Raw genomic sequence first — 53,940 nt, 5'->3', positions numbered from 1 at the left:
TGATCCTCATCGGCCTGCCGAACCCGATGCTGTGGGGCGCGGCGGCATTTCTGGCCAACTTCGTTCTCTACCTCGGCCCGCTGGCGATCGTGTTCTCGTTGTTGCTGGCAGGGCTTTTGACGTTCAACTCGGCCTATGCGCTGGTCGCGCCGGCATCCTTCCTGATGCTGAACGCGCTCGAGGCGCAGTTCGTGACGCCCGCGCTGGTCGGCAAACAGCTGAAGGTCAATCCGTTGGTCGTTTTTCTCTCCATCGTATTCGGGCTGTGGCTTTGGGGACCACTTGGGGGTATCGTCGCCCTGCCGGTGGTCGTGTGGGTCTATGCCCTTGTCTCGGCTCAATCGAAGCGCGGGACGGCGTCCGAACACTAGATGGAACAGGTTGCATGACATGGCAGGGTGCTGACGCATATCATTTTGCGCCTTTACCGATAGAGACCAATGCGAGAGGCGACAAACGCCGCATTGGCATCGAGGTGGAATTCTCGGGCTTGTGCGAGCGCAGGGTGGCGTCGATCTTGCAGGAGAACCTGGGCGGCGAGATGGACGACGCCGACCCTCACCTTTTGTTCGTGCGGGGCAGTGCGCTTGGCGATCTGGAGATCGAACTGGACACGGCCCTTGGCAAGAAAAAGAGCGACGGGCTGGCCGGGTCGCAGGTCAAGGACCTGCTGCGCGGGCTGGTGCCGGTCGAGATCGTGACGCCACCGCTGACGCCAGACGAGATCGCGCGATTCGATGCGATGATCCCGGTTCTGCGCGAGGCCGGGGCGAGCGGGTCGCGCAACGGGGTGTTCCTGGGGTTCGGCGTGCATCTGAATGTCGAGGTGGTCGCGCCCGCCGATCCGCATACGTTGCGCACGGTGCGGGCCTTTGGCCTGCTGGACCCGGTCCTGCGCGCCGAGAACGGCATCGACGTGACGCGCCGCGTGCTGCCTTTCGTCAATGCCTGGCCGCGGGCGCTGGTCGACGAACTGGCCGAGGAAAAGCCGGATAGCCTGGAGTTGCTGCTTGACCTGATGGACCCGCACGTGCGGACGCGTAATCATGCGCTGGACCTTCTGCCGCTGATGAAGCACGCGTTGCCGCGGCTGTTCGAGGCCAGCTATCCCGACGAACACTCCACCAAGGCGCGGCCCGCGTTTCACTTTCGCCTGCCCGACAGCCGGATCAACGAGGAGAGCTGGTCGTTGCAGGAACCGTGGGAGATGTGGCGGCTGGTCGAAGAGGTGGCCGCGTCCGAGCAGCTGGAGGCGCTGGAAGACGCGTGGCAGGACCATGCGCACTCGGGCGGTGTGCTGCGCCGGGAAAGCGCGTGGGTGCGGATCGCAAGTGATATCCTGGGCCGTGACACGAAATGAGCCGGCCGCTGATCGCCGTGACCACCTCGCAGCGGTCGGGGTGGCGGATTTTTCCCCTGGTGTGGTTCAACCTGTGGCTGGCCGGCGCGCGTGCCGTGCGCTGGGGCGTTGGACGACCCGCTGACCTGGGCGCGGTGGACGGGCTGATCATCGGGGGCGGCGATGACGTGGGGCCGGAACTGTATGGTGGCGTGCTGGGCGTGTCGGCCACGCTGGATCGCGCACGGGACGATCTGGAACGGGCATTGGCCACCAAGGCGCTGGAGCTGGGCGTGCCGGTTCTGGGGATCTGCCGGGGGGCGCAGATGATGAACGTGGCCTTTGGCGGGACGCTGGATCAGAACGCGTGGCAGACGTTCGGCAAGGCCGAGAAGATCAAGACCATCCTGCCCAAGCGCGACGTGGAGGTATTGCCGAAAACGCATCTTGCGCGGATCTGCGGACCCGAGCTGATGCGGGTGAACGCGCTGCACACTCAGGCGGTGAGGGCGGTGGGCGCCGGGCTTCGGGTGGCGGCGCGGGACACGCACGGGATGATCCAAGCCATCGAGCGCCAAGCCGATCCGTTTGCCGTCGGGGTGCAGTGGCATCCCGAGCACCTGTTCTATGTGCGGCGCCAGCGGCTTTTGTTCAGGGCGCTGGTCGCGGCGGCGGGGGCCTATCGCGACGCACGGGCTCAAGTGGAGGCGGTGCTGGAGAACGCATGAAAAAGGGCGCCTCTGGGGCGCCCTTTCGCGTCGGATCAGACCGGTTCAAAAGCCGGCGAGAATATTGTCGACGTCGCGGCGGACTTCGTCCTTGTCCTTGCCGACCTTGGCTTGCAGCTTGCCGATCATCTGTTCGCGCTCGCCGCGCGTTTCCTCGATCTCGTCGTCGCTGAGGTCGCCGTAGATCTCGCGCAGCTTGCCTTTGATCTGGGTCCAGTTGCCTTCGATGCGATCTTGGTCCATCTCTCTTTCTCCTATCATATCAGTATTTTAGGCCGTCCCGATAGTGGGGCGACCGGTCGTTTCATCTCTACTGGATAAACGCGGACGGACCGCCGGGAGTTCCGGCGCGCGTGGCGGATCAGACGATGTTTTCCGTCACGCCGGGCAGGTTGAGCCAAGTATCGCGCAACTGGGCGCTGTCATGCCGAACGAGAAAGCCGTGGCGATTCTCGGGGTTCATGACGCTGTTCTCGGCGATCTTCCTGGACCACCAGGGGAACATGGTGTCATGCGCGCGCGCCTCTGCGGGCAAGTCCTCGAACCACCAGTGCGACATCAGCCGGTCGCGCAGGGTCTGGATGCGGCCCGGGTCGGTGATGCGCACGGCGGCCTCGGTATCCCAGTAGAGCGATCGGCCGTTGAGGTTGGCAGATCCGACCATGGCGAAACTGTCGTCCTGCACGAGGATCTTGTTGTGGACGTGAATCAGCGGTGAGCCCGACAGGGTCTGGATCGTGTCGCGGGCTGCAAAGCGGGGCTGGACCGGTGTGGCGACGATGATGCGGTCGCCGAAGCTGTCGCGCACCATCTCGATCGCGTTGTGCTGGAGCGACATGCCATAGCGGGCGTCGATGCCGATTTCGCTGGAATAGGCGACCTCGTCGGGCAGGCCGGGCAGGATGAGAATTGCGTGCAGGTCGGGCCGCCGGCGGCCTTCCTTGGCCAGACGCTTGGCGAGACCGCGGGCACGGAAATATTGCGTCTCGATATAGACCATGTCCTTGGCCCGCTTGAAGGCGCGGATGTGATCCTCTTCGATCTCGTGCAGGAGCGTCTTGGGCGAGACATAGGGCAACTGGGTCGGGCGCTGAGCAGAGAGCGTGCGGCGGATGTATTTCATCGGCGCGGGCTTGCGGCAGGCCTCGATGCTGGTGAGGAAGGTCTTGACGTGATGCGCCGCCTCCTTCGGCTCGGGGCCGCCGCGAATGAGAAGCTGCACGTCGGACCAGGTATGCGCGGCGATGCGGTCATGCTGGGGCGTATCATAGCGCCGCTCGTTGAGGTCGAGCCCTCCCACATAAAGCACCTCGTCGTCGATCACCGCGATCTTCTGGTGGTGCGAGGTGGTGTGCAGCTCTGGCAGAGAGCCGTCGTCGAGGCGCACGGCCTCGCGCAGTTTCTGGTCGTCGTTGAGCGCCATCAGCCGCTTGGAGCGACGCTGAAGCACGGCGGGCAGGAAGGCCAGCCAGGGCAGACGGCCGGCCTTGGCCGGGTGCAGATCGGCGCGGATGCGCAGGTTGTGAATGGGGCAGTCGGAGATTTCCGCCAACGCCGCCGCCTGCCGCACCGTGCGCCATGTCAGGCGGTGCAGTTCGGTGGCGAAGACCGGGTCGAAATCACTGACCGTGAGGTCGATGCGTACGCCGCGGCACAAAAGGTGTTCCAGAAGGTCGAACCACGTTTCTCCGATCTTGCGCGCCTCTTCGCTGCGCAACTGGGTCGACAGGTCGAAAATGCGGAACGAGGCCACGACGTGAGACTTGGCGGCAAGCACGGCCCGTTCGAATACCGGCCATGCTTCCTGCGCGGTTATCATCACCTGGAAGTCTGGATCGTCCTGAGCATGTGTCACTATGGGGCCTCGAAATCCTTTCTTTCGAACACAACGTACAGACCGTAATGCGTGTCGTCCTCGGTCACCTCCTGCTCGCCTTCGAGCTGGCTGACGAAGGCCTGCATGAGCTTGGTGCCCAGACCGCTGACGGTTTCGACATCGGGGATCGGTTGTGGCCTGAGAGGGCCTTTGGTGTTGGTGACGCCAAGCCTGTAACGGCCGTCGTCCTGCTCCTTCAACGTCACCATGACCGACGGGGTTTCATCCTTTTCCGCACCGGCGTATTTCAGTGCGTTTGTCAGTGCCTCGGCCAGAAGCATCGACAGCGGCACGGCCTGGTCGGGGTAAAGCGGCAGGGTATCGATGTCGCGCTCGATCGTGATGCCGGGGACGGTCATCATGGTGGATATGTCGGTGACCACCGCCTCGAGCAACTCGTTGGCCTCGATCGTCAGAAGGTCGGGGGTGGTGTAGAGGGTGCGGTGCAGCATAGCGAGGCCGTTCACGCGCCGCTGCAGGCTGGCGAGCATGAACTTGGCCTCGGGCGTCTTGGCGCTGCGCAGCTGCATGTTCATGATCGAGGCGATCATTTGCAGGTTGTTCTTGACGCGGTGGTGCACCTCTTTCAGCAACACCTCCTTGTCCTTGAGATCCTTGTCCTGGCGCGCCTCGGATTCGGCGATGATGATGGCCATGCGGTTGAAGGCGCGTTCGGCCTCGGCAAATTCCTCTGGCGGGTTTTTCAGGCGCAGGGGGAAGCCATCGCGCTGACCGAGAGCGAAGCGGCGCATGGCCGAGCGCAGGTCGCGGACATGGCGGATCACGACGCGGCGCAGTTCGTACCAGGCGAAGGCAAGGCCGGCGGCCCAGATCGCGAAGGGAAAGAGCAGGTTGAGCACGTAGTAGGACAAGGCCCCGCCGCCCCACGCGGAGGCGCGGGCTGGCCAGCTTGCGATGACGCTGACCTGATCCTGAAAGATGCTGGCCACGGCATAGATGCGTTCTTCGCCCGCGCCGCTGACGCCGTTGAACGTGGTGCCGACCTGACGGTTGAGATCTTTGGGTTCGATCAGCCGTGGCAGGATATCCTCGGCGTTTTCGCGTCCACCGCTGGCCGATACCACCTGGCCGTCGCTGGTGAAGGTGACAAAGCGCAGTTCGTGATCGAAGCGGCGGGAGGAGAGCGGCTGGTAGGTCAGGCGCAGCGGCACCGAGAGCGAGACGATGCCGGCAAGGCTGCGGTCGATATAGACCGGGTGATTGACGACCAGCGCGGGTTGCTGCGTGACCGAGCCGGTGGCCGCGACATAGACGCTGGGGCCGTCCGCGTTGAGCGCGCGCTGAAGACGCTCGAGCGTGCGGAAATCCCGCACCTCGTCGCCCTCGGAACTGCACTCCATGATGCCCGACATCTTGGTGTACCCGGCAAAGGCGATGTGCGTGTTGCTTTCCGCGAATTCGCGCATGACCTCGCGGCAGGCGGGGGCGTCGTCGAGAATGGACAGTGCGGCAAGCCCTTCGGCGGATCCCAGCGTCTGCTGGATCAGCTCGCGTTCGTCCCGAGCGGCGGAGGTTGTCTCGAAGAAGAGCGCGTTCCGGCGCAGGTTCTCGGTTTCGTCCAGCACCTGGTCGGTTTGGTAGACCGCTATGATTCCCAAGGGGAAAAGCGCAAGCGCCAACAACGCAAAAAGACGGAACGACAGCCTGTTGACCATCGTTCCGTATGCGTCGAGCAGGGCTTTGGACTTCTTAGGCAACGCTTTTGTTCGCCGATACGATACCTGCGGTGACCGCGTCCGTCGTTTCCAGGACCTGATCCTCGTCCAGATGCATCAACTCGACCAGCCGCGCCCGGGCACGATTGACGCGGCTTTTGATCGTACCGACAGCGACGCCGCAGGTTTCGGCCGCTTCCTCGTAGGAAAAGCCGCCCGCACCGACCAATACAAGTGCCTCGCGCTGTTCGTCGGGCAGCTTTTCAAAGGCGGTATGGAAGTCGCGCATTTGCAGGCGTCCGTCATGATCGGGCTTTTTGGCCAAGGACGCGGCAAGTTCGCCGTCCGTGTCCGAGACCTCGCGACGCGCCTTGCGGTGGTGCGAATAATAGGTGTTGCGAAGGATGGTGAACAACCAGGCGCGCATGTTGGTGCCCGGCTCGAATTTGTCGATGTTCGTCCACGCCTTGACGAGCGCATCCTGCACCATGTCATCTGCAAGCGCAGAGTTGCGCGTAAGACTCATGGCGAAAGCCCGCATCGGGCCAAGGTGTTCCACCAGTTCGTCACGGGGGTCGCTCATGAATTGTTATCCGATTCCTGATCAGAGCCCTTGGGCGCGCCCTCGGTCTTGAGTTGCTCCAACAGATCGGTAAAACGTGACGGCAGAGGCTCACTGGCCACATCGTCGAACGCACGTTTCAGATTCTCGTCAATGGTCGTATCCACACTTGAAGTCCGTTTTGCTCGGGTCATTATTGTCTCTAAGTTTGACATCTGTGCACTGTGTCTGGAACCTAACGCCATCAAACACGTTAGGTTCCAAGATAGTAGAAAAAAACTGGAAGCAATCAAATGACTGAAAAGACTGCCGAGGATCTCAGCGAGAAGATCGGTGCAAATTTGCCTTACCTTCGTCGGTATGCGCGCGCGCTTACAGGGTCGCAGGAGCGGGGCGATCAATATGCGATGGCGACACTTGAGGCGGTGCTGAGCGACCGCGGTGTTTTCGACGCGTCTATTTCCCCGAAATTGGCGCTGTTCAAGGTGTTTCAGCCGATCTGGGCAACGTCCGGCGCCGTGTTTTCAGACGACGATACAGGATTGCAGGCCAAGGCGCAGGCGCATTTGTCGAAGTTGACCACGAACACGCGCGAGGCGCTGTTGCTGCATACGATCGAGGAATTCACTTTCTCCGAAGTCGCTATCATCATGGACGTGTCCGAGGACGAAGCGCGGTCGCTGGTCGAAATTGCCTATGAGGAAATGTCGAGCGTGCTGTCGGGCCGGGTGATGATCATCGAGGACGAAGCGATCATCGCGATGGACCTGGAAGGCATCGTGGGCGACATGGGTCACCGTATCACCGGCATCGCGCGGACGGAAACCGATGCGCTGAAGCTTTTCAACGAAGAGACGCCGAGCCTCATCCTGTCGGATATCCAGTTGGCCGACGGATCGAGCGGGATCGATGCCGTGAACCGCATCATGGAAAATGCGCCGGACATCCCTGTGATTTTCATCACCGCCTTCCCCGAGCGTCTGCTGACGGGCGAGGGACCCGAGCCTGCGTTCCTGATCCCGAAACCGTACCAATCCGACCAGGTTCGTTCGGCAGTGAGCCAGGCAATGTTCTTTTCGTCGACGGAGACACTGAAGGCCTGAGCCGCCGCGCAGTTTTCCAAGCTCACAAGCCCCTCGTTCATTTGTGCGGGGGGCTTTTTCGTGCGTTTGGAGGACTTGGCACGGGGCACTGCAAAGCGATCGAATGAAAATGGGGGCTGCCGGTTTCGGTCAGCCCCCTTAAGGATGTTGTCAGTCGGTTGTGGTCGTCGGGTCACGGTGTGCGGCCGCCGAGCGCACGGGCCACCATGGCCACGACGAATAGCACCAGGAAGATGACAAACAGCACTTGCGCAATTCCGGCGGAGGCCGATGCGATGCCGCCAAATCCGAAGATGCCGGCGATCAATGCAACACCCAGGAATATAAGGGCCCAATGAAGCATCTGCTTGATCCTTTGTTGATCTCGTTACGCGACACAAACGATCAGGCGGCGGGCTGGTTCCAGATATTCTTCAGGCGGCAGGCGGCGTTTGGTCTGTGGTGCAAATATGTTCCACGGGCGCCACTTCGTGCCGGATCGCACCTTCGAGATCGGCGTCAGTGAAGGGGCGGGAGAGCACGCGCATGCCACCTGATGACCCCGGCGCGGATCCGTCGTCGTCGAGCAGCACGATATGAGTATGGCCGGCGGCAAGCGCCGACAGTAGCGTGTCGCGCCGCTCGGTCTCGGGCAAGCCGATGAACGCGAAGGAAAAGTGGTTTTCCGACAGAAGAACATGCGCGCGCTCGGTATCGCTTTCGACGATCACCTCTCCGAGCGAACGCGATTTCGCGAAATCCGCAAGGTCTGCGGCTTCCAGAATTTTGCGCGAAGAAACCAGAACAAGGTCTTCGCGCGGCGCAATCTTTTGCATTTACTACCCCCTCGGTATGAGGCAATCATGGCATAGAATCGTGACGCTCACATTAAACTGCGACATATACCAAGAATGGCGATCGATTGCGGGACCTGCCCGTTGAGGGAACTGGAACTATTCGGCGCGATGACGGCCGAAGAACTTGAGTTCATGACGAGCTTCAAGACCGGGGAACTGCGCGCCGAACAGGGGACCGAGATCCTCGCTGAAGGTGCGTCTTCGACCCAGCTTTACACCGCGTTGAGCGGCATGGGCATCCGATACAAGACAATGGCGGAGGGGCGGCGGCAGGTGGTCGGTTTCGTGCTGCCGGGCGATTTCGTCGGATTGCAAAGCGGCGTGATGGGCGAGATGCAGCATTCCGTCGAGGCGACCACGACGATGAAACTGTGCGTCTTCAACAGATCGGATTTCTGGCGGCTGTTCCAGGCGCAGCCGAAGCGGGCGTTTGACCTGACACACCTGGCCGCGCGAGAAGAGCAGCTGCTGGGCGAAGCGCTGGTCACGGTCGGGCAGATGAACGGTGTCGCCCGCGTGGCCTGGGCGCTTTATCGTTTTTTCCAGCGGCTTCGGGCGCTGGAAATGATCGAGAATGGCCGTGTGCCGTTGCCCTATCGCCAGCAGGACCTGGCAGATGCGGTGGGCCTGTCGCTGGTGCATACCAACAAGACGCTGACGCGCCTGCGCGAGGCCGGGGTGGCCACCTGGCAGGACGATGCGCTGGTCGTTCACAAAGAAGTTGAGCTTGCCCAGCTGGGCAACGTGGAACCGGGAGCCCTCGCAACGCGTCCTCTAATCTGAACGATGGAGGATAACGCCCGTGGCAGAGCGGCTGGTCTATTACCCGGACAGCAACCCCGGCATTCGCCGCGAAAAGCGCGGTCGGGGATTTTCGTACATCAATGTCGACGGCACGCGGATCGACTGTCCGAAGAAGCGGCGCGCGTTGCAGGCGCTGGCGGTGCCGCCGGCCTATACCGATGTGTGGATGGCGCCGATGGGCAATGCGCATCTGTTGGCCACCGGCCGCGACGTGCGGACGCGCAAGCAATACAGGTATCATCCCGACTGGGCCGCGCAACGGGCGCAGACCAAGTTCGAGGGGCTTGGCGCGTTCGGCCAGAGCCTTCCGCGGCTGCGGCGCTGGATCGACCATCATCTTTCGGGCGAGGTGGGCAGCGAGGACACCGCGGTGGCAGCGGTTCTGGCGCTGGTCGACCGCGCGGCGCTTCGGCCCGGGTCACGGGCCTATGCCGAGGAAAACCGGACCTATGGGGCGACCACGCTGAAGCGGCGGCACCTGAGCATCGACGGCGACGCGATTGCGCTGGCCTTCAAGGGCAAGGGCGGCAAGCAGGTGGAAAAGACCTTGCGCGGCAGGAAGCTGGCCAAGGTGATGGAGGCCTGCCAGGACCTGCCGGGCCCGTCGCTGGTGTCGTGGCTGGACGAGGAGGGCAATGCGCGTGGCGTGTCGTCGGACCAATTGAACGCAAAGCTGAACGAGTTGTGCCAGGCCAATGCCACGGCCAAGACGCTGCGCACCTGGCACGGAACGCTGGCCGCTTTCGCGGTCGCGGCACATTCGGACGCTATCAGCATCAAGGCGCTGGCCGAGGCCGCGGCAGAACGTCTGCACAATACGCCGGCTATCGCGCAAAAGAGCTATGTACATCCGGAGGTTCTGGAGCTTGCGCGGCTGAAAACGGGGACGCATGGCGCGCGCATTCCGAAGATTGGCACACCTGCGGACGGGTTCCGGCGGGGTGAAGAGGCGCTGATAAAATTTATTTCGTGAGCGGGCACATTTTTTGGAACCTGCACCGACGCGGGGCGTTGGTGCAGTGAGATAAACGACAAGGAGACAGCATGTCCGCACCCGAAACAAATTTGGAACGTCAAAAAAAGCGCCATATCGGTCCCCTCGGCGGGATGCTTCTGGTTGTAGCTTTCGCGGCGATCCTGTTCGGCGTGTTCTACATTCTGGCCACCGATGGTGAAGAAGCCGGCGATGGTGTGCAAGCACCTGCAACAAGCACGGAGAACTCAGCCGGTTCCGACACCAACAACTAGGCGATGCAGACAGGTACCGTGGCAGACATTCTTGTCCCCGGGCTGTTCATCATCGCAAACGTGGCGATCCTTTGCTTCGCGATTTTCGTGAAGCGGCAAGAACATAGGCGTGAACGTTCGGAGACCGGGCGGGACGCCGCCGAGACGCGCTGACAGCATCCCCCCGTCCCCTGTCAGTGCGGCGCGTAGAACGCGCCCAGCACCGCAGCCCGTCCCAGGCTGCGGTGCTTAAATTTTTCGGGAACCTTATTAGATTACAGGCGTTTATTTGTCGAACCTTATGAGAGGGGAGTAACGATGAAACGCTTTGTACTATCACTTTTGATCGGAACGATGCCGTTGGCCGCAACAGCCGCGCCGCTGGCTGACGAGTTGAAAAACTACGTGGCTGCTGTTGACATGGCAGCGCTTGACAGCGACGCCCGCGCCGAGCTTCAAACGATCATTGCAGACCCAGGCAAAAGCCACGGGAACAAGGTGCTGAGCGTGCATACGGTGCTTGACCGCAACAATGCGCTGCGCGACGTGGACATTCACGGCGGCGCTCTGGACGAAGGCGAAGCGCAAATCGGGCTCGCGTCGTATAACTAACGTCGACTCACAGATTTCAACGGCCACGGATGCGCGTGCCCTGCCAGGGTCACGCGCATTTTCGTTTTCGAGCGGGTCAGCGGGGCTCGTCGACCTCGGGCATGACCTGGGCATAGGTCAGGACGGTAAAGATCAGGGTGCCGCCCACCACGTTGCCGAGCAGCACGGGAAGAAAGAACCCGACGAACGCGGGGGTGGCATCGAGCTGTCCCTGCACCATCAGGTAGGCCATCTCGACCGAGCCGGCGATCACGTGGGTGAAATCGCCCAAGGCGATCAGCCATGTGAAAAGCACGATCAGCCCGATCTCGTTGCGCTTGGAGGACGGCAGCATCCAGACGATCGCCGCGATCAGGATACCGGCGGGGATGCCACGCATGAAGCCCTCGAACGGCGGAAAGCTGGTGGCGTGTTCGCTGAGTTCGGTAAAGGCGGCGGCGACCGGCTCTGTCAGGACACCACCATGGGCGAAGAAGGCGGCGACGATGAAGGCGCCGATGATATTGGCCACCAGTACCGCGCTCCACAACCTGGCGGTGCGGCCTATGGTGTGGGCGCACGGGTCGATCATCACGGGGACAACGGTGGTGATGGTGTTTTCGGTGAAAAGTTGCAGCCGGGCCATGATCACAAGCACGAACCCAAGCGAATAGCCGAAATTTTCGATGATATAGGCCCAGTCGGCCTCGGGCAGATGGGCGCGCAGCAATGCCTCGCTCAGGACCGAGAACGAGATCAGCAGACCGGCGGCGATGCCCGAGAACCACAGGGCGGTCATCGGGCGTTCAAGTTCCTCTTCGCCATTGCGGCGGATCGACTCGAAAATCAGGCGCGGTGACAGCGCCGCTGCCTCTTCGACGGCTTCCTTTTCTTTTTCCTGCTTGATCAGATCGTTATCGGTCTTCGACATTACCCACTCCGGTCATCGGCACGTTGCCTGCACATATCGCGGTTACACCACGTTCGCGGGAACAAATAGGGCGGCGCGACGTTTTATCCCCAGCATTATTCGGAGAAACCGTCATGGCAGAGTCCAACGGATCGTCCATCAAGGACGAAGACACATACGAGGCGTTGCGCGACAAGGGCTACAGCAAATCGAAGGCGGCCCGGATCGCCAATGCGCAGGCCAACGACAACATGGCCCCGTCGAAGAAAGGCGGCAAAGCCCCGCCCTATGAGCAATGGTCGAAAACCGAGCTTTACGACCAGGCGCAGAATGTCGGGATCGAAGGTCGATCGGACATGACGAAAGAAGAATTGATCGATGCGCTGAGGCGCGACTGACATGGCAATTTCCCAAGGCGACACGGTCGAGTGGGACTGGGGCAACGGCACCGGTCAGGGTGAGGTCCGGAAGGTCTATACCCAAAAGACCACCGTCAAGATCAAGGGATCCGAGATTACGCGGGATGCCGACGACGATTGCCCTGCGTACCTGATCGAACAGGACGACGGCGACGAGGTGCTGAAAAGCGCCAGCGAAGTGCGCAAAGCCTGAAACAAACGTGAGACTGAAGCGTTAGACACTTAGAAAAGGAGACAAAAATGTTGGAAGTTGGTGGCCTTGGTGGCCTTATCGTGCTGGTGCTGGATATCTGGGCATTGGTGAATATCATCGGTTCGAGCGCCTCGACCGGCAAGAAGGTTCTGTGGAGTTTGCTGGTGATTGTCCTGCCGATTATCGGCTTTATCATCTGGCTGATCGCAGGTCCGCGTAGCGCGTCGACCTCAAAGATCTAACAGCACTTACAAGTAGATTTTCGCGGGGCGCGTCTGATGGGCGCGCCCCGTTTTCGTTCTGGCTTGTGCGAGGAGACGAGCGCGGCGGGTATACCTGATTAATTTGTTTAGGTATTGAGTGTCTCATCGGGATGTGACACATATGCGCCAACGCGTCTCCAAGCCGAGTCTCATCTTCTGCCAGGCCGACGCACGACACACGCACCGGTGGCAGAAGATCGGGGGATGCGCACGAAATTGCGATCTGCGGGCAAGCCGCGTTCCGAATCCCCTCGTTTTCCGCGATAGTCACGGTCGGAGGGCGCTTGACCGCGCCGCGAATTGGTTTGAAACGTGGCCCGGCCTGCATCCTGCGGGGCGCGGCGTGGATCACGTGAGAAGGAGACGCGAGATGAAGAGGATCATGACCGGCGTCGTTGCGATGGTGACGAGCTTGTGGGCGGCACAAGGCGTGTTGGCGCAGGAAGAAGAGCTGGGCGAGGCCGTGCTGATCGAGCTGAACGCGACCAAGGCGAACGAGGGCAGTTGCACGCTGACCTTCCTGGTGATCAATGGGCATCAGAGCCAGATCGACAAGGCGGTTTATGAAACGGTGCTGTTCGATAGCCAGGGGCAGGTGGACCGCCTGACGCTGTTCGATTTCGGAACCTTGCCGCCAGGGCGGCCGCGGGTGCGCCAGTTCACCGTGCCGGGCATGGCCTGTGACGGGCTGGGCCAGGTGCTGATCAACGGCGCGCATACCTGCGAGGCGGCGGACCTGCCGGAAAGCGCCTGTGCGACCGACCTTAAACTGGACACGCGGACCGATATCGAGGTGACGGGATGAACGGGATGTTGGAAAGCCTGCGCCAGGTCGCCGATCTGGGCGGTCCGGTCGTTCTTATCCTGCTGGCGGTGTCGGTGATCACGCTGGCGACGGTCCTTTACAAGCTGTGGCAGTTCTCGGCGGCCGGTGTCGGGCGGCACAAGGCGCTTAAGGATGCGGTCGCGGCCTGGGACGAGGGCGATCTTGCGGCGGCGCTGGCGGCGCTGAAGCAATCGAAGAGCTACCTTGCGCCGGTGATCGAAATGGCATTCTCGGCCCGTCCGGAAGATGCCAAGCGGCTGGAGGCCGAGGCGGAATCGCGCTTTGCTCGTCTGGAAGGCGGGTTTCGCCTGCTCGATAGCGTGGCGCAACTGGCGCCACTCCTGGGTCTGTTCGGCACGGTGCTGGGCATGATCGAGGCGTTCCAGTCCTTGCAGGAGGCCGGGTCGCAGGTCGATCCGTCGCTTCTGGCGGGGGGCATCTGGGTGGCGCTGCTGACCACCGCCGTGGGTCTGGCCGTTGCCATGCCGACCGCGATGGTGCTGAGCTGGTTCGAGGGCCGTATGGACGGCGAACGCGTCACGGCGGAGCGGGCGATTTCGACGGTCCTGTATCCGCAGGGACGGGCCGGACATGCCTCCGAGTTCGAGGCGGAGCCGAGCCGTGCGTAAGACCTCGCGGCGCAGGCGCTTGTCGATGACGTCGCTGATCGACGTGATCTTCCTGCTGTTGTTGTTCTTCATGCTGTCATCGACCTTTTCGCGCTTTGCGGAGGTCGAGCTGTCCGCCGCCGGGGCGGGCGGCAGTGGCAGCAGCGAGGCCAAGATCAGCTTTCTGCGCCTGAGCGACGAGGGCTTGAGCCTGAATGGAAAGGATATGGAGATCGAAGGGCTGAGTGCCGCCTTTGCCGAGATGCCGCCGAGCGATGAGGCGCGGCCCGTGGTCGTCAGCCTGCGTGACGGCGTGACGGCACAACGGCTGACCGATCTTCTGGTCGTGCTGCGCGGCATCGAGCGCGTCAGCATCAGCGTGCTGGGGTCCTGAGATGCGCAAGGCCAAGACATCCTCGCGCCGGGAGCCGACGATTGCATTGATCAACATCGTGTTCCTGATGCTGGTGTTCTTCATGGTGGCGGGCACCCTGTCGCAACCTTTGGACAAGGAACTGAGCCTTGTGCGGACGGCGGACCTGGAAGGGCGGTCGCCGCCCGACACGCTGGTCGTGCATCCCGACGGGCGGATGAGTTTCCGTGGCGAGGATATCGCGTCGGCCGAGGATTTCCTGGCGCGGCGCAGCGATGAAGAGCGAGAGGTGGTGCGGGTGGTCCCCGATCAGGAGCTGTCGGCGCAGACACTGGTAAACCTGGCGCGGGATCTGCGCGGCGCAGGAGCGGAGCGGGTGCTGATCGTCACCCAGAGGGGGTTGGAATGATCGCGTCATCCCGTCTTGTGAAAACCTTTGCCGCCACGGCGGCGCTTGTAGTGCATGGTACCGTCGTGGCCGCGGTTTTCCAGGGCGAGGCGATCGAGATCGAGGGCGATGCGGGCGGCGTGGAGGCCAGCATCGGCAACAGCTTTGCCGACATGGCGGCGGGGGTGATGACGCCGGATGCCACCGAGGAAGCCGTCGAGGAGACGCCACCGGAGGAGGTGACGTCGCAGGAACTTCCGGACGAGGTGACGGAAGACGCGACACCTCAGGAAACGGCGCAGGACACGCCAGAAGAAACTGCGCAGGACCGGCCTGAGACCTTGCCAGAGGTCGAGCCGCAGGAAGCCGCCGAGCCGGTGGAACAGGCCGAGACTGCGCCTGTCGTACCGGCCGAAACGCCCGCCGAAAGTGTGCCTGACCCGGTCGAGCAGGCGGAGATCACGCCGAACGTGCCATTGGTCCCGGTGACCCCGTCCGAGACCGTGCCGGAGGAAAGCGTGCAGCCGACAGAACCGCAGCAGGCGGAGATGCTGGAGCCGGTGGACGAGGCGCCGACGGCGGTGACACGCTCGTTGCGGCCCAAGCCGCGCAGCGCGGAGTTCGAGGAAGCGCACAAACCCGAACCGCCCAAGGCGCAGCCGAAGAAGAGAGAACCCGCACCCAAGCGCACGACCCAGTCGAAGCCCAAGCCGCAGCCCAAGGGCAACGCGCAGCAGAACGCGCGCGCGGGCAGTGCCACGGGGTCCCAGACGCAGACCAGATCGGCGGCGCAAGGTTCGGGCCAATCGCAGGCCGCCGGCAATGCCGCGGCCAGCAACTATCCCGGAAAGGTCATGCGGAAGATCTCGCGTGTGCCGCGCCCGCGCGTGGGCAGTCGAGGGACGGCGGTTGTGTCGTTCCGCATCGGCGGCAACGGCGGTCTGGCGGGGGTTTCGATTGCACGCAGTTCCGGTTCGTCAGCGCTGGACCAGGCGGCGGTGCGGATGATCCAGCGGGCTGCGCCGTTCCCGCCGCCGCCTGCAGGCGCACGGACCAGTTTCTCGATCAACATCAAGGGCAGTTGACGGCGTTTACCGGACGATCCGGTGATTGCTCAGGCCCCAGTCGGTGTAGAGATCGGCGATGATGGTGCCGAACTGCGCTTCTGCGTTTTCCAGCGAGCTGCGCGTATCGCGCGATCCGCCGAAGATCACCGCCGGCTCGCCGATGGAAATGTCACCGAGGCCCGTGACGTCGGCCACGGTGGTGTTCATGGAGATGCGGCCCAGAATCGGCGCCTCGTGCCCGCCGATCAGGGCCGTGCCGCTGTTCTGACCAGCGCGGCGGACACCGTTGGCGTACCCGATGGAGAGGCAGGCCAGGCGGCGGGGGGTATCCAGAACGAAGGTGCGGTCGTAGCCCACGGTCGCGCCTGCCGGGTAATCGCCAAGGCTGACGACGCGGGTCTTCAGGTCCATCGTGGTCTGAAAGCCCCATTCGGGCTTTAGGATGCCATAGAGAACGGCTCCGCAGCGGTACATGTCGGTCTTGACGGGTTCATCGGAGACGAGAGTGAGCGAGCTGCCGGCATGGATGAGAGTGCTGTCGCGCGAGAGGCTGCCTTGGTGCAGGACCCAGTCGGCGTGCTTTTGAAAGAGCGCGGCGCTGGCACGCAGATCGTCCGGCGCGTTGCTGGGAAAATGGCTGGTTATGGCGGTGACGCTGTCGCCCAGGTGGTCGAGGATGGCGCGGCAGGCAGCGCGGCCGTTCTCGGTTTCGATTTCCAGACCGTCGCGGGACATGCCCAAGGCGTTGAGAGACAGGTGGGCGCGGACGGGGGCACCGGAGTTCCTAAGTGCAGCCAGGTTTTCGGCGGCCTCGACCGTGCCGACCTGTTCCTCGACCTTGTCGGGCAGGGCCGCGCGGGCCTCAACCGGCGTGGCAGCGCGTAGGCGGATGAGCTGGCCGGTGTAGCCTGCGTCGCGAACCGCGCGGGCCTCGGCGTTCGAGGTGATGGCGATGCAGTCGATGCCATGGGCGCGGACCAGCGGGACGACGTTGGCGATGCCGTGGCCATAGGCGTCGGCCTTCAGCACGGCGCAGAAGCGTCGGCTCTTGGGGACGAGGCCAAGCGCAATGCGGATGTTGGCGTCGATCCGGTCGCGATGCACCTCGCACCAGGCGTCGGGGATCGCGGGGTCGGTCATGTGTCGGGCAAGCCCAGGATGTGATCGACGATGCCGGTGAACTGGTCGATCACGACGGGCAGGAGTGCGTCGGGGAAGTCATAATCGGGATTGTGTAGCTGGGGCATGTCCGTGCCCGCGCCGACATAGAGCATTGCGGCCTTCGCGCCGTCATCGCCGATACGCCCGAAATCCTCGGACCAGCGCATGGGCGTGGCCATCTCGACGACCTCATGCCCGAGGTCGTGGGCCACGCGGCGGGCGATGTCGGTGGTGTCCGCGTCGTTGACCACCCCGCGAAAGACGTCGTGCCAGTGGATGTCGGTGACAAGCTCGCCCTGCGCCTGGGCAACCTTGTGCAAGGCGGTGTTTATCAGCGCGTCCATCCCCTCGTTGGTCATGGTGCGCAGGGTGACGCGCAGCTCGCCATCGGCGGGGGCGATGCCGAAGGCGGGCTCGCCAAGGTTGGCATGGGTGAGGGTGGCGAGGGTGAAATCGGCGTCGGCGATCGTGCCGCGGCTGAGGGCGGGCAGGGCGGTCATAAGGGTTGCCATGGCCGGGCCGGGGGACAGGCCGTCCTCGGGGGCCGCGGCGTGAGAGCTTTTGCCGGTCAGCAGGATCTGCATCCCGCGCGAGGCGCAGTTGGCGGGGCCGGAGCGAAGGCCGATCTCTCCCAGCGGGCGGCCGGGGACATTGTGGTAGGCGAAGGCATAATCCGGGCGGATCTCGGGCCATTGCGGGTCTTCGATCACAGCTTGAGCGCCCGCGCCGGTTTCCTCGGCCGGTTGGAAGAGCAGGACGATGCGGCCCTTGGCAGGCCGGGTGGCAAGGCGCATAGCGACGCCCAGCAGGGTGGCCATGTGGCCGTCATGGCCGCAGAGGTGGCCCTTGCCGTCGATCTGAGAGGCATGGGCGATGGTGTTGATTTCTCGGATGGGCAGACCGTCGAGTTCGCAGCGCAGAAGGACGGTGGGGCCAGGGGCGCGGCCAGTGAATTCGGCGGCGACGCCGTGGCCGCCGAGGCCTTGCCAGATGCGGTCGGCCCCGAGGGCGGTGAGTTCGCGCGTGATGCGCCTGGCAGTCTCGACCTCGTCGCCCGACACTTCGGGGCGGCAGTGCAGGTCATGGCGCAGGGCCGTGAGATAGGCGATCTGGTTGGAGGGAAGCGTGATCATGGGAGCCTCAGAAGATTTCCAGAAGTCCGGCGGCGCCCTGGCCGCCGCCGACGCACATCGAGACAACGCCCCACTTGGCGCCGCGGCGGCGGCCTTCGAGCAGGATATGCCCTGCCATGCGGGCGCCGGACATGCCGTAGGGATGGCCGATGGAGATGGCACCGCCGTTGACGTTGAGTTTGTCGTCCGCGATGCCCAGCGTGTCGCGGCAATATAGAAGCTGGGCGGCGAAGGCCTCGTTGATTTCCCAGAGGTCGATGTCGCTTTGGGTGAGGCCCGCGCGGTCGAGCAGCCGGGGGATTGCGTGGACGGGGCCGATGCCCATCTCCTGCGGCGCGACACCGGCGACGGTGAAGCCGCGTAGCGCGCCAAGTGGGCTGAGGTTGCGGCGCGACGCTTCGGCTTCGGACATGACGACGAGGGCGGCGGCGCCGTCGGAGAGCTGGCTGGCATTGCCGGCGGTGACGATTTTGTCCGGGCCGCGCACGGGCTGAAGGTTGGCCAGCCCTTCGGCGGTGGTGCCGGGGCGGTTGCATTCGTCTTGCTCGATCCGGACGGGCTCTTCGTGTGTTTCTTTCGTGGTCTTGTCGGTGACCAGCTTGGTCGCCTCGACGGGGATGATCTCGTCTGCGAAAAGGCCGGTGTCTTGTGCCTGCGCGGTGCGCTGCTGGCTTTGCAGGGCGTAGGCGTCCTGCGCCTCGCGGGTGACGCCGTAGCGGGCGGCGACGACCTCTGCCGTATCCAGCATGGCCATGTAGTAACTGTCGGGCACGGCGGGGTCGCGGTAGCGGTGGGCGTTCCAGTGGTCGTTCTGGACGAGTGAGATGCTGTCGAGGCCACCGGCGAGGGCGACGTCTACGCCCTCGGCTTGGACGATGTGGGTGGCGATGGCCAGCGCGTTGAGGCCCGAGGCGCATTGGCGGTCGATCGTGGCGCCTGCGACGCTGTCGGGCAGATGTGCCGCCTGCGCGATGTGACGGGCGACGTTTACGCCGGAGGTGCCCTGAGTGAGGGCGGAGCCGAAGATGGCGTCCTCGACCTCGCCGCCTTCAAGCCCGGCGCGTTCGAGTGCGGCGCGGACGGCGGGCGCGGCGAGGCTGGGGGCCGTGAGGTTGTTGAAGGCGCCGCGATAGGCCTTGCCGATGGGGGTGCGGGCGGTGGAGACGATGACGGCGGTGCGCATGGCTCAGGACTCCTCCGTGCCGCACCAGTCGGCGATGAAAAGCGCGGTGGCTTTCGTGACGCGGCGGAGGCTGTCCAATTCGACCCGTTCATTGAAGCCGTGGATCGCCTCGGCCCGGGGGCCGTAGACCAGCGCGGGCGTATCGGCATAAAGGCCAAAGAAGCGCGCGTCGGTGGTGGCGGTGATCGGCTCGCGGGTGAGCGCCTCGCCGGTGACGGTTCGGTGGGCGGTTTCGAGTGATGCGACGGCATTGGTGGCGGTCTGCGAGCTGTCGCGAGAGAGCGCGTAACCTTCGGCGTGAAAGCCGTGATAGACGATCTCGGGCAGGGAGTTGCGCAGGAAGGCGTTTTGCTGCGCGGCGTCACGGAGGACCTGCTCGATCTCCTGTTTGGCGGCGTCGAGGGATTGACCGGGGAAAAGCCCCATGCGCACATCAAAGACGGCCCAGGCGGGGACGGAGCTGGTCCAGTCGCCGCCTTGAAACTTGCCGATATTGAGGTTGAGCGCGTGGTCCATGTGGGCATATTCGGGCGGGCGGTTCTGTTCCGCGTTCCAACGATGCTCCATGTCGTGCAGGGCCTGGATCAGCGGGAAGGCCGCCTCGATGGCGTTGGCGCCGGTGCCTGCATAAGCGACATGGGTGGGCAGGCCCTTGAGGTGGATCTGGAACCACAGGACGCCAAGCTGAGCGCTGACAAGTTGTTCGGCGAAAGGTTCGGGGATGAGGGCGGCGTCGGCGGTGTATCCCCGGGCGAGGCAGGCCAGTGCACCGTTGCCGGTGCATTCCTCCTCGACGACGGATTGGAAGTGGACGTCCGCCGCCGGGGCGAGGCCGCAGGCGGTGAGCGCATCGAGCGCGAAGAGGTTGGAGGCGAGGCCCGCCTTCATGTCACCGCCGCCACGGCCGTAGAGCCAGCCGTCAGCCACATGCGGCTCGAACGGGGGGCTGTCCCACATGTCGAGCGGGCCGGCGGGGACCACGTCGATATGGCCGTTGAGGATGAGGGAGCGGCCCTTGGAGGTTTTGGAGCGATGCGTGGCGACGACGTTCACGGCGTTCTCGTAGGGGGTGAGGACGGGAGAGAAGCCGGGGAGGTTCTGGATGTCGGCGATGTCGATCTGCCAGCGGTCAACCGGATACCCGCGCGTGGTCAGTTCCGTCGCCATGAAGTCTTGCGCGGATTGTTCATTGCCGCGTGTGGAGGGGTGGGACGTGAGCTCGCTCAGGAACGCGACTTGCCGGTCGAAACCGGCATCGACGGCGGCACAGAGGCGGGTTTTGAGGTCTTCGGTCATTAAGGCGGCTCAGAAAGTCGGAATGGGGGCGTCGGGAATTGAAAGAGGCGCATCGGTGGCGCGTTGCACGTCCTCGGGGCTGGTGCCTTCGGCAAGTTCGGTCAGGGCGAACCCGTCGGGAGTGACGTCGATCACGGCAAGATCTGTGAAGATGCGGGTGACGCAGGCGCTGGCCGAGAGAGGCAGGGCGCAGGTCTGCTTGAGCTTGGGGTTTCCGGCGCGGTCGGTGTGGGTGGTGAGCACGGCGACGCGGCGGGCCTTTTGCGCCAGTTCGATGCCGCCGCCCGCGCCGGGGCTGAACTTGCCGGGGATTTTCCAGTTGGCGAGGTCGCCGGTCTCGCTGACCTCGAAGGCGCCCAGCATGGTGAGGTCGAGCCGACCCGAGCGGACCACGGCAAAGCTGGTGGCGCTGTCGAAGAAGGCCGAGCCGGGCACGGGCGTGACGTAGGCCCCGCCCGCGTCGATCAGGTTGCGGTCGGCGCGGTCGGGCGAGAGCGCCGGCCCGATCCCGGTCATGCCGTTTTCCGTGTGCAGGCAGACTGGGAAATCGGCGGGCAGGTGGTTCACGACCTTCGTCGGCAGGCCGATCCCGAGGTTGACGACCATGCCCGGTGCAATCTCGCGCGCGGCGCGGGCGACCATGCGATCCCTAGCGTCGGACAACGGCGTAATCCTCTGTAATCTCGGGCAGTTCCGTGACGTGATCGACGAAGACGCCGGGGGTGTGGACGGTGTTGGGATCAAGTTCTCCCAGCGGCACGACGCGCTCGGCCTCCGCGATCACAAGTGGCGCGGCCATGGCCATGAGCGGGTTGAAATTCTGCGCCGTGGCGACATAGGCGAGGTTGCCGAAGGGGTCGGCGGTGTCGGCGTGGATCAGGGCCACGTCGGCGCGCAAGGCCGGCTCGACCAGGTAGGGGGTGCCGTTCATCTCGACCACCTGCTTGCCGCGGGCCAGTTCGGTGTCGATTCCGATATCGCTGAGGATCGCACCGATGCCCGCGCCGCCTGCGCGGATACGCTCAGCCAGGATGCCTTGCGCGTTGAACTCGACCTCGAGCGCGCCGGAATTCATCAGGCCGATGGCGTGGCTGTTGAGACCCAGATGCGTGGTGATGAGGCGTTTGACCTGCCCGCTTTGCAGCAGGTGATCGATGCCCATGCCGGGCTCGTTGGCGTCGTTCTTGATGAGCGTCAGGTCGCGCGCGCCGTGGGCCACCAGCGCGCGGATCAGGGTCATGGGCGTGCCGGGGACGCCGAAGCCGCCGACCATTATACTGTCGCCGTCCTTGATGTGGGCGATGACGGCCTCGATGGAGGTTCGCTTGTCGGGGAGCCTCATGCCGCGCTCTCCACCGGCAGGCCGATCTCACGCGCGAAGGCGTCGAGGGCGTCGCGGAGGATTGCCATCATTTCGGCGATTTGCGCCTCGGTGATGATGAGGGGCGGGGCGACGAGGAAATGGTCGCCCTTGGTGCCGCCGCGGGTGCGGCGGGAATAGATAATGAGGCCGCGTTCGTAGGCCAGTTCGACGAGGCGGTCATGGGCGTTGAGCGCAGGGTCGAGCGGTTCCATCGTGGTGCGGTCGGAGACGAATTCGAAGGCTGTGAGCAGCCCCTTGCCACGCACGTCGCCGATGAAGGGATAGCGGTCCATCAGGGCGCGCAATTCGGTCATCAGGACGTCGCCCATGCGGGCGGCGTTGTCGATGAGGTCGTGTTCCTCCATCTCTTCCAGCACCGCCAGACCGGCGGCGCAGGCCAAAGGGTTGCCGGCATAGGTGAAGCCGTGGGCGAAGCCGCCCGCATCCAGCACCGGATCGACAAGGCGGCGACCCGCGACCATCGCGCCGAGGGGTGCGTAGCCCGCGCCGAAGCCCTTGGACATGGCGACGATATCGGGGGTGATGCCCCAGTGTTCGGCAGCGAGGAATTTGCCCGTGCGGCCCGCGCCGGTCATGACCTCGTCATAGATCAGGAGCACGCCGAACTCGTCGCAGATCTCGCGGACGCGGCCATAATAGCTGTCGGGCGCGACGAGCGCGCCAGTGGAGGCACCGCCGACGGGTTCCATGATGAAGGCCAGCACGGTGTCGGGACCCTCGGCGATGATCTTGTCGCGCAGGAGGTCTGCGTATTTCAGGCCGCGCGCCTCTTCCGTCAGGTTGTCGCGGTCTAGATAGGTGGTGGGGGCGGCGACCTTGGGCATCTCGCTCATCATCGGAGCGAAGGGGTCGCGCAGGGGCGCGTAGCCGGTGAGGTCGAGCGCGCCGAAAGTGCAGCCATGGTAGGAGGGAAAGCGCGAGATGACCTTGTAGCGGTCGTTATGGCCTTGGGTCAGGGCGTATTGACGGGCCAGTTTCACCGCACTTTCCACCGCCTCGGACCCGCCGGAGACGAAGAACACGCGGTCCAGCCCCTCGGGCGTCATGGCGAAGGTTTTCGCGGCCAGATCCTCGGACGGGTGGGTGCGGAAATGCAGGCGGTAGCCGAAGGTGGCCTTGTCCATCTGCGCCTTCATTTTGGCCAGCACGCGCGGGTTGGAGTGGCCGATATTGGACACCATTGCGCCCGACGAGCCGTCGATGTACCGCTTGCCGGCCTCGTCGATCAGGTAGATGCCCTCGCCGTGGTCGAGGAACGGTCGCGGGTTGCGCGACTGGTAGAAGAGATAGGACGTGTTGTCGGTCACTTGGCGCCTGCGAGGTGTTTGCGAAGAAATTCGCGGGTGCGTTCCTTGGTAGGGTTCTTGAAGACGACGCTGGGCGGGCCTTCCTCGACCACCACGCCCTTGTCCATGAAGAGCACGCGGTCACAGACGGAGGCGGCGAAATCCATCTCGTGTGTGACGATGATCATGGTCATGTGTTCCTCGGCCAGCTTTTTCATGACCTGGTTCACCTCGTCCACCAGTTCGGGATCGAGGGCGGAGGTGGCCTCGTCGAAAAGCATCAGCTTGGGCTTCATGGCGAGGGCACGGGCGATCGCGACGCGCTGTTTCTGGCCGCCAGAAAGCTGCGAGGGGTAATAGTCGATCCGTTCCAGCATCCCGACCTTATCGAGCTGTTCCTCGGCCAGTTTGTCGGCGTCGGCCTTGCTGAGACCCTTGAGCAGCTTGGGCGCCATGGTGACGTTGTCGCGGGCGGTCATGTGCGGGAAAAGGTTGAAGTGCTGGAAGACCATGCCGATGTCCTGGCGCATCTGGTTGATGTGCTTTTCGTATTGGCGGTAGGGGAGGTCCTTGTTTACCTGGACGCCGTCGAGCCATATCTCGCCCCCCGTCAGCGCGTCGAGGTCGTTGATGGCTCGCAGCAGCGTGGACTTGCCCGAGCCCGACGGGCCGATGATCGCCACGATCTGGCCGCGGGCGACGTTGAGGCTGATGTCCTTGAGAACCTCAAGCTTGCCGAAGGATTTCTGGGCGTGCTTGATTTCGACGAAATGTTCGGTGTCGGTCATGGTCTGTCTCCTGACGATCAGCGCGAGATTGCGATGCGGCGCTCGATGCGGCGCTGCACCCATTCCATGCAGAGGTTGATGACGTAGTAGAAGGCGGCGGCGACGAGGTAGAACTCGAACGGTCTGTAGGTGGCACCGATCACGCGTTGCGCCGAGAGGGTCAGTTCGCTGACCCCGATCACCGACACCAGCGCGCTGTCCTTCAGAAGCGCGATCATGTTGTTGCCGATGGGGGGGATCACGTCGCGCACGGCCTGCGGGATGACCACCTTGCGCAGCGCCTGGCCACGGCTGAGGCCGACGGTGCGGGCGGCCTCCATCTGGCCCTTGTCGACGGACAGGATGGCGGTCTGGATCAGTTCGGAATTGTAGACTGCGAAGTGCAGGCCAAGCCCGATGATGCCGGCGACGAAGGCGGGCAGGTCAATGCCGATCTGCACGAGGCCAAAATAGATCAGGAAGAGCTGCAGCAGAAGCGGCGTGCCCATGAAGACCCATTCGATCAGGCGGAAGGGCTGGCGGATGATCCACGGCGCGTATAGCGCGATAACCGCGAAAATGATCCCGCCGAAGAAGCTGACGAGCGCGGCGGCGACGGCGATGAAGATCGTCCACAGACACCCCAGCAGGATCACGTCGAGATGTTCCGGAACAACCGTAAAGTCGAGGCCCATTCTGGTTTTCCTTTCCGATCAGTTGATCTGGACGCGGCGGTCCAGCCAGGCGACGGCCCGGCCGGTGGCGTAGATGATGATCATGTAGAGAATGCCCGCGAGCAGGAACATCTCGAACGGTTTGTAGGTGGAGCCGATGTAGCGCTGCGCGGTGTAGGTGAGTTCGACCACCGAGATGGCGGCCACGAGCGCGGTGGACTTGATCAGCATGTTGAGGTTCACGCCCAGCGGGCGGACCATCAGGCGGGCGGCCTGGGGCAGGATGGCGTTGTAGAACGTCTGCCACCGGCTGAGGCCGAGGGTGCGGGCGGCCTCGCGCTGGCCCTTGGGGATCGAGATAATCGCGCCGCGGATGGTTTCGGTCATGTAGGCGCCGACATTGACGCCAAGGCCGATGACTCCGGCCTCGAACGCGTCGAGCTGGATGCCGACCTGGGGCCCGCCGAAGTAGAGGATGAAAAGCTGGATGAGTGCGGGTGTGCCGCGAAAGACGCTGACATAGGCCGCGCCGATGAAGCGGAAGACCGCGAGGCGCGAGAGCCGCATCGCCGCGCCAAGCGCGCCGCAAGTGAGGCCGAGCAAGGCCGTCAGGACAGACAGCTGGATCGTCACCCACGCGGCTTGCAGGAAGAAGGGGTAGACCCTTTGCATCAACTCTATGTCCATGGCGTGTCCTTCTGGCAGATCGCGGGGCCGGGGCATGCACGGGGCTCTTGTCCGGCGAGATCGAGTACGTGCTTGGACGGGACGGCGGCAAGGCGCAGTGCGCGCGGGCCGTCAGCCGGTCCGATCGGGGATCAGGTTCCCGGAAGGCCCCGCCACCCTGCGATGGCGGCGGGGCGAAAAGGTTTAGCGGATATCTGCGCCGACCCACTTTTCAGCGAGTTCGAGATAGGTGCCGTCTTCCATCATGGAATCGAGCGCCTCCTGCATGGCGGCGGCGAGTTCGGGGCTGCCTTCGCGGATGGCGATGCCCGCGCCGAAGGGGTCGGTCGTGGGATCGGCGAACATCTCGTATTCCTGGCCTTTCTCGCCCATGGCGAGGATGGCGGCGATGGAGTCGTTCACGATGGCGTCGACGCGGCCATTCTCGAGCTCCAGCAGCAGTTCGGGCAGGCCCTTGTAGGTGCTGACGTTGTAGCCGCGCTCGCGCGCCCAGTCCTCGTGCGTTTCTCCCAAGGTCAGGCCGACCTTCTTGCCTTCGAGGTCCTCGAGGCTGGAGATGCCCGAGCCGGGCTGGGTGAAGATGGCGCGCTTGTCGGAATAGTAGGGGCCGACGAAATCCACGACCTCGTCCCGTTCGTCGGTGATGGTCATGGAGCCGACGATGGCGTCGTACTTGTTGGAAAGCAGCCCGCCGATGATTCCATCCCACGCGGTGGTGACGATCTCGGCCTCGAGTCCCATGCGCTTGGCGATCTCGGTGCCGATGGCGGGGTCGAAGCCCACCACCTCGTTCTGGTCGTTGACGAAGTTGAACGGCGGGTAGGCGCCGGACATCGCGATGCGGATGACACCCTTTTCCTTAAGGGTTTCAAGTTCTTCCGCGGCAGCGGGCGCGAGGCCGGCCACGGCAAGGCCCATGGCCACGACAGCGGATTTCAGAACGGTTCGGCGGAATGTCATATGTCTCTCCATGTTGGTTTTAAGTGGCGGGTCTTTCGCCCGTGCAGCATCGGCGGATTGCACCGCTCCTGCAAAAGCCTTGCATGGGGGCGGCTATCGCGCAAATAAATAATAAGCATCCTGATTATAGGTGAAATCTATGAGCTTGCCGCAGCGCCCCCGCTTTCCCTGGAACCTGGACTGGAACCTGTTGCGCACCTTCATGGTGGTGGTCGAGCAGCGGGGCATCTCGAAGGCCGCGACCCATCTGGGCCTGAAACAGCCCACGGTGTCGGCGGCGCTGAAGCGGCTGGAGCAGGCGATCGGCAAGACGCTGGTGATCCGCAAGCCCAACGAGTTCACCATCACGCGGGCGGGGCAGGTGCTTTATACCGAATGCGCGACGATCTTCGGTACGGTGTCTCAGATCCCCGCGATCCTGGACGAGGACAATGCCGAGTTGCGCGGGCATCTTTCCATCGCGATCACCAGTTCGGTCATCTCGGAGCATTTCGACAGCATCCTGAACCGATTTGCCCAGGCGCATCCCAGCGTGACCTATTCCTTCACCGTCTACGAGAGCGACGAAGTGGAGACGATGATCAAGCTGAACCGGGCCAGTTTCGGGATATGCCTGTTGTCGAGCGTGCCCAAGAGCCTGATGACGATGGTGCTCTACCGCGAGTATTTCGGGCTGTATTGCGGGGCGCGGCATCCGCTGTTCGGGGCCGAGGAGATCAGGCCCGAGGACCTGGAGGGGGGGCCTTTCGTGGCGTTCCAGACGGAAGCCGAAGGTGGCCCTCTGGAGGCGATCTCGAAGCTGCGGGCGCGGCTGAATCTGTCGCGCGACTGGCGCGGCGTGTCGTCGAGTCTGAACGAGATCCGGCGCATGATCATGGCCAATGTGGGGATTGGTGCGCTGCCGCTGCACGTGGCGGCACAGGACGTGGCGGCGGGGCACATCCGGCAGTTGCCGCCCTATGACAATCTGCCGATGGTGAGCATCTACCTGCTGAGCAATCCCGCCCGCCGCCGTTCGGAGGCCGAGGCGAAATTCCTGGAAGTGATCGAGAGCGAGCTGTCAACCATCGGGATCGCCGAAAGAACCTATGGCACAATGGACGCAGATGAGGGGTGCTGATAGCGCGATCCGGCGTTAGCGATTGTCTGTTTTGATCGGAGAAGGGCGTTTTCAGTACGGATTTCGGGGCGCTTGCCGTTCGGCATGCTTTTTGCCGTCGCTCTGACAGGTTGCTCGTGTGGCAGCTTCAGGAAAACCCGAAGCGATTCATGGCGACATTCGGAGCAGTATAGCTTGGAGTCTCTAGAACCCCATGCTGTCCTTGTCGTACCAGAAATCTTCCAGGTTGCGAGCGTGGCGCCCGCTTTCGCGCTCCGCGCTTTCGTGCGCCGTGGCCAGCGCGTCCACCGCGCTCTGGCCTGATTTCCAGACCAGGCGAACCTGCTCGCCGGCCGAGACGAACGCATTGATCGGCGTGCCATCGTTCGAATAAAGCTCCATGCTGCGCAGGATCAGGTTCACCTGATCCGCCAGCTTATCTGGACTCAATTGCGATCCGTATTCCAGGACGCAGAGGTAGGTGCCGTTCCCTGCATAGGAAATCAACGCTCCGAACTCTTCGAGTGCGACAGATATCGCCTCGGCCACGTCGGTCACGATGCACTCGTATTCGTAACGGGATGATTTCCGGTGCAGTTCTTCGATGTCCCGGATTGTGAACCCGATGATGGACGACCCGAACAGCTTTTTTCTCGACATCAACGACACGTAGTTCTCAAGCGCGAGATACGTGATGCACCCGTCCACGTCCTGTACGAAAATCGGTTCATGCAGCGCAAGCGTCGTGGACCCGTCCCCGAGCGGCTCTGGCTCTGCCTTGGACCTGGCGCTGATGGCGGTCTGCCGGCTGCTTTTGGACAGATCGTTGATCAGCTGGATACGGCCGCGCAGGTTGTCGACATCGAACGGCTTGGTGATATAGTCGCTGGCCCCCGCCGCGAAGGCCCGGTCAATGTAGGATTTGTCGGTCATTGCCGTGAGCATCAGGATGGGCGTCAGCTGATACTCGGGGCGCGCGCGGAGCGTCCCGCAAAGCGAGATACCGTCGGTGTCCGGCATCTGGATATCGATGAGGAAACAATCGATCGCCGGGGTCTCTGGCTTGTCCAGTAGTTCCAGTGCCTCTGCGACAGACGTGGCCGTGGTCACGGTGTGGTCGCCGAGCGTCTGGATGAGCAACTGAAGCAGCTCGAGGATTGTCGGTTCATCGTCTACGGCAAGTAGATGCATTTCCATTGCTCCTTGCAGGTCACGCATTTCCCGGACCTGTTGCTGACTGTTGCGGCCTTGGTCGCCTGCTTACAGTTATGACCTTGAGAAATCGGCCAAATTAAGACAACTTTAAGGAGTTTTAAGCGGCCACGGGATTGTCGTGGCATCCCGCGACGCGTCCGCAAATGCCGGGCGCTGCGAGGCGCACGCGGCAGGCCGCAAGTGCGGTATCTCGACCAACAACGGCCCGCACGCATTGACCGCCACCGGGTCCGACACCAGGCCACGGCCTGCCGTATATCCCGACGGGGCGGCATTAATATTGTCGTGTGACGCCACACCAAGGAAATGTGCAACCAGGTCCAGAACGACCGGGCCGTCAGTATAGGGCAGTACGAACATCAAGACTCCACGTTCATCGCGCTCCAGCGCTTCGTGGGGCTTGTCGCCGACGATTTCGGTTGTTCTTTGTCAAAACCGGGAAATTTTTGCTCCCGTTTCGACGCCCTTGCCTTAACCTGGCCATAGTTCGGCTCAGGGACCGCCCCGAGATGCGGATGTCCAACGGATTGCCGGCCAATAATGCACTGATGGGTTGATCGCCCTGTATTCCTCGACCTGCACACCACGTGTGTCGAAGTTGAGCCCTAAACCGAACAGGTGATGTGGCCGATTTGCATCAAAACTAACCTCGAGTGGAAACAATAGGTGTTGAATCAACCTTTTGTCGCCGCGGTGTGTTGCAATGTCGATCTGAAATATTAAGAATTTGCTAATGATAATATTGGCCTGCGATTGATTTCGCACCCAGTTTAGAGGCTGCACAATTGCCGTCTCATGTGCTTTGGGAAGGACGTGGTCGTCTTGAGTGCTGGTGGAACAAATAGTCCTGATCACGCGTCGAACGCTGATTGGAGCGCCTATGCGACAGCCTACGACCTGTTGTCGAGGCACAATCCAGAGTACAAGGCGTTAATGCAGGAGTTCGAAGACTTCCTGGCAGGGACCGACACGCCGAAGATCATCTACGACGTCGGCGGCGGCACAGGAAACTACACCGAGATCGCGGCGCGCCTGTGCGCTGACAGCAGTATCTGCCTCGTCGAGCCCGACCCCGGAATGATGCAGGCCGCAAAGGCGAAACTGTCCGGGCACAAGAACGTCACGTACCAGAATGTCGGACTGGAAGGCGTCGAAGTACCGGATGGCGCCGATCTCGTCATAAGTGTGCATTCCCTATACGCTATGCCGGACCCGGAGCACCGGCTTGCCGACATCCGCCGGATGCTGCGTCCGGGCGGAATTCTCTACCTCGTCGATCTCGGCCGTCCGATGGATGTCCGGGACTGGCGCAATTTTCTGTTTTCCAGGATCCGGCAAGAACACGGCCTGTTCGGTGCGCTCAGAATCTTTTGGCAGGGACGGCAGATCGCCAAGCAGAACAAGGCCATCTTCAAGGCACAGCGAGACGGTACGTATTGGACGCACACCGCGGCCGAGATTGCGTCGGCCGTCACCGCGGCAGGCTTTGAGATCATCAACCAGCGCTCTGTCTATCGCGGCTACAGCGACCTTCTGGTGTGCCGTGCGACGCCCTGAAACCGCAGCTTTGAAGGATCAACCATGAATGAGCAGGTCATCGCGGCTCTCGAGCAGTCCCGCTACGAGGTTCTGACGAACGACGACGACGCCATGGAAGACGTCTTTCGCCTGCGGTACTCTTGCTATCGCGCCGAAGGAGCCGTGACCGCAAGAGCGGACCACAGGATGACCGACCCGTTCGACGAATCCGAGAATTGTGTGCATGTCGCAGTCAGGGTGGATGGCAAAATATGGTCGGCTGTCCGATTGCATCTCGTGTCGAAACTTTGCCAGACATCACCGACGCTCGAGGTCTTTCCGGAACTTCTGGATGATCTCAAGAAGAGGCGAACCATTCTCGACCCGACGCGTTTCGTGATCTCTCCAACTGCCAGACAGAAGCGGGTTCCGCTGAACTTCCTGACGTTGCGCATTCCGTTCCTCGCGTCGATCTTCTACAACATCGACTTGGCCCTGGCCCCGGTTCGCGCCGAGCACACGGCGTTCTACTGTCGCTACCTCGGATACAAACCGGTACTGGAACCCCGCAGTTATCCCGGGCTGGCGAAACCTATACAGCTTCTGACAGCCAATTTCCGGGAACAGCGCGAAGCGGTCCTGGCGCGCACGCCGGTTTTCGGTCCGCTGAAGGATATTCCTCAGGCGAGCATCGAGTTCCCCTCACTTTCGGGCGTATATGCCTCTTTCAAATCGGGCAACTCCGAAGCGGCGTAACCTTCGGTCGCAGTGTCGGACCGCAATCTGAGCGACGCATCAGGGACGGGTTTGTGCGCTCGTTTGGCGAGGAACCGCTTAACGAGAGTTCGTGCATGGGCATTTCTGCCTTGGCTTGTCCGGCGAAATGCCGTTTTCTGCCCAATTAACGGCAGAATTTAAACAAATAGGTTCATTATGTTCTGGCAACTCCTGTAGAAGCAGAGGCAAACATGAGAACGCTACTGAGGACTTGGTCGGCACCAAGAGACTGGTTCGCTTCGCAAGGCCGCGAACAACGGATCAAGGACTATATGGCCCTGTCCAACCAGTTGATCTGGCAACGGCAGGCGAGCTTCTTCGCGGCAGCGCTTTTGGCGGCCTTGTATTTCGACCCGATCTCGATCTTCGCGTGCTACGGCGTCGTCGTGCTGACGGAAATGCTAGACCAGATCCTCGGTGTGCACGCCAAGGCGTGGGACGGCGAAGATCCGGTGTTCGGTCGGAAACTTCTGAGACGCATCGCCATCAACACCGCCATCAGCGCCATGGCGATCAGCGTCTTCATCGCCAACATAGCCTTTCAGCAAACAGAGGGCGGCCAGTTCACCTCGCTGTTTTTCCTGTTCTCGGCATCGCTCTTCGCGGCGATGTACAACAGCCAGATGATCGGCATCCTCATACTGCGCCTTTCGATCTACAGCGTCACGTTTCTCTTCATCGCGCTCCTGGACCTCGTGCGTTACGCTCCGCCGCTCACATCGCCGATCTGGCTACAGTTCTTCACGATCATGTTCGTGCTTTATTTCATCGTGGACATCTCCGCGAAGTTCTACCGCGGCTACCAGGACCGTTTGCGGCAAATGCAAATGATCGAGGAAGACCACGAGCGGACCAAGGCGGCCTTGGAGGTCAAATCGCAGTTTCTTTCCACTGTTAGCCATGAATTACGCACGCCGCTCACCTCGATCATCGGGTCGCTCGAGTTGGTCAAGAACGGCGTGCTCGGAGAGCTGCCTCAGAATTTCGCGCCTGTTTTCGACATTGCCACCAAGAACAGCCGCCGGTTGGCTAACCTGATAGACGATTTGCTCGACCTGCAGAAGATCGAAGCGGGCGAGATCGACTTCCAAATGGAGCCGATCTGCGGCAACGACCTGGCCAGAGAGGCCGTCGACTCCATGTCAGGCTATGCCAGTATGCTCGGGATCAAGCTCGAGTTACATGCCTGCAAGGACGAATGCCGGATCATGGGGGACCAGAAACGGCTGATACAGGTGATGAACAATCTTCTGTCGAATGCCGTTAAGTTCTCCAAGGACAATGGCGCCGTGAAGGTGTTTGTCGAAAACGTTGAAAGCCGCGTTCGTATCTCGGTCGAGGACAAGGGCACGGGTATTCCCGACTTCGCGGAGGAACGCGTTTTCGGCAAGTTCAGCCAGCTCGATTCATCCGACGTGCGCAGGGTCGGGGGCACCGGCCTGGGACTTAACATTTCCAAACAAATCGTCGAAAGCCACAACGCGAATATCGGATATGTCAGCGCGCTTGGTACCGGCTCTACTTTTTATGTCGATTTCGAACGGCTTGAGGTCACGGACCGTGACGCGGCAAGTACCGAAAACATGTCGGAAAACGATTGTTGCGACGGGGGTGAAACAACTGCAGCGGCTACGGAAACTCGGAAAGCGAGTTAAAAAATGTTTTCCAGATCCATGAGGCGCAGGTTCCCAATTTTCGTAGTACCTTGACCAGCTGCATCTACTGGAAACCAAAATTGTTGAACCAATCAAAAGCAATAAACCCGGCCCCCTCGAAAGGGGCAGACCAAGTGTAGTCGCCGGCAATGAAAAACCACGAAGAAACTTTTATGACTTGGTTGGAGATTGGGCGCCTGGAATAATTACAGGCTCAAAATGCACCCGTCACTCTATCTCGATTTAGCGTTTCAGGTTTTTTCTCTTAAAAGCTTGGCGCCAAAGTGTCTCGGTGGCGGAGGCTCAGGGATTCGAACCCTGGGGACGCTTTCACGCCCGCCGGTTTTCAAGACCGGTGCATTCGACCACTCTGCCAAACCTCCGCGTTCGGTGTTGTTACTGTGGCTTTCGCGATTCTGAAAGCCGTGAAGTTCAGGGGAAATTCACCGAATCGGCTTTGTAGACTTTTCAGAACGGTCCCGAGCGGTTATTCTGTTGTCAATCGCAGGTTTCTGCGTGCTCGAGCAAACGCCGGATAACCGGCACCCGCACCCAAAATGGTGCATGACAGGCAAGGGACGAAACATGACATTTCAATGGATGGGCAAAGGTGCGCGCGTGCGCCTGATCACGGCCTCCAGCGTGATTGCGCTGGTGCTGAGCGGATGCACCGAGGGCGGAGAATTCGGCCTTTTCAAATCGCAGGCCAACGAAAATGAGGAGGTGACCTCTGCGGACAATTCGGTCAAGCTGATCGAGCGGGACGTGGAAGCGCCCGACGTGTTCCAGGTGACCGACAAGGGACTGTGGGATGGGCGCCCGTCGCTGGGCGGCGTATGGGTTGCGCACCCGGATGTGCAGGAGCCCGAGCGCGTGATCATCCGCAACACCAAGAACGGCAAGTTCGTCATTGGCGCGCTGTTCCGCCGCGAACGCAGCAATCCGGGGCCGATCCTTCAGGTCTCGTCCGATGCCGCCGACGCTCTGGGCATGCTGGCCGGTGCGCCGTCGCAGTTGAACGTGACGGCCCTGCGCCGAGAGTCCGCGCCGGACCCCGATGCGCTGGCCGCCGCCGAGACCGAGGGCGAAGAGGGCGCGCTGGCCCCCGCCGCGGTCGAACAGACCACGCTGGACCCGCTGGCCGGAGCCGCTGCTGCGATTGAGACCGCCGAGGCCGCCGAGCCCGTCAGGCCGGCAACCCAGACAGCCGGCGCCACGGCCGCTGTTGCCACCGAGCCGACGCCGGAACCGACCCAAGCGGCGGCGGCGCCGGTGCGCTCGAGTTCGTCCCTGTCGAAGCCGTACTTGCAGATCGGCATATTCTCGGTCGAGCAGAATGCGCGGAATACCGCCACCGCCATGCGGCAGGAAGGCATGGTTCCGACCGTTAAAAAACAGAGCTCGCAGGGCAAGACCTTCTGGCGCGTGGTCGTCGGACCTGCCCAGTCCAAGTCCGAGCGAAGTGTCCTGTTGAAAAAGGTCAAAGAGGTTGGTTTTGATGACGCGTACGCTGTAACCAACTGAACCGGACCCTGCCCATGACCTTACTTGCACGTTTCCTGGCCGCCTGTGTCGCGGTGATTGCGCTATCCTTGCCGGCGCAGGCGTTCGACACCAGCGCCAAGGCCGCGTATGTCAAGGACCTGGGCACCGGTACTGTTCTGCTCAGCCGGAATGCCGACGAGCCGCTGCCGCCGGCGTCGATGTCGAAGCTGATGACGCTTTACGTGGCGTTCGAGGCGATCCGCGACGGGCGGCTTTCCCTGCAGGAAAAGCTTCCGGTATCGCAGCACGCCATGAGCTATGGCGGCTCGACCATGTTCCTGGACACCACCGACCGGGTGAGCGTCGAGGACCTGCTGCGCGGGATCATCGTTCTGTCCGGCAACGACGCCTGCGCGGTGATTGCCGAGGCGTTGAGCCCGGACGGCACCGAGGCCGGGTTCGCCCGCTTCATGACCCAGCGGGCGCAGGACATGGGGATGACCAACTCGACCTTCGCCAATTCCAATGGCTGGCCAGCCGCGGGCCATCGGATGAGCATGCGCGACCTTGGGATCCTGGCCGAGCGCCTGATCAAGGACTTTCCGAACTTCTATCCGATGTTTGCCGAGACCGAGTACGAGTTCGACGGGCGCGCGCCGCAGAACACGCAGAACCGCAACCCTTTGCTGAAGCTGGGGATCGGGGCGGACGGCCTCAAGACCGGGCATACCGAGGCGGCGGGCTATGGTCTGACCGGATCGGCCGAGCAGGGTGGGCGCCGGGTGGTGTTCGTACTGTCAGGACTGGACACTGCTGCCCAAAGAGCACAAGAGGCGGAAGCCCTTGTGAACTGGTCCTTTCGCCAATTTGCCGAAAAAGAGATCGTCAAAGCCGGCAACGAAGTCTCGCGCGCAGAAGTCTGGATGGGAAGCGCGTCAACCGTAGGACTTACGCCCGCAGAGGACCTTACGACACTGGTGCCGGTCTTGGGTTCGGACAACATGACCGCCGAAGTGGTCTATGAAGGCCCGCTGAGCGCGCCCATCTCGCAGGGCGACGAACTGGCCCAGTTGGTCTTTACGCCCGACGGGCTGCCGGAGATGCGCGTGCCGCTGGTCGCCTCTGAAAGCGTTGCCGTGGGTGGCTTTGCCGTCCGGCTGAAGACGGTCGCGGGTGTGCTTTTGAAACGTCTGCAACAGGGGCCCGAGGGCGCGCTTTGAGCGGTCAGGGCCGTTTCGTCACTTTTGAAGGCATCGACGGGTCGGGCAAGTCCACGCAGGCCCGTCTGCTGGCCGAGCATTTGCAAGGCACGGGGCGCGAGGTCATTCTGACACGCGAGCCGGGCGGCAGCGAAGGCGCCGAGGAAATCCGCAAGCTGGTGCTGGAAGGCGATGCCGACCGCTGGTCGGCGGAGACCGAATTGCTGCTGTTCACCGCCGCTCGGCGGGATCATCTGGAACGGCTGATCGAGCCTGCGCTGGCGGCCGGGAACGTGGTGATCTGCGACCGTTTCGCCGATAGCACGCGCATGTACCAAGGGCTGAGCCGCGGGGATTTGCGCCACAAGGTCGACGCGTTGCACGACCTGATGATCGGGCGCGAGCCGGACCTGACGATCCTGATAGACATGGACCCGGGCACCGGGCTGGAACGTGCCCTGTCGCGCGGCGGCAGCGAGGAGCGGTTCGAGAGCTTCGGCGCCAGCCTGCAAGCGCAGATGCGGCAGGGATTCCTGGACCTTGCCGAGGAATTCATTGACCGGTTCGTGGTGATCGACGGCAATCGCGGGATCGAAGCGATTGCGGCGGATGTGCGGGCTGCGGTAGAACCGCGCCTGACATGATGGACCGTGACATTCCGCTTCCCGACCGCGTCGAAGGCGCGCCGCACCCGCGCGAGACTGCCCGCCTTTTCGGGCAGGACGCTGCGCAGGGGGCGTTTTTGCAGGCGTTCAACGCGGGTCGGCTGCATCACGGCTGGCTGATTCACGGCCCCCGCGGCGTGGGCAAGGCGACGCTGGCGTGGCGGATCGCGCGGTTCCTGCTGGCGACGCCCGACCCTGACGCCGATGGCGGCGGGTTGTTCGGCGATGCACTGCCCGCGCCCGACAGCCTCGAGATTGCCGAGGATCACCCGGTCACGCGGCGTGTACTGGCAGGGTCCGAGCCGGGGCTGCACCTCGTGCGGCGTGGCGGCCAGGGGACCACCGACAGCGACCGGCAGAAGAATTTCGAAGACGGCAAGTTCTCGCGCGAGATCCGGGTGGACGAGGTGCGCGAGCTGGCGGACTTCGTCAACCTGAGCGCCGTGGATGGCGGGCGGCGTGTGGTGATCATCGACGCCGCCGATGAGATGAACACTTCGGCAGCGAACGCGCTTTTGAAGATGCTGGAAGAACCGCCGGTGCGCACCACATTGCTGCTCGTGGCGCATCAGCCCGCGCGGCTGTTGCCGACAATCCGCTCGCGTTGCCGCGAATTGCGGCTGGAGCGGCTGAGCCCCGACAATGTGATCGCCGCGCTGGACCAGGCGGGGGTCGACCCCGGTGGCCAGGCGCCGGGGCTGGCGGAATTGTCGGGCGGTTCAGCGGGAGAGGCGGTGCGGCTCTACAATCTTGACGGCCTGAAGATCTATGCCGAGATCGTCGGACTTGCCGCCAGCTTGCCGATGCTGGACCGTCCCCGTGCGATAAAGCTGGCCGAAGCGGCGGCACAGCGCGGAGCGGAGCAAAAGCTGGATCTGCTATTGACGCTGGTGGACATGTTCCTGGCCCGCGTCGCACGGGCAGGGGCCACCGGGATCCTGCCACCCGAGGCCGTCGCGGGCGAGGCAGAGGTCATCGGCAAGCTGGCGGGCAGTCCGGTGCAGGCGCGGGCCTGGGCTGACTGCGCGCAAGAGGTGGGTGCGCGGGCGCGTCACGGGCGGGCGGTCAACCTTGACCCTGCCGCGCTGGTGCTTGATACGGTGTTCAAGTTGCAGCAGACCGCTACATCCCTCTGAACACCGTCAATTCCAAGGCCCCATGACCGACCAAGTCCAGATTACCGACAGCCATTGCCATCTTGATTTCGAGACCTTCGACGAAGAACGCGGCGACGTGGTCGCTCGCGCGGTCGAGGCCGGCGTGACGCGGATGGTCAGCATCTGCACCAAGTTGAGGCTGGAGCCTCAGGTGCGGGCGATTGCCGAGGCGCATGACGAGGTGTTCTATGCCGCCGGGACGCACCCGATGAGCGTGGCGGACGAGCCTATGGCGGGTGTGGACGAACTGGTGAATTTGGCCAAGCATCCCAAGTTCGTCGGCATTGGCGAGACCGGGTTGGACTACCACTACACCGCCGAGAGCGCCGATGCGCAACAGGAAAGCCTGCGCCTGCATATCGAGGCGGCGCGCCAGACCGGCCTGCCGCTGATCATCCATGCGCGGGATGCCGACGAGGACATGGCGCGGATCCTGGCAGAAGAGCACAAGGCCGGCGCATACAGCTGCGTGATGCATTGCTTTTCGTCAGGTGCAGCGCTGGGCAATACGGCGCTTGATTTGGGGTTCTACCTGTCGATGTCGGGGATTTCGGCCTTTCCCAAAAGCCAGGAACTGCGGGATATCTTTGCCACGGCCCCTGTGGACCGGATCCTGGTGGAAACCGACGCGCCGTACCTCGCGCCGCCACCCTATCGGGGCAAGCGCAATGAGCCGGCTTACACGGTTCACACGGCCAAGGTGGGGGCGGAGGTGTTTGGCATGGACTGGCCAGACTTTGCGGCGCAGACGCAGGCCAATTTCGACCGGCTGTTCTGGAAAGCCGCCCAGTGGAAAGCCGCTGCCTGATGGGGGAAACACGGTTCACCATCCTTGGCTGCGGATCGTCGGGCGGCGTGCCGCGGTTGGGCGGTCATTGGGGCGATTGCGACCCTGAGAACCCAAGGAATTATCGCCGCCGCTGTTCGATGCTGATCGAACGGGAAGGCGAGGCCGGCACGACACGCGTGCTGATCGACACTTCGCCCGACCTGCGCGCGCAGCTTCTGGACGCAGGTGTCGGCACGCTCGATGCGGTCGTCTACACTCACAGCCACGCCGACCACGTGCACGGGCTGGACGATCTGCGCATGATCGTCTTCAACATGCGCCAGCGCCTGCCGGTCTGGGCCGATGGCGACACGCAGAATGCGCTTTATGCGCGGTTCGGCTACGCCTTTACCCAGCCCGAGGACAGTCCCTATCCGCCGATTCTCGACATGCACACGATCAAGGGTGACGTGGTGATCGAGGGGCAGGGCGGGGCCATCACCCTGCGGCCGTTCGAAGTTAATCATGGCTCGATCGAGGCGCTTGGGTTCCGGGTGGGCGATTTGGCGTATCTGCCGGATGTGGCAGAGATTCCCGAGGATAGCTGGAAGGTTCTGGAACACCTGGATTGCTGGATCCTCGACGCGCTGCGCCGCACGCCGCACCCGACGCATTCCCATCTGGAGCAGTCGCTGGAATGGATCGAGCGTGCCGCCCCACGCCGCGGCGTGCTGACCAACATGCATATCGACATGGATTACCAGACCCTTGTCGACGAAACCCCCGACCATATCACCCCGGCCTATGACGGCATGGTGATCACCTACAAGGACTAGCCCGGTGCAGGCTCTGCTGGACATTATCCTGCCGGTCTTCATTATTATCGGCTTCGGCTACGTGTCGGTCTGGCGCGGATGGTTCAGCCAGAGCGGCGTTGACGGGCTGATGACCTTTGTCCAGAGCTTCGCGGTTCCCTGCCTGCTGTTCGTGGCCATCTCGCGGCTGGACCTTGGTCAATACTTCGAATGGCGTGTGCTGCTGAGCTTCTATGCGGGGGCCGTGTCGGGCTTTGGACTGGGCATGCTGGGCGGGCGGTTCCTGTTCGGGCGCCCTTGGGAGGACTGCGTGGCCATCGGCTTTTGCGGCCTCTTTTCCAACTCGCTTCTGCTGGGGCTGCCTCTGACCGAACGCGCCTACGGGCCGGACGCGCTGGAGGCCAACTATGCCATTATCGCGCTGCATTCGCCCATTTGTTATGGCATCGGGATCACGGCGATGGAGATTGTCCGCGCCAAGGGGCTGGCGGGCTCGGGCCTCGTGATGCGCGTGTTGAAGGCGATGTTTTCCAATACGCTGATCCTGGGCATTCTTCTGGGCTTTGCCGTGAATCTCAGTGGACTGCCGTTGCCGGGCACGGTGGACGACGCGCTGGACCTTCTGGTCCGCGCGGCGCTTCCGGCTGCGCTGTTCGGAGTCGGCGGGGTGCTGGCGAGCTATCGCCCCGAAGGCGACTTGCGGCTGGTTCTCTACCTGTGCCTGATCTCGCTCGTGGTGCACCCGTTGGTTACACGGGTCGTGGGGCTGGCCTTTGACCTGTCTGTGGACGCGACGCGGTCTGCGGTTCTGACAGCGGCGATGGCGCCGGGGATCAACGTCTATATTTTCGCGAGCATGTATGGCCGCGTGATGCGCGTTGCGGCGACGACCGTGCTGGTGGCGACCGCGCTGTCGATCCTCACGGTCTGGCTGTGGCTGGGTCAACTGCCCTGATCGCGCCCGTTGGCCGGGCATCGAGAACGCCGGTCGAGCACAATTCGCATGTTAGGCTTTGACCGTGTGGGCGATCCCATTGCATCCTGTGGCGGGTGGCGCCTGCGACGGCGCGCAGGGGCAAGCGACGGTGCAGCATGCAGAACAAGGACCTGGCAGATCTTCTGAGGCGAATGGCCGACGGCGACCGGACCGCCTTTGCCGCCTTCTACAAGGAACTGGAAAAGCCGGTTTTCCGGTTCATCGTCTCGAAAATGAACGATCCGCACGAGGCGGCCGACATACAGCATGACGTCTTCATGGACATCTGGCGCTCGGCAGGGCGCTTCGAGGGAAGGTCGACGGTGAAAACATGGGTATTCGGCATAGCCTACAGGAAAACGATGGATCATTTTCGCAAACACAAACGGGTCGACCTGACCGACGAGATCGACGAGCGCGTCGATGACAGCCCCGATGCGGCGACCTGCCTTGCCTCGGCGCAGGAGGCGGAGCATCTGCGCTATTGCATGGACCAATTGAAGCCGCAGCACCGCGCGGCGGTGGAACTGGCGTTCTACCAGGACATGACCTATGGCGAGATCGCCACCGTGGCCGAGGTGCCCGAGGGCACGATCAAGACGCGGGTTTTCCACGCCAAGAAGCTGCTGCTGCATTGCCTGTCGGCGCGCATGAAGGAGGTCCGGTCATGAGCGATACCCCTGAACTTTCGCGCGACGAGATCGAGGCGCTGCTGGTCTTTCTGGCGAATGACACGTTGGACGGCGAGGAGCGCGCTGCCGTCGCGGCCGCCGTGGCCGCCGATCCGCAGCTGGCCGGACAGCTGGAGGCGCTGAAGGCCATGCGCCGTGAGATGCAGGCCGAGGAGGTGTCCTCGCCCGGTGAAATGGGCCTGGCCCGGCTGATGCGTGAGATCGACGCCGAGGCCGCCAGCCCGGTCGTGCCGCAGGCCGGTCTGCCGGAGGCGGCGAACCTGCCGACAGCGCCCGGCAGCTTCTGGAAGATCGCGGCGGTTGTCTTGTTCGGCCTGGTTGTGGCGCAAACCGCGTATATCGGGTATGATGGTGGAACTGATTTTGAACTGGCCGGTGGTGAAAGCCCGGCTGCAAGCGCGGAGTTCACGATCCGTGTGGCCTTTGCCGAGGATGCCGCGGAGGCGGAGATCCGGGCGCTTCTGCTGGAGCAGGGGCTGGTAATCGTGGACGGTCCGTCGGCGATCGGGCTTTACACGCTGGTCGCCCCTGACGACGCGGCGCGCGCCGAGGCTGTGACGGCATTGATGGCGCGCGACGATATTGTTGAAAGCGCTGAATGACATGACTTTTTTCCGCTTCTTTCTTGCCTTTGCAACGCTGTGCCTGACGCTGGCAACGATACCGCAGGAGGCGCGAGCGGCGGTGGCCGTGGCCGCGCCCGGCTGCGCCGGGACCTGCGGTCTTCCCGGTCTCGTCGAGGTCCAGCAGGGCGCCGGCGGACGGGGCGGGGACGCAGGCAACAACCCGCGTAAAAAACCGAGCGGTGGGCTGCGCCGGGCGGCAGGCGACGAGGTTGCGACCGCCGACGGCTCGCCGGAATACGTGTTGCTGGTCAACCGGGCGCAGGCCGCGGGCGCGGTGCAGGCCTTGGTCACCTCTGGCGCCACGTTGTTGCGCGAACGCCCCTTGCCGCAATTCGGTCAGCAGATGTATTTCTTTTCCTTCCCGCGCACCTTGACCCTGGCACAGGGGCGGGCGCTGTTGGCCGGCCGCACGCCGTCGGCGGTGCTGGACCTGCACAAGATCTATTTCCGCTCTGCCGGTCCGCGCGTTTACCACGCGCTGATGGTGGGCGACGCGCCGGGTCAGAGCTGCCGCGTGGGGCGTAGCATCCGCGTGGGCGTGATCGACGGTGCGGTCAATGCGGGCCATCCGGCCTTTGGCGGGGTGCGGATCGTGCGCCAGAGCTTTCTGCGCGAGGGCGCGCGCCGCACCGGGGCCAGCCATGGCACCGCCGTTTCGGGCCTGATCGCGGGCTCCAGCGGGGCCGGGCCGCTGGCCGGCCTGGCGCCGGGTGTGCAGGTCTATGCCGCCGAGGCGTTCGGGCTGGAAAAAAGCAGTGACGGCGGCCGGTTGGAGGCCGTGGCGGCCGGGCTCGACTGGGTGGTGGGCAGTGGGGTGCGGCTGGTCAACATGTCCTTTGCCGGGGCCAGCAACCAGGTGTTCGCCAAGTTGCTGGGGCTGGCGCAGAACAAGGGCGTGGTGATCGTGGCCGCCGCGGGCAATGACAGATCCGGTGCGCCGGTCTATCCTGCGGCCTCGCCCAGCACCATCGCGGTGACGGCGGTGGATGCGGGCGGGCGGCTCTATGGCCGGGCCAATTACGGCAAGCATATCGAGTTCGCGGCTCCCGGCGTGGACCTTTACGTGGCCTGGGGCAACGGCGGCAGCTATCGCTCGGGCACGTCCTTTGCGGCGCCCGTGGTGACCGCGATCCTGGCGCGGCGGGCGTCGCGCGGGGGGCTGTCGCTGAACGGCGCACGGGCGTACCTGCGCAGCACGGCGAAGGATTTGGGTCCCGGTGGGCGGGACTCGCACTATGGCTACGGCCTGGTGCAGTCCGGCGGCTGCTGAGTTTTGGTCCCACAAAGGATGTCCAGCACGATCAGACCATGAAGCGGTTAAGCTTGTCTTAAAGCGCCGCGACGGGTTCTCACTCGGCCTTGATCGGAGCCCCCCCGGCGAAGGAATTGCCATTCACGTAATCGCAGGGCGCGTCCTGCATTTGCAGGTGCAGACCGTCGCCTGTGAAGGGATGCGCGCGGGCGAGATCCTCGTCCACATCGATCCCCAGCCCGGGGGTTTCGGGCGGGATGATGAAGCCGTCCTCGATCTGAATTGTATTCTTGATCAAGCGGTTATGGAACTCCGTTTCGATGGTTTCGGCCATGAGGATATTGGGGATCGAGGCCGTGAGATGGATGTTCGCCGCCCATTCCACCGGCCCGGCATACAGATGCGGGGCCATTTGCGCGTTGTAGACTTCGGCCATGGCGGCGATCTTCTTGACCTCCCAGATCCCGCCCGCGCGACCGAGCGCCGGTTGCAGGATCGACGCCGCGCCGGAGCGCAGGACAGGCGCGAATTCGGCCTTGGTGGTCAGGCGCTCGCCGGTTGCGACGGGGATCGACGTGGCCGCGGCCACTTTCGCCATTTCCCCAACGTTATCAGGGGGAACCGGCTCCTCGTACCAGAGCGGATCATAGGGCTCGATCGCCTTGGCAAGGCGGATGGCGCCCGCCGTGGTGAACTGGCCATGCGTGCCGAAGAGAAGGTCGGCGCGGTCGCCCACGGCCTCGCGGATGGCCTTGCAGAAGGCGGCCGAGAGCGAGATGTCGGTGCCGGCGGGCATGTGACCGCCGCGCATGGTGTAGGGGCCGGCGGGGTCGAATTTTACCGCGGTATATCCGCGGCTTAGCAGGTCGAGCGCCGACTCGGCGGCCATGTCGGGCGAGGTCCAGAACGGGGTGATGTCGTGATCGGGCAGGGGGTAGAGATAGGTATAGGCGCGGATGCGGTCGTTCATCCGCCCGCCAAGCAGGGCCCAGACCGGCCGTTCGCGGGCCTTGCCGAGGATGTCCCAGCAGGCGATTTCCAGCCCGGAAAAGGCACCCATGACGGTCAGGTCGGGGCGCTGGGTGAAGCCCGAGGAATAGGCGCGGCGGAACATGAATTCAACGTTTTCAGGGCTTTGGCCTTGCATGTGCCGCGTGAATACGTCGGTGATGACGGCGGTCATGGCGTCGGGGCCGACGCTGCTGGCATAGCATTCGCCCCAGCCGATGATACCGTTATCCGTGGTCAGTTTCACCAGGATCCAGTACTGCCCGCCCCAACCCGGCGCGGGGGGCGAAGTGACGAGGATGTCGAGGTCCTTGAGTTTCATGAAGGTCTCCCTGCTGTCGGTGTCACGGTGGCCCGAGAGGCGCGACGGGGCAAGCCGGAAATCGGTACGATTCGGGCAAAGGGTTAACGGCGTCGAAAAGCCGAAATCCGTGTCGGTATCGCGTCGGTATCCGGGTGGTGTCGCGACGGTGCGCGTCGGGCGGACTCATTTTTTAACAGACCGTATGACGGTCGCCGGAAAATGCCGCGCCCGGTGGCGGCCTATCGCAGCATGATGACGTTGCGCCGGGCATTGCCGGTCTTGGTGTCCGCGATGGCGTCGTTGATCTGGTCGAGGGTCCAGCGGTTGGAGATGAGTTCGTCCAGTTTCAGCCGGCCCTGGCCGTAGAGGTCGATCATCCAGGGGATGTCGCGGCGGATCACCACGTCACCCATTTTCGAGCCGACCATGCTCTGCCCGGCGGCGGCGAAGTTGGCGGCCTCGTAAGTCGATTGGGCCCCCGTGGCAGGCATGCCGACCATGATGACCTTTCCGCCGCCCGCGATGTAGCGGGGCGCCTCGTCATAGGCGCGGGCGGCGCCCACGGTGACCAGTACGGCGTCGGCGCCACGGCCCATCGCCGCCTTGGCGGCGCGCCATGGTTTGTCCTGGGAGGCCAGCACGCCGTCGGTGGCGCCGAAGGCTTTCGCGTCGGCCAGTTTGTCCTCGGTCATGTCGACGGCGACGATGCGGCGGGCGCCGGCGATGCGCGCGCCCTGGATGGCATTGAGGCCGACGCCGCCCGCGCCGATCACCACCACGTCCTGTCCGGCCCGAAGCTGGGCCGCGTTGACCACCGCGCCGACGCCGGTGACGACGCCGCAGGCCAGAAGCGAGGCCGCGTCCATCGCCATGCCTTCGGGGATCTTCACGACCTGGGAGTGGTGCACGACCACGTCGGTGGCAAAGGCGCCGCAGGCCATGGCCTGGTGCAACTTGCCGCCATCCGCTGTCGACAGCGCGCCGTGATCGCCATCGAAGGGCGTTTCGCAGCCCGTGGGCCGGCCCGCGCCGCAGCTGGGGCATTGGCCGCAGGCGCGGATGAGCGTGACAACCACCGGGTCGCCCACGGCAAGGCCGGTCACGCCGTCGCCCAAGGCCGAGATGCGGCCTGCGGCCTCGTGGCCATAGACCGCCGGAAGCGACCCGCCCCATGCGCCGTCGGCATAGGAAATGTCGGAATGGCAGATCGCCACGGTTTCCAGCGCGACCTCGACTTCGTTCTGTTCGGGGGCGCGCAGGCGCACGTCCTCGACCACGAGGGGGGTGCCGAATTCGTGGCACACGGCGGCTTTGATGGTTTTCATGGTCCCTCCCGGAGTTCGTTAACCGCCAGCCTGATCGGTTTTTCCAAGCGGTTTCAAGGCCGATTGCGACCTGTCGCGGCGTAATCGGCGGATACGTGGCGCCTGCGGGTGAGAAAGAGGACGAGGCCAAGGGCCACCAGCAGAAGCGCGGCGAGGAAGGGGGCGCCGGGTAGACGGAAAGATGCATCGGGGCTCGTGAAGGCGGCGAAGATGTTGGTCATCATCAGCGGCGAGATGATCATGGCCAGCGCGCCGACGGAGGTGAAGATGCCCTGAAGCTCGCCCTGGGCATCGTGTGGCGTGCGGCGGGACATGATGGCCTGCAGCGCGGGCACGCACATTGCGGCCAGCGCCGAGATGGGCGTGAGGGCGAGTGCCAGCCAGCCATTGGAGATGACGCCCAGAACGGCGAAGCTGACGATCGCGAAGCCGAGGGCCAGCACCACGGTCCCGGCCTCGCCCAGCCGCGAGATGGTGAGGCCGATCAGCCCCGCCTGCACGGCGAAGATCGAGATGCCGAAGATGCCGAGCGAAAGGCCGATCATCGACGGGTCCCAGCCGAAGGCGGCGGTGGTGAAATAGGACCAGACGGCGGGGTAGACGTTGAACGCCAGTTGATAGAGCAGCAGCACGACCAGCAGGCGCCCGAGGCCGGGCAGGGCGCGGATCTGTTTCAGCGCGCCGAAGGGGTTGGCGCGGGCCCAGACGAAGGGGCGGGCGCGGTCGGGCGTGATGGTCTCGGGCAGCACCGCCAAGCCGAAGAGGAAGTTGGCGAAGGCCAGCGTTGCGGCGGCATAGAAGGGCGCGCGGGGGCCGAGATCGCCCAGGAAACCGCCGATCACGGGGCCGAGCACGAAGCCCATGCCGAAGGCCGCCGACACCAGGCCAAAGCCCGCGCCGCGTTTTTCCGGCGGCGAGGTGTCGGCCATGAAGGCCGCCGCCGTGGATTGCGTGGCGGCCATCATGCCGCCGACGAGGCGCCCGAGAACAAGCAGCCACATGGCGTGGGCCACGGCCATCACCATGTAGTCGAGTGCAAGGATCAGCAGCGAGCCCAGCAGGATGGGCCGTCGCCCGAAGCGGTCGCTGAGGTTGCCCACCATGGGTCCGAAGAGGAACTGCATCACCGCGAACAGCGAGGTCAGCACCCCGCCCCAGACCGCCGCCGAGGCAAGCGTGCCGCCGTCGATATCCATGATCAGCTCGGGCATCACGGGGATGATGATCCCGATGCCCATGGCGTCTATCACGACGGTGATCAGAATGAACGCGGTGGGCAGGCGCGACGACATGAAGGCTCCGGTCTGGGTCTTTGCGTTCGACTGTAGCCGGGGCCGGTCATGGCGGGAAGGGCGCGGTGTGTGTGGCCGGCTCAGATATGGCCTGTGTCAGTCAGGAACTGCGTCAGACGTGCGGCATAGGCGTCGGGCGCCTCGACGCAGGGCAGGTGGCCGGAGCGGCGCATCAGGTGGAATTCGGAGCCGGGGATCAGGTCCACCGTTTCGCGCACCAGGTCGGGCGGGGTGGCGCCGTCCTCGGAGCCGGCGATGCCCAGCGTGGGCAGGCGCAGGCCGCTGGTGGGGGTGTAGAAATCGGTGCCGGAGATGGCCGCCGAACAGCCGATATAGCCCTCATCCGGCTGGCTGGTCAGCATGTCGCGCCAGGTTTGCAAGTCGGGTGTCGCGAGGAAGTCGCGGGAGAACCAGCGTTCCATGGTGGCATCGGCCAACGCCTCGATCCCGCCGGACCGGACGGCATCGATACGGTCCTGCCAGAGCTGGTGGTTGCCGATCTTGGCCGCGGTGTTGGACAAGACCATGCAGCGGACGAGGTCGAGGCGTTTGACCGCCAGCCCCTGCGCGATCAGCCCGCCGATGGAGAGGCCGACGAAGGCGCAGTCGCGGACGTTCAAATGGTCCAGCAGCGCCTCGGCGTCGCGGACGAGCGTGCCCATGGCGTAGGGCGCGGGCGGCACGCTGGTCTGGCCGTGGCCGCGCTTGTCATAGCGGATGAGGCGTAGACCGGCGGGCAGGTGGGGCAGGATCGCGTCCCACAGATGCAGGTCGGTGCCCAGCGAATTGGCGAAGACGACAGGGGCGCCGCCCGCGTCGCCCTCGTCAAGGTAGTGGATGGATATATCGTTGAGATGAACATGCGGCATTGGCGCAGAGAGCCACAACATGCCGGCCTTGTCCATCGCGAACGGCCCGGGCAGGGAGAGCACCCGGGCCGCTGCTTGGGGCGGACGCTATTTGCGCCCAATCCGGCGGATCTTACCGTCGAACGTGGGGACAGACATGACAAAGTCGTCCGCCGGATAGCAAAGAGCCTGCTCTTCGAGGATGCCGATGGCGATCTGCTCGCCCATGCGCAGGCTGTCGTAATAGTCCGAGAAGTAGTGGACCCCGGCCATGTTGCGCCCGATCGAGATGTTGGCGGCGAGCTTGTTCAACTCGCCCTCGAGCGTGAGCGGGCAGCACGGGGTCTTCTTGTCGACAGGGTGCAGCACGACATGTTCCGCGATTTTCTTCTTCGTGTTCTTCTTGACCAGCTTGTAGGTGCCGCATGGCTTGAAGACGAGCTTGGACATCGGCAGGTGAACGACACAGTCCTTCTTGCAATGCTCGGCCTTCTTCTGTTCCTCCTTGGTCAACATCTCGCAGTGATAGGCGCCGGCCTCGACCACCTTGCCGGCGCAGAGGGCGTCATGGATCGCGGCCTTGTCGTAGAAGCCTGCATCACAGTCGGTTTCGTCTTTCGGGTTCGTGATGCGGACGAAGACCGTGGAGGTGTCGTAGAACGCCTTGATCATGGTCACGCAGGCCCCGGCGACGGTGGCATGGCCCGCACCGTAGGTCGGGTGCATGGGGGATCCCTCGCCGAATGCCATTGGGAGCAGCGCCGCATCGGCGCCGTTGCCGCTGGTCGGGTGGTTGTCGAGCGCGGTCAGGGTTTCGTTCAGCGCGTCACGCATGTCGGTGAAGCAGCCGCAGATCTGCGGGAAACGCTTTTCGATCTCATCGGCACGGGCGAGCCGGCCCGCCAGCGCCTCGGGGCGGAGCCGCAGGTGGACGTTGAACTTCTGGTAGCGCACGGCCTTGAGACCTCGCGTGGCGACCTCGGTCACGAGGCTGAGGATGTGAGGGCCGCCCCAGAGCGCGAAGCCGCCGGCGTTGTAAGGCACCTTGGTGCCGGTCGCGGCGTCGGTCATCAGCCGGTCGCCCGGCGGGCCTGACAACAGGTCGAAGGCCGGATCGAAGGGCGCCTTTTGGGCCAGAAGCAGCAGCGTGGCGTTCAGGTAGGCCTGGTAGAGCGCGTCGAAGTGGACATAGGTCGCCAGGTCGCGCGGCGTGCAGATGAAGCGGCGCTGATCCAGCGAAAAGTCCTGGATGCCGGTGCCGCCATAGCCGCGCTGCACGTCCAGCCACTTGTTCCAGGTGGTCATGTAGTCGTCGCCCTCTTTCGCCACGGGCACCGTCTGGTCGACAAGCTGGGCGCCGTACTCGATGAGGCCCTGTTCGGGCTTTTTCGCACCGGGCGAGGAGCCGATCAGCAGGAATTGCGACAGGTAGGGGCCGTTCAGCACGCCGGGGGAGGAGCCGCGAAAGACGGTGCCGGTCGACAAATTGCCGGCGTCGTCGGTCTTGCGCGGGCGACCGGGAAAGCCATCGGCCGCATAGGCGAGGTTGTTCAGCCGGTTGGCAGAGCCGCCCACGGCGGCATTGCCCGAGCCTTCCTCGAACGCGGTGAACGGCACGTCGCGGAGGATGGCAAGCTCGTAGACCTCGGCCATCTCGAAGGCCAGTTCGTCCGAGCAGAGTTCGGGCGCGGGGGGCATCGTGACGGCCTGCGAATCCGGTCCTTGCAGGTCGTGGACAAGGCCGGCGGTCGGTGCCTCCCAGAAGCGACGCTGCGGATTGGTGTTGCCGTCCGTGTCGGGGCCGCGCGGGACGGGCACCCGAGTGGTGAAAGGTTCGCAGAAGCCGTTGTCGATGGCCTTGCGGAACGCCTCGAAGTCGCCGGTGTCGGCGACGAGCCCGGTCGTGTTGTCGTGATCGAGCCCCTTGGTGAAGCTCATCGGATAGCAGGCGGCGCCGTAGCGGGCCTCGTCCGGGTTGGCGCGATGTTCGGGATGGTTTCGGTGCCTGGCCAGTTCGGCGGCTTCGACACGGACGCGATAGGTGGATTCTGCACGATCCTTGGGCATGGAAAATTTCCTTTGAATAATGTGCTTTGACCAGAAAACTGCGAACTTGAAATCAAAAAATCATTGCCAAAAAGGCGGTCGTTTAATCCCTTATAAATGACTCGTGGCCATGGGTCATGTCAACAGATCTTTATATTTCTAGTTGTTATTCGGTCAGACGTCGCAGCTTCGGCGGGTAAGCAGTTGGACCCGAAGACTTTCTCGCGAAGCCCAAATGAGGGGCCGTCGCCAGTCATTCCGGATGGCCGCATAATGCACGGCCACGCGCGTGAAAGGGGGGCGCCGAATCAGTGCGATACGTTCGCCAGTTCGTGCGGGACGAGGTCTAAGGCGAGAGCGGACCAATGGCCCGAAGCGAGCTTCACGCCGATAGTGTCAGCCTTTCATGCGCATATGCGCCATGATCTGGCCGTGGTCGGAGGCCAGCTTGTTATAGGGCGCCTCGGGGTGCGAGCCGTCGGTGAGATGGTCGTTGAAGACGCTGAAATAGGTCATGTCGCCGGTCCGGTCGGGATTGTCGGGGTGGAAGTGGCGGGACATGAAGATCTGGTCGATACTCTCGTAGACGCCACCGAAGGCCGAGGTGTAGACCATGTCGCGCAGGGACTTGCGCACGAACATCTTTTCCGCCGAGTGGAGCCGCACCCGCTCCACGTCCTCGGTGATCTGGCGGTTTTCCTCGTCGGAATAGCGGTCGGAGCGGTTTTGCGCGTCGTGGCGCAGCATCCACGAATAGTTCTTGAAGGGCGCCTCGCCGGTGATGATCTCGGACGAGACGGCATGTTCGCCGTCGTTGAAATCGCCCAGCACCATGACCGGGTGGCCGGATTCGATCTCGCGCACGACCTCGCGGCGCAGCACCCACGCCTCGGCCATGCGGCGGACCGTGGCGCGCAGCGCGCCCATGGCGCGGCCGATGGGATCGTAATGGGTGAGGTCCTCTTCGGGGGCATAGTCGGCGCCTTCGGGCTTGATGTATTCGCCCAGCTTGGATTTCAGGTGGCAGTTGAAGACGGTGACGACCTGTCCGCCCACCGGGATGCGGGCCTTGATGACGGGGCGCGAGAGGCGGCGCAGCACGTAATGCCCGGCGTCTTGGGCGCCCTCCATGCCGCGCAGGGGCTGGAAGGGGATCGAGAGCGGTTCTTCGAGGTCCTGGATGATCTCGGGCGTGCCCTGAAAGCCGAGCCGCGACAGGATCGCGACGCCGGGGCGGTGTTTGCCGGGCGCGCCGGTGTCGGCGGTGTTGGGGGCAAAGGCCAGCGTGGCGTTGTCATAGGGCGTGACGGCCAGTTTGCGGAAGATCGCCTTACGGTGATAGCGTTTTGAGCGGTCGGGAATGGCCGCGTCGTTGAGGGCGCGGGCGCGGATGGACGCCTCGTCGATGACGGCGTGCAGGGCGTCTTTCTCAAAGATTTCCTGGAAGCAGACCACGTCGGCGTCGAGCGTCAGGACCTGGTCGGCCATCCAGTCGAGTTTCCAGGCGTATTCTTCAGGGGTGTAGGACTGGAATTCGTAATATTCCTGGTCGGGGCCTATGAGGTTCTTGACGTTGAAGCTGGCGATGGTGAAGTCGGTCATGACGGGCCTTCTGATGGTGCTTCGGGTTGGGCCGAGGGCGTTTTCCGCGCGGAAAACGGGATAGAAAATGCGCATTTTCCTTCCCGGAATTTTCGCAAATTCCGGGTGCGCGACGGGCGCGGCATTTGCCTAGCGTCCCGCGTCGGGCAGGACCACGAGGGCGTGGTTCATCTCGTCGAGCGCGGCGTCGATACGCGGCGCGATCTCGTCCCAGTCGCCGCCCGCGAGTCCAGCGCCGATCAGCGGGTAACCGATGCGGGCCTCGGGGAACTCTGTCGCAACGGCCTCGAACGCGGATTGCAGCGCGTCATAGTCGACCTTTTGGCCGTGCCCGCTGTGATCGAACTGGGTGTAGGCGTTGACGATGGTCAGGCTGTGGCCGTCGCAATCGACCGTGGCGTGAGAGATGGTGCCCAGCTTGGCGCGGTCGCCTTTGGAGGTGGCCATATCAGCCTGCGCGGCGGCGGGGAATTCCATGGCGATGATGCGGGCGATGCCCGCGCCCATGGTGTGGAAGCAGTTGCAGCCATGAACCAGCACATCGAACTGTCCGGATCTGGCGAGGGCGATCAGGTCTCCTTCGATACGTCTCATGAGGTGCCTCCGAGAGTTTGCAAGGCCCGCGCGAACATGGGCGCGTCGACATTGCCGCCCGAGATGGTGGCGATGACCGTGTCGGCATTGAGCTGGTCGCCGTGGAAAAGGGCGGCGGCCAGCGCGGCGGCGCCGCCGGGTTCGGCAACCAGTTTCAGGCGCTGGAAGGCGTGGGCCATGGTGCGCAGGCAGTCGTCCTCGGAGACCGTGATGCCGGGGCCGACGAGGCGTTTGAGGATCGGGAAGGTGATCTGGCCCGGGGCGGGGGTGAGGATGGCGTCGCAGATATTGCCGCTGACGGCCGCGTTGGTTTCGATCTGCCCCGAGGCGAGCGAGCGGGTGACGTCGTCGAAGCCCTCGGGTTCCACCGGGCGGACGGTGAAGCCGGGCGCGTCGGCCTCGAGCGCCAGCGCGATGCCGGAGGTGAAGCCGCCGCCGCCACAGCAGACCAGCATTTCGGCCTCATGAATGCCAAGGTCCCCCGCCTGTTCCGCGATTTCCAAGCCGCAGGTGCCTTGCCCCGCGATGACCTGTGGTTCGTCATAGGGGCGGATGAGGGTGAGGCCCCTCTCGGCCTGGAGTTTCTCGCCCAGCTCCTCGCGGCTTTCGCCGTTTGCGCGGTCGTAGAGGACGACCTCGGCGCCGAGGGCACGGGTGTTGGCGATCTTCAGCTGTGGCGCGTCGGCGGGCATGATGATGACGGCGGGGGCGCTCATCTGGCGGGCGGCGAGGGCCACGCCCTGGGCGTGATTGCCGGAGGAAAAGGCGATGACGCCGCGGGCGCGGGTCTCGGGATCGAGCGCCGAGACGGCGGAGCGGCCGCCGCGATACTTGAAGCTGCCGGTGTGTTGCAGGCACTCGGGTTTGACGAGGATGCGGCGGCCCGCGATCTCGTCGAGGAAGGGCGACGACAGCAGCGGCGTGCGGCGGACGTGGCCCTTCAGCCGCTCGGCGGCGGCGCGGATGAGGGTGATGTCGGTCATCGCGCGATATCCAGCAGTTGGCGGATGGCGGCGAGCGATTGTGGCTCGTCAAGGAACGGGACGTGGCCGCGATCTGGCACCACGGTGGTGATCATGTCGGGGTGGCGCGTCTGCATCTGCGCCTGGGTCTCGGCGGTGAAAAGGTCGGAGTTCTCGCCCCGGATCGAGGCGGTGGGGATGGGTTTCAGCCCGTCGAAGAGTGCCCAGAGGTCCACGGTCTCGCCCGCGCCAGCCTGTCCGACCAGCGCGTCGCGCAGGCGGGGGTCGTAGCGCAGGGTGATGCCGCCCGAGGGGGCGTCCTGCCACATGAACTCGGCCTGTTCGCGCCAGCGGGAGAGGGGGATGTCGGGGAAGTCCCGTGCATGGCCTGCGGCCAGCGCGTCGGCGGCGGCGTCGAGAGTGTCGAAGGGCGGCGTCTTGCCAACGTAATCCATGATGCGTTCGATGCCGATGGGGGCCACTTCCGGCCCGATATCGTTCAGCACCACGCCGGCAAGGCGGTCGGGGTGGCTGTGCGAGAGCGCCATGGCGATGAGGCCGCCGCGCGAGGTGCCGATGAGGATGGTTTTCTCGATCCCGAGGTGGTCAATGAGTTCGATGGCATCCTGGCCTTCGCGCAGGATGTTGTAGGTCATGTAATCCTCGGCGTATTCCGACAGGCCGCGCCCGCGATAGTCGAGGCGGATGACGCGGTGATCTGAAAGGTGCGGCACGAGGTACGTGAAATCGGTGACGTTGCGGGTGAGACCGGCAAGGCAGAGGATGGGCGTGCCGGTTCCCTCGTCGGTGTAGTGCAGCGAGAGGCCGTCGGAGGTGGTGAAGTGCGGCATTACCTGGCAAGCTCCGGGATGCCGGTCAGGTCCGTCAGGACATGGCCCGGGGTGGCGGGCAGGCGGTCCATCGGGGCGCCGGCGCGGTTGACCCAGGCGGTGGTGAAGCCGTAGCCGGCAGCCGCTGCCGCGTCCCAGCCGTTGGAGGAGACGAAGAGCACCTCGGACTTGGCGCAGCCGAAGCGGTCGCCCACGAGGTCGTAAACGCTGGCGTGGGGTTTGAAGACGCCGACGCTTTCGACCGAGAGCACGTCATCGAGCACGTCGCCGATGCCCGCCGATTTCACCGCGCCGTCCAGCATGTCGGGCGAGCCGTTCGACAGGATGGCGGTGTTCATGCCGTTGTCCTTGAGGGCGTGCAGCATGGCGGGGACCTCGGGGTAGGCCTCAAGCTCCCAGTAGAGTTGCAGGAGGCGTTCGCGCAGGTCGGTGTCGTCCGCCAGGCCCTCGGCTTCGAGCGCCCAGTCGAGCCCGTCCCGGGTGACGGTCCAGAAATCGGTGTGATCGCCGGTGATGGCGCGCAGCCAGGTGTATTGCAGCTGTTTCAGGCGCCAGTGTTCGGCGATGGCGGGCCAATGGGCGCGGAAGGCCTCGCGCCCCGGCTCATTGGCGGCGGTGCGGGCGGCGGCGGCCACGTCGAAAAGCGTGCCGTAGGCGTCGAAGATGCAGGTGGTGATGGGCATTGCAGGCCTTGGGTGCAGGGTGGTTCGGGGCAGAGTGGCACGTCTGGAACGGGGTTGGAACCCTGTTTGCAATCGCCGCCACGGCAGGTTAGCTTTGGGCCAGACAAGCAAGCACCCGCGCGAGGCGCGGCCTTGGAAACCCATCCCCCAAACAGATTGGAAACCACATGACGCAGGTGAAATCCGGCGATACGGTAAAAGTTCA

At 63.7% G+C, this 53,940-nt stretch carries 61 protein-coding genes and 1 tRNA gene (2 of these 62 only partly in view); 31 read left to right on the top strand and 31 right to left on the bottom strand.

The features are described from left to right. The 3 genes in view from C2I35_RS04480 to C2I35_RS04470 are tightly spaced (at most 14 nt apart) and all read left to right on the top strand, a layout consistent with a single transcriptional unit that may run on beyond the window. On the top strand, positions 1-371 hold the end of the coding sequence (locus tag C2I35_RS04480; protein WP_103761767.1) for an AI-2E family transporter. 634 nt of this gene lie to the left of the window's left edge; only the last 371 of its 1,005 coding nucleotides appear in the window; its start codon lies beyond the left edge, outside the window; its stop codon occupies positions 369-371. Positions 372-385: 14 nt separating this feature from the next. Further along, positions 386-1,360 carry an amidoligase family protein gene (locus C2I35_RS04475; RefSeq protein WP_103761766.1) on the top strand — a complete coding sequence of 325 codons (975 nt, stop codon included), beginning with the start codon at positions 386-388 and terminating at the stop codon, positions 1,358-1,360. Then, on the top strand, positions 1,357-2,067 hold the full coding sequence (locus tag C2I35_RS04470; RefSeq protein ID WP_103761765.1) for a gamma-glutamyl-gamma-aminobutyrate hydrolase family protein: 711 nt from the start codon (positions 1,357-1,359) through the stop codon (positions 2,065-2,067). The genes C2I35_RS04475 and C2I35_RS04470 overlap by 4 nt, the downstream gene beginning before the upstream one ends. 45 nt (positions 2,068-2,112) lie before the next feature. Here the strand turns inward: C2I35_RS04470 and C2I35_RS04465 are convergent, their stop codons facing one another. From C2I35_RS04465 to C2I35_RS22075, 5 genes are all read right to left on the bottom strand, one after another. Next, complete coding sequence (locus C2I35_RS04465; RefSeq protein WP_103761764.1) at positions 2,113-2,310, bottom strand: CsbD family protein; 198 nt, start codon at positions 2,308-2,310, stop codon at positions 2,113-2,115. Positions 2,311-2,428: 118 nt separating this feature from the next. After that, positions 2,429-3,922: a phospholipase D family protein gene (locus C2I35_RS04460; protein WP_342749714.1), complete on the bottom strand. Its 1,494-nt coding sequence runs from the start codon at positions 3,920-3,922 to the stop codon at positions 2,429-2,431. Continuing rightward, a complete protein-coding gene (locus C2I35_RS04455; RefSeq protein ID WP_146049959.1) occupies positions 3,922-5,661 on the bottom strand; it encodes a sensor histidine kinase in 1,740 nt (579 codons plus the stop codon). Before C2I35_RS04455 ends, C2I35_RS04460 begins: the two co-directional genes overlap by 1 nt. Next, positions 5,654-6,202: an RNA polymerase sigma factor gene (locus tag C2I35_RS04450; RefSeq protein WP_103761762.1), complete on the bottom strand. Its 549-nt coding sequence runs from the start codon at positions 6,200-6,202 to the stop codon at positions 5,654-5,656. Before C2I35_RS04450 ends, C2I35_RS04455 begins: the two co-directional genes overlap by 8 nt. Next, positions 6,199-6,348 carry a NepR family anti-sigma factor gene (locus C2I35_RS22075; RefSeq protein WP_245890388.1) on the bottom strand — a complete coding sequence of 50 codons (150 nt, stop codon included), beginning with the start codon at positions 6,346-6,348 and terminating at the stop codon, positions 6,199-6,201. The genes C2I35_RS04450 and C2I35_RS22075 overlap by 4 nt, the downstream gene beginning before the upstream one ends. A 126-nt stretch (positions 6,349-6,474) precedes the next feature. Here C2I35_RS22075 and C2I35_RS04440 point away from each other — a divergent pair, with 126 nt between their 5' ends. Then, positions 6,475-7,284 (top strand): response regulator, encoded by an 810-nt coding sequence (locus C2I35_RS04440; RefSeq protein ID WP_103761760.1) that lies wholly within the window; start codon positions 6,475-6,477, stop codon positions 7,282-7,284. A gap of 172 nt (positions 7,285-7,456) precedes the next feature. Here the strand turns inward: C2I35_RS04440 and C2I35_RS04435 are convergent, their stop codons facing one another. Then, positions 7,457-7,627, bottom strand: coding sequence for a DUF1328 domain-containing protein (locus C2I35_RS04435; RefSeq protein ID WP_103761759.1), 171 nt, complete (start codon positions 7,625-7,627; stop codon positions 7,457-7,459). Between the two features lie 70 nt (positions 7,628-7,697). Next, positions 7,698-8,099: a hypothetical protein gene (locus C2I35_RS04430; protein ID WP_103761758.1), complete on the bottom strand. Its 402-nt coding sequence runs from the start codon at positions 8,097-8,099 to the stop codon at positions 7,698-7,700. A gap of 75 nt (positions 8,100-8,174) precedes the next feature. On the opposite strand from C2I35_RS04430, the gene C2I35_RS04425 reads away from it, so the two are divergent. The 4 genes from C2I35_RS04425 (at position 8,175) to C2I35_RS04410 (ending at position 10,763) form a co-directional block, all read left to right on the top strand. Next, positions 8,175-8,903 (top strand): Crp/Fnr family transcriptional regulator, encoded by a 729-nt coding sequence (locus C2I35_RS04425; RefSeq protein WP_103761757.1) that lies wholly within the window; start codon positions 8,175-8,177, stop codon positions 8,901-8,903. A 19-nt stretch (positions 8,904-8,922) separates the two neighbouring features. Next, the gene (locus tag C2I35_RS04420) at positions 8,923-9,897 is read left to right on the top strand and encodes a DNA topoisomerase IB (protein WP_103761756.1); all 975 of its coding nucleotides are present in this window, start codon (positions 8,923-8,925) and stop codon (positions 9,895-9,897) included. A 71-nt stretch (positions 9,898-9,968) separates the two neighbouring features. Then, positions 9,969-10,172: a hypothetical protein gene (locus tag C2I35_RS04415; protein WP_103761755.1), complete on the top strand. Its 204-nt coding sequence runs from the start codon at positions 9,969-9,971 to the stop codon at positions 10,170-10,172. Positions 10,173-10,469: 297 nt separating this feature from the next. Beyond that, the gene (locus C2I35_RS04410; protein WP_146049958.1) at positions 10,470-10,763 is read left to right on the top strand and encodes a hypothetical protein; all 294 of its coding nucleotides are present in this window, start codon (positions 10,470-10,472) and stop codon (positions 10,761-10,763) included. Positions 10,764-10,839: 76 nt separating this feature from the next. On the opposite strand, the gene C2I35_RS04405 is transcribed toward C2I35_RS04410, so the two are convergent. After that, positions 10,840-11,673 (bottom strand): formate/nitrite transporter family protein, encoded by an 834-nt coding sequence (locus tag C2I35_RS04405; RefSeq protein ID WP_103761753.1) that lies wholly within the window; start codon positions 11,671-11,673, stop codon positions 10,840-10,842. Positions 11,674-11,786: 113 nt separating this feature from the next. Between C2I35_RS04405 and C2I35_RS04400 the strand changes: the two genes are divergently transcribed. The 8 genes from C2I35_RS04400 to C2I35_RS04365 all read left to right on the top strand — a co-directional run bounded on the left by C2I35_RS04400 (position 11,787) and on the right by C2I35_RS04365 (position 15,807). Then, the gene (locus C2I35_RS04400) at positions 11,787-12,050 is read left to right on the top strand and encodes a DUF7218 family protein (RefSeq protein WP_103761752.1); all 264 of its coding nucleotides are present in this window, start codon (positions 11,787-11,789) and stop codon (positions 12,048-12,050) included. A 1-nt stretch (position 12,051) separates the two neighbouring features. After that, on the top strand, positions 12,052-12,264 hold the full coding sequence (locus tag C2I35_RS04395) for a hypervirulence associated TUDOR domain-containing protein (RefSeq protein ID WP_103761751.1): 213 nt from the start codon (positions 12,052-12,054) through the stop codon (positions 12,262-12,264). Positions 12,265-12,311: 47 nt separating this feature from the next. Next, the gene (locus C2I35_RS04390) at positions 12,312-12,506 is read left to right on the top strand and encodes a PLD nuclease N-terminal domain-containing protein (protein ID WP_103761750.1); all 195 of its coding nucleotides are present in this window, start codon (positions 12,312-12,314) and stop codon (positions 12,504-12,506) included. A 391-nt stretch (positions 12,507-12,897) separates the two neighbouring features. Next, complete coding sequence (locus C2I35_RS04385) at positions 12,898-13,332, top strand: hypothetical protein (protein ID WP_245890387.1); 435 nt, start codon at positions 12,898-12,900, stop codon at positions 13,330-13,332. A 5-nt stretch (positions 13,333-13,337) separates the two neighbouring features. Continuing rightward, a complete protein-coding gene (locus C2I35_RS04380) occupies positions 13,338-13,982 on the top strand; it encodes a MotA/TolQ/ExbB proton channel family protein (protein ID WP_103761917.1) in 645 nt (214 codons plus the stop codon). Then, complete coding sequence (locus tag C2I35_RS04375; protein WP_281255048.1) at positions 13,945-14,355, top strand: biopolymer transporter ExbD; 411 nt, start codon at positions 13,945-13,947, stop codon at positions 14,353-14,355. The genes C2I35_RS04380 and C2I35_RS04375 overlap by 38 nt, the downstream gene beginning before the upstream one ends. Before the next feature lies 1 nt (position 14,356). Continuing rightward, positions 14,357-14,743, top strand: coding sequence for an ExbD/TolR family protein (locus C2I35_RS04370; protein WP_103761747.1), 387 nt, complete (start codon positions 14,357-14,359; stop codon positions 14,741-14,743). Further along, entirely contained in the window at positions 14,740-15,807 is a 1,068-nt protein-coding gene (locus C2I35_RS04365) for an energy transducer TonB family protein (protein WP_103761746.1), read from the top strand. The genes C2I35_RS04370 and C2I35_RS04365 overlap by 4 nt, the downstream gene beginning before the upstream one ends. 6 nt (positions 15,808-15,813) lie before the next feature. Here C2I35_RS04365 and C2I35_RS04360 read toward each other — a convergent pair whose 3' ends face one another. From C2I35_RS04360 to C2I35_RS04310, 11 genes are all read right to left on the bottom strand, one after another. Next, the gene (locus C2I35_RS04360; RefSeq protein WP_103761745.1) at positions 15,814-16,929 is read right to left on the bottom strand and encodes an alanine racemase; all 1,116 of its coding nucleotides are present in this window, start codon (positions 16,927-16,929) and stop codon (positions 15,814-15,816) included. Then, on the bottom strand, positions 16,926-18,083 hold the full coding sequence (locus C2I35_RS04355; protein WP_103761744.1) for an amidohydrolase: 1,158 nt from the start codon (positions 18,081-18,083) through the stop codon (positions 16,926-16,928). The genes C2I35_RS04360 and C2I35_RS04355 overlap by 4 nt, the downstream gene beginning before the upstream one ends. Before the next feature lie 7 nt (positions 18,084-18,090). Then, entirely contained in the window at positions 18,091-19,266 is a 1,176-nt protein-coding gene (locus tag C2I35_RS04350; protein ID WP_103761743.1) for a thiolase family protein, read from the bottom strand. Between the two features lie 3 nt (positions 19,267-19,269). Then, a complete protein-coding gene (locus C2I35_RS04345) occupies positions 19,270-20,562 on the bottom strand; it encodes an ArgE/DapE family deacylase (RefSeq protein WP_103761742.1) in 1,293 nt (430 codons plus the stop codon). 9 nt (positions 20,563-20,571) lie between these two features. After that, positions 20,572-21,225: a 3-oxoacid CoA-transferase subunit B gene (locus C2I35_RS04340; RefSeq protein WP_245890386.1), complete on the bottom strand. Its 654-nt coding sequence runs from the start codon at positions 21,223-21,225 to the stop codon at positions 20,572-20,574. Then, positions 21,212-21,904: a CoA transferase subunit A gene (locus C2I35_RS04335; RefSeq protein ID WP_103761740.1), complete on the bottom strand. Its 693-nt coding sequence runs from the start codon at positions 21,902-21,904 to the stop codon at positions 21,212-21,214. The genes C2I35_RS04340 and C2I35_RS04335 overlap by 14 nt, the downstream gene beginning before the upstream one ends. After that, positions 21,901-23,253, bottom strand: coding sequence for an aminotransferase family protein (locus tag C2I35_RS04330; protein WP_103761739.1), 1,353 nt, complete (start codon positions 23,251-23,253; stop codon positions 21,901-21,903). The genes C2I35_RS04335 and C2I35_RS04330 overlap by 4 nt, the downstream gene beginning before the upstream one ends. Then, complete coding sequence (locus tag C2I35_RS04325) at positions 23,250-24,020, bottom strand: amino acid ABC transporter ATP-binding protein (protein ID WP_103761738.1); 771 nt, start codon at positions 24,018-24,020, stop codon at positions 23,250-23,252. Before C2I35_RS04325 ends, C2I35_RS04330 begins: the two co-directional genes overlap by 4 nt. Positions 24,021-24,037: 17 nt before the next feature. Continuing rightward, positions 24,038-24,694: an amino acid ABC transporter permease gene (locus tag C2I35_RS04320; protein WP_057792607.1), complete on the bottom strand. Its 657-nt coding sequence runs from the start codon at positions 24,692-24,694 to the stop codon at positions 24,038-24,040. An 18-nt stretch (positions 24,695-24,712) separates the two neighbouring features. Continuing rightward, on the bottom strand, positions 24,713-25,360 hold the full coding sequence (locus C2I35_RS04315; RefSeq protein WP_103761737.1) for an amino acid ABC transporter permease: 648 nt from the start codon (positions 25,358-25,360) through the stop codon (positions 24,713-24,715). 183 nt (positions 25,361-25,543) lie between these two features. Next, positions 25,544-26,320, bottom strand: coding sequence for a transporter substrate-binding domain-containing protein (locus tag C2I35_RS04310; RefSeq protein ID WP_103761736.1), 777 nt, complete (start codon positions 26,318-26,320; stop codon positions 25,544-25,546). Between the two features lie 139 nt (positions 26,321-26,459). On the opposite strand from C2I35_RS04310, the gene C2I35_RS04305 reads away from it, so the two are divergent. Beyond that, positions 26,460-27,440 carry a LysR family transcriptional regulator gene (locus tag C2I35_RS04305; RefSeq protein WP_103761735.1) on the top strand — a complete coding sequence of 327 codons (981 nt, stop codon included), beginning with the start codon at positions 26,460-26,462 and terminating at the stop codon, positions 27,438-27,440. Positions 27,441-27,623: 183 nt separating this feature from the next. Here C2I35_RS04305 and C2I35_RS04300 read toward each other — a convergent pair whose 3' ends face one another. Next, complete coding sequence (locus C2I35_RS04300) at positions 27,624-28,610, bottom strand: response regulator (RefSeq protein ID WP_170067108.1); 987 nt, start codon at positions 28,608-28,610, stop codon at positions 27,624-27,626. Between the two features lie 957 nt (positions 28,611-29,567). On the opposite strand from C2I35_RS04300, the gene C2I35_RS04290 reads away from it, so the two are divergent. The 3 genes from C2I35_RS04290 to C2I35_RS04280 all read left to right on the top strand — a co-directional run bounded on the left by C2I35_RS04290 (position 29,568) and on the right by C2I35_RS04280 (position 32,584). Beyond that, entirely contained in the window at positions 29,568-30,191 is a 624-nt protein-coding gene (locus tag C2I35_RS04290) for a class I SAM-dependent methyltransferase (RefSeq protein ID WP_245890385.1), read from the top strand. Between the two features lie 24 nt (positions 30,192-30,215). Beyond that, positions 30,216-30,908 (top strand): N-acyl amino acid synthase FeeM domain-containing protein, encoded by a 693-nt coding sequence (locus C2I35_RS04285; RefSeq protein ID WP_103761731.1) that lies wholly within the window; start codon positions 30,216-30,218, stop codon positions 30,906-30,908. A gap of 212 nt (positions 30,909-31,120) precedes the next feature. Beyond that, positions 31,121-32,584: a sensor histidine kinase gene (locus tag C2I35_RS04280; RefSeq protein WP_103761730.1), complete on the top strand. Its 1,464-nt coding sequence runs from the start codon at positions 31,121-31,123 to the stop codon at positions 32,582-32,584. Between the two features lie 293 nt (positions 32,585-32,877). Here C2I35_RS04280 and C2I35_RS04275 read toward each other — a convergent pair. Next, positions 32,878-32,967 (bottom strand) — tRNA-Ser (locus C2I35_RS04275). Positions 32,968-33,169: 202 nt separating this feature from the next. On the opposite strand from C2I35_RS04275, the gene C2I35_RS04270 reads away from it, so the two are divergent. From C2I35_RS04270 to C2I35_RS04225, 10 genes are all read left to right on the top strand, one after another. Next, positions 33,170-34,108, top strand: a complete 939-nt coding sequence (locus C2I35_RS04270) for an SPOR domain-containing protein (RefSeq protein WP_103761729.1) — start codon at positions 33,170-33,172, stop codon at positions 34,106-34,108. A 14-nt stretch (positions 34,109-34,122) separates the two neighbouring features. Further along, on the top strand, positions 34,123-35,289 hold the full coding sequence (locus tag C2I35_RS04265; RefSeq protein ID WP_103761728.1) for a D-alanyl-D-alanine carboxypeptidase family protein: 1,167 nt from the start codon (positions 34,123-34,125) through the stop codon (positions 35,287-35,289). Next, positions 35,286-35,912 carry a dTMP kinase gene (gene tmk, locus C2I35_RS04260; RefSeq protein WP_103761727.1) on the top strand — a complete coding sequence of 209 codons (627 nt, stop codon included), beginning with the start codon at positions 35,286-35,288 and terminating at the stop codon, positions 35,910-35,912. Before C2I35_RS04265 ends, tmk begins: the two co-directional genes overlap by 4 nt. After that, positions 35,912-37,069 (top strand): DNA polymerase III subunit delta', encoded by a 1,158-nt coding sequence (locus C2I35_RS04255; RefSeq protein WP_103761726.1) that lies wholly within the window; start codon positions 35,912-35,914, stop codon positions 37,067-37,069. The genes tmk and C2I35_RS04255 overlap by 1 nt, the downstream gene beginning before the upstream one ends. Positions 37,070-37,091: 22 nt before the next feature. After that, positions 37,092-37,898 carry a TatD family hydrolase gene (locus tag C2I35_RS04250; protein ID WP_103761725.1) on the top strand — a complete coding sequence of 269 codons (807 nt, stop codon included), beginning with the start codon at positions 37,092-37,094 and terminating at the stop codon, positions 37,896-37,898. Beyond that, the gene (locus C2I35_RS04245) at positions 37,898-38,695 is read left to right on the top strand and encodes an MBL fold metallo-hydrolase (protein WP_103761916.1); all 798 of its coding nucleotides are present in this window, start codon (positions 37,898-37,900) and stop codon (positions 38,693-38,695) included. The genes C2I35_RS04250 and C2I35_RS04245 overlap by 1 nt, the downstream gene beginning before the upstream one ends. A 4-nt stretch (positions 38,696-38,699) precedes the next feature. Beyond that, complete coding sequence (locus C2I35_RS04240; protein WP_103761724.1) at positions 38,700-39,629, top strand: AEC family transporter; 930 nt, start codon at positions 38,700-38,702, stop codon at positions 39,627-39,629. Between the two features lie 137 nt (positions 39,630-39,766). Further along, positions 39,767-40,321: an RNA polymerase sigma factor gene (locus tag C2I35_RS04235; protein WP_103761723.1), complete on the top strand. Its 555-nt coding sequence runs from the start codon at positions 39,767-39,769 to the stop codon at positions 40,319-40,321. Further along, positions 40,318-40,944, top strand: coding sequence for a hypothetical protein (locus C2I35_RS04230; protein WP_103761722.1), 627 nt, complete (start codon positions 40,318-40,320; stop codon positions 40,942-40,944). The genes C2I35_RS04235 and C2I35_RS04230 overlap by 4 nt, the downstream gene beginning before the upstream one ends. Position 40,945: 1 nt before the next feature. Beyond that, entirely contained in the window at positions 40,946-42,238 is a 1,293-nt protein-coding gene (locus C2I35_RS04225) for a S8 family serine peptidase (protein ID WP_103761721.1), read from the top strand. Between the two features lie 79 nt (positions 42,239-42,317). Here the strand turns inward: C2I35_RS04225 and C2I35_RS04220 are convergent, their stop codons facing one another. From C2I35_RS04220 to C2I35_RS04175, 10 genes are all read right to left on the bottom strand, one after another. After that, entirely contained in the window at positions 42,318-43,550 is a 1,233-nt protein-coding gene (locus C2I35_RS04220) for a mandelate racemase/muconate lactonizing enzyme family protein (RefSeq protein ID WP_103761720.1), read from the bottom strand. Between the two features lie 221 nt (positions 43,551-43,771). Then, positions 43,772-44,857, bottom strand: coding sequence for a zinc-binding dehydrogenase (locus tag C2I35_RS04215; RefSeq protein ID WP_103761719.1), 1,086 nt, complete (start codon positions 44,855-44,857; stop codon positions 43,772-43,774). A 53-nt stretch (positions 44,858-44,910) separates the two neighbouring features. Further along, positions 44,911-46,149 carry a TCR/Tet family MFS transporter gene (locus C2I35_RS04210; protein ID WP_103761718.1) on the bottom strand — a complete coding sequence of 413 codons (1,239 nt, stop codon included), beginning with the start codon at positions 46,147-46,149 and terminating at the stop codon, positions 44,911-44,913. A gap of 80 nt (positions 46,150-46,229) precedes the next feature. Beyond that, positions 46,230-47,018 (bottom strand): 3-oxoadipate enol-lactonase, encoded by a 789-nt coding sequence (gene pcaD, locus C2I35_RS04205; RefSeq protein ID WP_103761915.1) that lies wholly within the window; start codon positions 47,016-47,018, stop codon positions 46,230-46,232. 87 nt (positions 47,019-47,105) lie between these two features. After that, positions 47,106-49,064, bottom strand: a complete 1,959-nt coding sequence (locus C2I35_RS22290; RefSeq protein ID WP_211286108.1) for a phosphatase PAP2 family protein — start codon at positions 49,062-49,064, stop codon at positions 47,106-47,108. Positions 49,065-49,439: 375 nt separating this feature from the next. Further along, positions 49,440-50,645 (bottom strand): endonuclease/exonuclease/phosphatase family protein, encoded by a 1,206-nt coding sequence (locus C2I35_RS04195; protein WP_103761914.1) that lies wholly within the window; start codon positions 50,643-50,645, stop codon positions 49,440-49,442. A 129-nt stretch (positions 50,646-50,774) separates the two neighbouring features. Then, positions 50,775-51,239 carry a macro domain-containing protein gene (locus C2I35_RS04190; RefSeq protein WP_103761717.1) on the bottom strand — a complete coding sequence of 155 codons (465 nt, stop codon included), beginning with the start codon at positions 51,237-51,239 and terminating at the stop codon, positions 50,775-50,777. Then, a complete protein-coding gene (locus tag C2I35_RS04185) occupies positions 51,236-52,222 on the bottom strand; it encodes a threonine ammonia-lyase (protein ID WP_103761716.1) in 987 nt (328 codons plus the stop codon). The genes C2I35_RS04190 and C2I35_RS04185 overlap by 4 nt, the downstream gene beginning before the upstream one ends. Next, on the bottom strand, positions 52,219-53,052 hold the full coding sequence (locus C2I35_RS04180; RefSeq protein ID WP_103761715.1) for an alpha/beta fold hydrolase: 834 nt from the start codon (positions 53,050-53,052) through the stop codon (positions 52,219-52,221). Before C2I35_RS04180 ends, C2I35_RS04185 begins: the two co-directional genes overlap by 4 nt. Beyond that, positions 53,052-53,735, bottom strand: coding sequence for a haloacid dehalogenase type II (locus C2I35_RS04175; RefSeq protein ID WP_103761714.1), 684 nt, complete (start codon positions 53,733-53,735; stop codon positions 53,052-53,054). The genes C2I35_RS04180 and C2I35_RS04175 overlap by 1 nt, the downstream gene beginning before the upstream one ends. Before the next feature lie 167 nt (positions 53,736-53,902). Between C2I35_RS04175 and C2I35_RS04170 the strand changes: the two genes are divergently transcribed. Continuing rightward, positions 53,903-53,940: the 5' end (the start) of an FKBP-type peptidyl-prolyl cis-trans isomerase gene (locus C2I35_RS04170; protein WP_103761713.1), read on the top strand. It continues 394 nt past the right edge of the window; 38 of the gene's 432 nt are visible here — the first part of the coding sequence; it begins with the start codon at positions 53,903-53,905; its stop codon lies beyond the right edge, outside the window.

The sequence above is a fragment of the Roseovarius confluentis genome, assembly GCF_002917925.1.
In the GTDB taxonomy this organism is placed as follows: Bacteria; Pseudomonadota; Alphaproteobacteria; order Rhodobacterales; family Rhodobacteraceae; genus Roseovarius; species Roseovarius confluentis.
Note: the sequence above shows the minus strand (reverse complement) of the source record. Positions and strands in the feature narration are given on the sequence as shown.

What these genes read in the sequence shown, in the direction of transcription:
- C2I35_RS04475 (WP_103761766.1), top strand. Translation starts at nt 386, where the DNA reads ATGACATGGCAGGGTGCTGACGCATATCATTTTGCGCCTTTACCGATA.
- C2I35_RS04470 (WP_103761765.1), top strand. Translation starts at nt 1,357, where the DNA reads ATGAGCCGGCCGCTGATCGCCGTGACCACCTCGCAGCGGTCGGGGTGG.
- C2I35_RS04465 (WP_103761764.1), bottom strand. Translation starts at nt 2,310, where the DNA reads ATGGACCAAGATCGCATCGAAGGCAACTGGACCCAGATCAAAGGCAAG.
- C2I35_RS04450 (WP_103761762.1), bottom strand. Translation starts at nt 6,202, where the DNA reads ATGAGCGACCCCCGTGACGAACTGGTGGAACACCTTGGCCCGATGCGG.
- C2I35_RS04440 (WP_103761760.1), top strand. Translation starts at nt 6,475, where the DNA reads ATGACTGAAAAGACTGCCGAGGATCTCAGCGAGAAGATCGGTGCAAAT.
- C2I35_RS04435 (WP_103761759.1), bottom strand. Translation starts at nt 7,627, where the DNA reads ATGCTTCATTGGGCCCTTATATTCCTGGGTGTTGCATTGATCGCCGGC.
- C2I35_RS04430 (WP_103761758.1), bottom strand. Translation starts at nt 8,099, where the DNA reads ATGCAAAAGATTGCGCCGCGCGAAGACCTTGTTCTGGTTTCTTCGCGC.
- C2I35_RS04425 (WP_103761757.1), top strand. Translation starts at nt 8,175, where the DNA reads ATGGCGATCGATTGCGGGACCTGCCCGTTGAGGGAACTGGAACTATTC.
- C2I35_RS04415 (WP_103761755.1), top strand. Translation starts at nt 9,969, where the DNA reads ATGTCCGCACCCGAAACAAATTTGGAACGTCAAAAAAAGCGCCATATC.
- C2I35_RS04410 (WP_146049958.1), top strand. Translation starts at nt 10,470, where the DNA reads ATGAAACGCTTTGTACTATCACTTTTGATCGGAACGATGCCGTTGGCC.
- C2I35_RS04405 (WP_103761753.1), bottom strand. Translation starts at nt 11,673, where the DNA reads ATGTCGAAGACCGATAACGATCTGATCAAGCAGGAAAAAGAAAAGGAA.
- C2I35_RS04400 (WP_103761752.1), top strand. Translation starts at nt 11,787, where the DNA reads ATGGCAGAGTCCAACGGATCGTCCATCAAGGACGAAGACACATACGAG.
- C2I35_RS04395 (WP_103761751.1), top strand. Translation starts at nt 12,052, where the DNA reads ATGGCAATTTCCCAAGGCGACACGGTCGAGTGGGACTGGGGCAACGGC.
- C2I35_RS04390 (WP_103761750.1), top strand. Translation starts at nt 12,312, where the DNA reads ATGTTGGAAGTTGGTGGCCTTGGTGGCCTTATCGTGCTGGTGCTGGAT.
- C2I35_RS04385 (WP_245890387.1), top strand. Translation starts at nt 12,898, where the DNA reads ATGAAGAGGATCATGACCGGCGTCGTTGCGATGGTGACGAGCTTGTGG.
- C2I35_RS04380 (WP_103761917.1), top strand. Translation starts at nt 13,338, where the DNA reads ATGTTGGAAAGCCTGCGCCAGGTCGCCGATCTGGGCGGTCCGGTCGTT.
- C2I35_RS04375 (WP_281255048.1), top strand. Translation starts at nt 13,945, where the DNA reads ATGCCTCCGAGTTCGAGGCGGAGCCGAGCCGTGCGTAAGACCTCGCGG.
- C2I35_RS04370 (WP_103761747.1), top strand. Translation starts at nt 14,357, where the DNA reads ATGCGCAAGGCCAAGACATCCTCGCGCCGGGAGCCGACGATTGCATTG.
- C2I35_RS04365 (WP_103761746.1), top strand. Translation starts at nt 14,740, where the DNA reads ATGATCGCGTCATCCCGTCTTGTGAAAACCTTTGCCGCCACGGCGGCG.
- C2I35_RS04360 (WP_103761745.1), bottom strand. Translation starts at nt 16,929, where the DNA reads ATGACCGACCCCGCGATCCCCGACGCCTGGTGCGAGGTGCATCGCGAC.
- C2I35_RS04355 (WP_103761744.1), bottom strand. Translation starts at nt 18,083, where the DNA reads ATGATCACGCTTCCCTCCAACCAGATCGCCTATCTCACGGCCCTGCGC.
- C2I35_RS04350 (WP_103761743.1), bottom strand. Translation starts at nt 19,266, where the DNA reads ATGCGCACCGCCGTCATCGTCTCCACCGCCCGCACCCCCATCGGCAAG.
- C2I35_RS04345 (WP_103761742.1), bottom strand. Translation starts at nt 20,562, where the DNA reads ATGACCGAAGACCTCAAAACCCGCCTCTGTGCCGCCGTCGATGCCGGT.
- C2I35_RS04335 (WP_103761740.1), bottom strand. Translation starts at nt 21,904, where the DNA reads ATGAGGCTCCCCGACAAGCGAACCTCCATCGAGGCCGTCATCGCCCAC.
- C2I35_RS04325 (WP_103761738.1), bottom strand. Translation starts at nt 24,020, where the DNA reads ATGACCGACACCGAACATTTCGTCGAAATCAAGCACGCCCAGAAATCC.
- C2I35_RS04320 (WP_057792607.1), bottom strand. Translation starts at nt 24,694, where the DNA reads ATGGGCCTCGACTTTACGGTTGTTCCGGAACATCTCGACGTGATCCTG.
- C2I35_RS04315 (WP_103761737.1), bottom strand. Translation starts at nt 25,360, where the DNA reads ATGGACATAGAGTTGATGCAAAGGGTCTACCCCTTCTTCCTGCAAGCC.
- C2I35_RS04310 (WP_103761736.1), bottom strand. Translation starts at nt 26,320, where the DNA reads ATGACATTCCGCCGAACCGTTCTGAAATCCGCTGTCGTGGCCATGGGC.
- C2I35_RS04305 (WP_103761735.1), top strand. Translation starts at nt 26,460, where the DNA reads ATGAGCTTGCCGCAGCGCCCCCGCTTTCCCTGGAACCTGGACTGGAAC.
- C2I35_RS04300 (WP_170067108.1), bottom strand. Translation starts at nt 28,610, where the DNA reads ATGCATCTACTTGCCGTAGACGATGAACCGACAATCCTCGAGCTGCTT.
- C2I35_RS04290 (WP_245890385.1), top strand. Translation starts at nt 29,568, where the DNA reads ATGCAGGAGTTCGAAGACTTCCTGGCAGGGACCGACACGCCGAAGATC.
- C2I35_RS04285 (WP_103761731.1), top strand. Translation starts at nt 30,216, where the DNA reads ATGAATGAGCAGGTCATCGCGGCTCTCGAGCAGTCCCGCTACGAGGTT.
- C2I35_RS04280 (WP_103761730.1), top strand. Translation starts at nt 31,121, where the DNA reads ATGAGAACGCTACTGAGGACTTGGTCGGCACCAAGAGACTGGTTCGCT.
- C2I35_RS04270 (WP_103761729.1), top strand. Translation starts at nt 33,170, where the DNA reads ATGACATTTCAATGGATGGGCAAAGGTGCGCGCGTGCGCCTGATCACG.
- C2I35_RS04265 (WP_103761728.1), top strand. Translation starts at nt 34,123, where the DNA reads ATGACCTTACTTGCACGTTTCCTGGCCGCCTGTGTCGCGGTGATTGCG.
- C2I35_RS04255 (WP_103761726.1), top strand. Translation starts at nt 35,912, where the DNA reads ATGGACCGTGACATTCCGCTTCCCGACCGCGTCGAAGGCGCGCCGCAC.
- C2I35_RS04250 (WP_103761725.1), top strand. Translation starts at nt 37,092, where the DNA reads ATGACCGACCAAGTCCAGATTACCGACAGCCATTGCCATCTTGATTTC.
- C2I35_RS04245 (WP_103761916.1), top strand. Translation starts at nt 37,898, where the DNA reads ATGGGGGAAACACGGTTCACCATCCTTGGCTGCGGATCGTCGGGCGGC.
- C2I35_RS04235 (WP_103761723.1), top strand. Translation starts at nt 39,767, where the DNA reads ATGCAGAACAAGGACCTGGCAGATCTTCTGAGGCGAATGGCCGACGGC.
- C2I35_RS04230 (WP_103761722.1), top strand. Translation starts at nt 40,318, where the DNA reads ATGAGCGATACCCCTGAACTTTCGCGCGACGAGATCGAGGCGCTGCTG.
- C2I35_RS04225 (WP_103761721.1), top strand. Translation starts at nt 40,946, where the DNA reads ATGACTTTTTTCCGCTTCTTTCTTGCCTTTGCAACGCTGTGCCTGACG.
- C2I35_RS04220 (WP_103761720.1), bottom strand. Translation starts at nt 43,550, where the DNA reads ATGAAACTCAAGGACCTCGACATCCTCGTCACTTCGCCCCCCGCGCCG.
- C2I35_RS04215 (WP_103761719.1), bottom strand. Translation starts at nt 44,857, where the DNA reads ATGAAAACCATCAAAGCCGCCGTGTGCCACGAATTCGGCACCCCCCTC.
- C2I35_RS04210 (WP_103761718.1), bottom strand. Translation starts at nt 46,149, where the DNA reads ATGTCGTCGCGCCTGCCCACCGCGTTCATTCTGATCACCGTCGTGATA.
- pcaD (WP_103761915.1), bottom strand. Translation starts at nt 47,018, where the DNA reads ATGCCGCATGTTCATCTCAACGATATATCCATCCACTACCTTGACGAG.
- C2I35_RS22290 (WP_211286108.1), bottom strand. Translation starts at nt 49,064, where the DNA reads ATGCCCAAGGATCGTGCAGAATCCACCTATCGCGTCCGTGTCGAAGCC.
- C2I35_RS04195 (WP_103761914.1), bottom strand. Translation starts at nt 50,645, where the DNA reads ATGACCGACTTCACCATCGCCAGCTTCAACGTCAAGAACCTCATAGGC.
- C2I35_RS04190 (WP_103761717.1), bottom strand. Translation starts at nt 51,239, where the DNA reads ATGAGACGTATCGAAGGAGACCTGATCGCCCTCGCCAGATCCGGACAG.
- C2I35_RS04185 (WP_103761716.1), bottom strand. Translation starts at nt 52,222, where the DNA reads ATGACCGACATCACCCTCATCCGCGCCGCCGCCGAGCGGCTGAAGGGC.
- C2I35_RS04180 (WP_103761715.1), bottom strand. Translation starts at nt 53,052, where the DNA reads ATGCCGCACTTCACCACCTCCGACGGCCTCTCGCTGCACTACACCGAC.
- C2I35_RS04175 (WP_103761714.1), bottom strand. Translation starts at nt 53,735, where the DNA reads ATGCCCATCACCACCTGCATCTTCGACGCCTACGGCACGCTTTTCGAC.